Annotated in this window: 39 protein-coding genes and 1 tRNA gene; 20 read left to right on the top strand and 20 right to left on the bottom strand. The window is 71.0% G+C overall.

Annotated elements, in window-relative coordinates; genetic code table 11:
- Positions 1 to 100 precede the first annotated feature (100 nt).
- On the bottom strand, positions 101 to 574 hold the full coding sequence (locus tag ACFFCN_RS10915) for a YiiD C-terminal domain-containing protein (protein ID WP_375491505.1): 474 nt from the start codon (positions 572 to 574) through the stop codon (positions 101 to 103).
- 120 nt (positions 575 to 694) lie between these two features.
- Here ACFFCN_RS10915 and ACFFCN_RS10910 point away from each other — a divergent pair, with 120 nt between their 5' ends.
- Positions 695 to 1,651 (top strand): carbohydrate kinase, encoded by a 957-nt coding sequence (locus tag ACFFCN_RS10910; protein ID WP_375491503.1) that lies wholly within the window; start codon positions 695 to 697, stop codon positions 1,649 to 1,651.
- 3 nt (positions 1,652 to 1,654) lie between these two features.
- On the opposite strand, the gene ACFFCN_RS10905 is transcribed toward ACFFCN_RS10910, so the two are convergent.
- On the bottom strand, positions 1,655 to 2,002 hold the full coding sequence (locus ACFFCN_RS10905) for a hypothetical protein (RefSeq protein WP_375491501.1): 348 nt from the start codon (positions 2,000 to 2,002) through the stop codon (positions 1,655 to 1,657).
- A gap of 43 nt (positions 2,003 to 2,045) precedes the next feature.
- Positions 2,046 to 2,675 carry a hypothetical protein gene (locus ACFFCN_RS10900; protein ID WP_375491499.1) on the bottom strand — a complete coding sequence of 210 codons (630 nt, stop codon included), beginning with the start codon at positions 2,673 to 2,675 and terminating at the stop codon, positions 2,046 to 2,048.
- Positions 2,676 to 2,778: 103 nt separating this feature from the next.
- Here ACFFCN_RS10900 and ACFFCN_RS10895 point away from each other — a divergent pair, with 103 nt between their 5' ends.
- Positions 2,779 to 4,239, top strand: coding sequence for a hypothetical protein (locus ACFFCN_RS10895; RefSeq protein ID WP_375491497.1), 1,461 nt, complete (start codon positions 2,779 to 2,781; stop codon positions 4,237 to 4,239).
- Here ACFFCN_RS10895 and ACFFCN_RS10890 read toward each other — a convergent pair.
- Positions 4,236 to 4,793 (bottom strand): low molecular weight protein-tyrosine-phosphatase, encoded by a 558-nt coding sequence (locus ACFFCN_RS10890; protein ID WP_375491495.1) that lies wholly within the window; start codon positions 4,791 to 4,793, stop codon positions 4,236 to 4,238. The two genes, ACFFCN_RS10895 and ACFFCN_RS10890, sit on opposite strands and share 4 nt — an antisense overlap.
- 68 nt (positions 4,794 to 4,861) lie before the next feature.
- Here ACFFCN_RS10890 and ACFFCN_RS10885 point away from each other — a divergent pair, with 68 nt between their 5' ends.
- From ACFFCN_RS10885 to ACFFCN_RS10865, 5 genes are all read left to right on the top strand, one after another.
- Positions 4,862 to 6,352 carry a TldD/PmbA family protein gene (locus tag ACFFCN_RS10885; protein ID WP_375491507.1) on the top strand — a complete coding sequence of 497 codons (1,491 nt, stop codon included), beginning with the start codon at positions 4,862 to 4,864 and terminating at the stop codon, positions 6,350 to 6,352.
- Positions 6,349 to 7,764 carry a metallopeptidase TldD-related protein gene (locus tag ACFFCN_RS10880; protein ID WP_375491493.1) on the top strand — a complete coding sequence of 472 codons (1,416 nt, stop codon included), beginning with the start codon at positions 6,349 to 6,351 and terminating at the stop codon, positions 7,762 to 7,764. Before ACFFCN_RS10885 ends, ACFFCN_RS10880 begins: the two co-directional genes overlap by 4 nt.
- 170 nt (positions 7,765 to 7,934) lie before the next feature.
- Positions 7,935 to 8,603: a type IV toxin-antitoxin system AbiEi family antitoxin domain-containing protein gene (locus tag ACFFCN_RS10875; protein WP_375491491.1), complete on the top strand. Its 669-nt coding sequence runs from the start codon at positions 7,935 to 7,937 to the stop codon at positions 8,601 to 8,603.
- A 66-nt stretch (positions 8,604 to 8,669) separates the two neighbouring features.
- On the top strand, positions 8,670 to 8,927 hold the full coding sequence (locus ACFFCN_RS10870) for a hypothetical protein (RefSeq protein WP_375491489.1): 258 nt from the start codon (positions 8,670 to 8,672) through the stop codon (positions 8,925 to 8,927).
- 153 nt (positions 8,928 to 9,080) lie between these two features.
- A complete protein-coding gene (locus ACFFCN_RS10865; RefSeq protein WP_375491487.1) occupies positions 9,081 to 10,865 on the top strand; it encodes a PKD domain-containing protein in 1,785 nt (594 codons plus the stop codon).
- Here ACFFCN_RS10865 and ACFFCN_RS10860 read toward each other — a convergent pair.
- The gene (locus ACFFCN_RS10860; RefSeq protein ID WP_375491485.1) at positions 10,852 to 11,430 is read right to left on the bottom strand and encodes an NUDIX domain-containing protein; all 579 of its coding nucleotides are present in this window, start codon (positions 11,428 to 11,430) and stop codon (positions 10,852 to 10,854) included. The two genes, ACFFCN_RS10865 and ACFFCN_RS10860, sit on opposite strands and share 14 nt — an antisense overlap.
- Positions 11,431 to 11,441: 11 nt before the next feature.
- Positions 11,442 to 12,068, bottom strand: coding sequence for a nucleoside/nucleotide kinase family protein (locus ACFFCN_RS10855; RefSeq protein WP_375491483.1), 627 nt, complete (start codon positions 12,066 to 12,068; stop codon positions 11,442 to 11,444).
- 56 nt (positions 12,069 to 12,124) lie between these two features.
- Between ACFFCN_RS10855 and ACFFCN_RS10850 the strand changes: the two genes are divergently transcribed.
- Positions 12,125 to 14,092 carry a HelD family protein gene (locus tag ACFFCN_RS10850; RefSeq protein ID WP_375491482.1) on the top strand — a complete coding sequence of 656 codons (1,968 nt, stop codon included), beginning with the start codon at positions 12,125 to 12,127 and terminating at the stop codon, positions 14,090 to 14,092.
- On the opposite strand, the gene ACFFCN_RS10845 is transcribed toward ACFFCN_RS10850, so the two are convergent.
- Positions 14,093 to 14,866: a hypothetical protein gene (locus ACFFCN_RS10845; RefSeq protein ID WP_375491480.1), complete on the bottom strand. Its 774-nt coding sequence runs from the start codon at positions 14,864 to 14,866 to the stop codon at positions 14,093 to 14,095. It abuts the gene before it with no gap.
- A gap of 4 nt (positions 14,867 to 14,870) precedes the next feature.
- Positions 14,871 to 15,068, bottom strand: coding sequence for a hypothetical protein (locus ACFFCN_RS10840; protein WP_375491479.1), 198 nt, complete (start codon positions 15,066 to 15,068; stop codon positions 14,871 to 14,873).
- A 211-nt stretch (positions 15,069 to 15,279) separates the two neighbouring features.
- Here ACFFCN_RS10840 and ACFFCN_RS10835 point away from each other — a divergent pair, with 211 nt between their 5' ends.
- Positions 15,280 to 15,576, top strand: coding sequence for a hypothetical protein (locus ACFFCN_RS10835; protein WP_375491477.1), 297 nt, complete (start codon positions 15,280 to 15,282; stop codon positions 15,574 to 15,576).
- Here ACFFCN_RS10835 and ACFFCN_RS10830 read toward each other — a convergent pair.
- Positions 15,573 to 16,286, bottom strand: a complete 714-nt coding sequence (locus ACFFCN_RS10830; protein ID WP_375491476.1) for a hypothetical protein — start codon at positions 16,284 to 16,286, stop codon at positions 15,573 to 15,575. The two genes, ACFFCN_RS10835 and ACFFCN_RS10830, sit on opposite strands and share 4 nt — an antisense overlap.
- A 240-nt stretch (positions 16,287 to 16,526) precedes the next feature.
- Here ACFFCN_RS10830 and ACFFCN_RS10825 point away from each other — a divergent pair, with 240 nt between their 5' ends.
- From ACFFCN_RS10825 to ACFFCN_RS10805, 5 genes are all read left to right on the top strand, one after another.
- Positions 16,527 to 17,639 carry a thiamine pyrophosphate-dependent dehydrogenase E1 component subunit alpha gene (locus ACFFCN_RS10825; protein ID WP_375491475.1) on the top strand — a complete coding sequence of 371 codons (1,113 nt, stop codon included), beginning with the start codon at positions 16,527 to 16,529 and terminating at the stop codon, positions 17,637 to 17,639.
- Positions 17,636 to 18,619: an alpha-ketoacid dehydrogenase subunit beta gene (locus tag ACFFCN_RS10820; protein ID WP_375491473.1), complete on the top strand. Its 984-nt coding sequence runs from the start codon at positions 17,636 to 17,638 to the stop codon at positions 18,617 to 18,619. Before ACFFCN_RS10825 ends, ACFFCN_RS10820 begins: the two co-directional genes overlap by 4 nt.
- Positions 18,619 to 20,094 carry a dihydrolipoamide acetyltransferase family protein gene (locus ACFFCN_RS10815; RefSeq protein ID WP_375491471.1) on the top strand — a complete coding sequence of 492 codons (1,476 nt, stop codon included), beginning with the start codon at positions 18,619 to 18,621 and terminating at the stop codon, positions 20,092 to 20,094. Before ACFFCN_RS10820 ends, ACFFCN_RS10815 begins: the two co-directional genes overlap by 1 nt.
- A 206-nt stretch (positions 20,095 to 20,300) precedes the next feature.
- On the top strand, positions 20,301 to 20,435 hold the full coding sequence (locus tag ACFFCN_RS10810; RefSeq protein WP_375491469.1) for a hypothetical protein: 135 nt from the start codon (positions 20,301 to 20,303) through the stop codon (positions 20,433 to 20,435).
- A 108-nt stretch (positions 20,436 to 20,543) separates the two neighbouring features.
- Positions 20,544 to 22,328 carry a thioredoxin-like domain-containing protein gene (locus tag ACFFCN_RS10805; protein WP_375491467.1) on the top strand — a complete coding sequence of 595 codons (1,785 nt, stop codon included), beginning with the start codon at positions 20,544 to 20,546 and terminating at the stop codon, positions 22,326 to 22,328.
- Positions 22,329 to 22,364: 36 nt separating this feature from the next.
- Here ACFFCN_RS10805 and ACFFCN_RS10800 read toward each other — a convergent pair whose 3' ends face one another.
- On the bottom strand, positions 22,365 to 24,587 hold the full coding sequence (locus ACFFCN_RS10800) for a SpoIIE family protein phosphatase (RefSeq protein ID WP_375491465.1): 2,223 nt from the start codon (positions 24,585 to 24,587) through the stop codon (positions 22,365 to 22,367).
- Between the two features lie 58 nt (positions 24,588 to 24,645).
- Here ACFFCN_RS10800 and ACFFCN_RS10795 point away from each other — a divergent pair, with 58 nt between their 5' ends.
- Both ACFFCN_RS10795 and ACFFCN_RS10790 read left to right on the top strand, forming a co-directional pair.
- Positions 24,646 to 25,422, top strand: a complete 777-nt coding sequence (locus ACFFCN_RS10795) for an LLM class F420-dependent oxidoreductase (RefSeq protein ID WP_375491464.1) — start codon at positions 24,646 to 24,648, stop codon at positions 25,420 to 25,422.
- Between the two features lie 37 nt (positions 25,423 to 25,459).
- Positions 25,460 to 25,696 (top strand): DUF2630 family protein, encoded by a 237-nt coding sequence (locus ACFFCN_RS10790; RefSeq protein ID WP_375491462.1) that lies wholly within the window; start codon positions 25,460 to 25,462, stop codon positions 25,694 to 25,696.
- 4 nt (positions 25,697 to 25,700) lie between these two features.
- Here ACFFCN_RS10790 and ACFFCN_RS10785 read toward each other — a convergent pair whose 3' ends face one another.
- Genes ACFFCN_RS10785 through ACFFCN_RS10775 form a run of 3 tightly spaced genes read right to left on the bottom strand, consistent with a single transcriptional unit; the run spans position 25,701 to position 28,550 of the window.
- Positions 25,701 to 26,474, bottom strand: coding sequence for an ABC transporter permease (locus tag ACFFCN_RS10785; RefSeq protein WP_375491461.1), 774 nt, complete (start codon positions 26,472 to 26,474; stop codon positions 25,701 to 25,703).
- Positions 26,475 to 26,499: 25 nt separating this feature from the next.
- The gene (locus ACFFCN_RS10780) at positions 26,500 to 27,426 is read right to left on the bottom strand and encodes an ABC transporter ATP-binding protein (RefSeq protein WP_375491459.1); all 927 of its coding nucleotides are present in this window, start codon (positions 27,424 to 27,426) and stop codon (positions 26,500 to 26,502) included.
- Positions 27,427 to 27,437: 11 nt separating this feature from the next.
- Positions 27,438 to 28,550, bottom strand: coding sequence for a hypothetical protein (locus ACFFCN_RS10775; protein ID WP_375491457.1), 1,113 nt, complete (start codon positions 28,548 to 28,550; stop codon positions 27,438 to 27,440).
- A 143-nt stretch (positions 28,551 to 28,693) separates the two neighbouring features.
- On the opposite strand from ACFFCN_RS10775, the gene ACFFCN_RS10770 reads away from it, so the two are divergent.
- Together ACFFCN_RS10770 and ACFFCN_RS10765 are read left to right on the top strand one after the other, a co-directional pair.
- Entirely contained in the window at positions 28,694 to 29,368 is a 675-nt protein-coding gene (locus ACFFCN_RS10770) for a response regulator transcription factor (protein ID WP_375491455.1), read from the top strand.
- A gap of 65 nt (positions 29,369 to 29,433) precedes the next feature.
- Entirely contained in the window at positions 29,434 to 30,828 is a 1,395-nt protein-coding gene (locus ACFFCN_RS10765) for a sensor histidine kinase (protein WP_375491454.1), read from the top strand.
- A gap of 10 nt (positions 30,829 to 30,838) precedes the next feature.
- Here ACFFCN_RS10765 and pknB read toward each other — a convergent pair whose 3' ends face one another.
- From pknB to ACFFCN_RS10735, 6 genes are all read right to left on the bottom strand, one after another.
- Positions 30,839 to 32,641 (bottom strand): Stk1 family PASTA domain-containing Ser/Thr kinase, encoded by a 1,803-nt coding sequence (pknB, locus tag ACFFCN_RS10760; protein WP_375491452.1) that lies wholly within the window; start codon positions 32,639 to 32,641, stop codon positions 30,839 to 30,841.
- Between the two features lie 34 nt (positions 32,642 to 32,675).
- The gene (locus tag ACFFCN_RS10755; RefSeq protein WP_375491451.1) at positions 32,676 to 34,364 is read right to left on the bottom strand and encodes a penicillin-binding transpeptidase domain-containing protein; all 1,689 of its coding nucleotides are present in this window, start codon (positions 34,362 to 34,364) and stop codon (positions 32,676 to 32,678) included.
- Positions 34,361 to 35,782, bottom strand: coding sequence for an FtsW/RodA/SpoVE family cell cycle protein (locus ACFFCN_RS10750; protein WP_375491449.1), 1,422 nt, complete (start codon positions 35,780 to 35,782; stop codon positions 34,361 to 34,363). The genes ACFFCN_RS10755 and ACFFCN_RS10750 overlap by 4 nt, the downstream gene beginning before the upstream one ends.
- Positions 35,779 to 37,326, bottom strand: a complete 1,548-nt coding sequence (locus tag ACFFCN_RS10745) for a protein phosphatase 2C domain-containing protein (RefSeq protein WP_375491448.1) — start codon at positions 37,324 to 37,326, stop codon at positions 35,779 to 35,781. The genes ACFFCN_RS10750 and ACFFCN_RS10745 overlap by 4 nt, the downstream gene beginning before the upstream one ends.
- A gap of 55 nt (positions 37,327 to 37,381) precedes the next feature.
- The gene (locus ACFFCN_RS10740; RefSeq protein WP_375491446.1) at positions 37,382 to 37,855 is read right to left on the bottom strand and encodes an FHA domain-containing protein; all 474 of its coding nucleotides are present in this window, start codon (positions 37,853 to 37,855) and stop codon (positions 37,382 to 37,384) included.
- A 64-nt stretch (positions 37,856 to 37,919) separates the two neighbouring features.
- Entirely contained in the window at positions 37,920 to 38,891 is a 972-nt protein-coding gene (locus tag ACFFCN_RS10735) for a DUF3662 and FHA domain-containing protein (RefSeq protein WP_375491444.1), read from the bottom strand.
- A 164-nt stretch (positions 38,892 to 39,055) separates the two neighbouring features.
- Here ACFFCN_RS10735 and ACFFCN_RS10730 point away from each other — a divergent pair.
- Together ACFFCN_RS10730 and ACFFCN_RS10725 are read left to right on the top strand one after the other, a co-directional pair.
- Positions 39,056 to 39,138 (top strand) — tRNA-Leu (locus ACFFCN_RS10730).
- A gap of 32 nt (positions 39,139 to 39,170) precedes the next feature.
- A complete protein-coding gene (locus ACFFCN_RS10725) occupies positions 39,171 to 40,160 on the top strand; it encodes an aminoglycoside phosphotransferase family protein (RefSeq protein WP_375491442.1) in 990 nt (329 codons plus the stop codon).
- A 38-nt stretch (positions 40,161 to 40,198) separates the two neighbouring features.
- Here ACFFCN_RS10725 and ACFFCN_RS10720 read toward each other — a convergent pair.
- On the bottom strand, positions 40,199 to 40,542 hold a 344-nt coding region (locus tag ACFFCN_RS10720), incomplete at its 5' end, for an HNH endonuclease signature motif containing protein (protein WP_375491440.1).

Genomic DNA, 40,542 nt, shown 5'->3' with positions numbered 1-40,542 from the left:
CGTCCACGTCGGCCCGCATGACCAACAGCAGGCTTCGGTTGCCGGGGTGCGCCCCCACTGCTGTTGATCACGGGGACGAAGAGGGGTCAGCTGCGGTGCGTCACCGGCCGTAGGGGCGCAGCTGGTAGTCGCCGCGGGTGCGGGCCACCACGGTGCCGTCCTCGCCGACGACCTCCGCCGCCAGCACGAACGGCACCTTCGCGCCGGTGGCGGCCTCGGCCCGCATGCGGGTGATCTCGTCGTCGGTCAGCGACGCCGATGCCGACAACGGTCCCCTGCCCGGTGCCACGAACTCGATCGACAGGTTCTTGACGAGCGGGTAGTGCGTGGACGCGTCGAACGTCGCCCAGTGCATCGCGCCGCCCAGCACCTCGGCCAAGGTGAAGGTGACACCGGCGTAGACGACGCCGAAGTGGTTGCCGTTGCCCTCGAACGGCACGCTCGCGCGCACGAAGCCCGGCCTCATCTCCAGGAACGTGACGCCCATCTGATGCGCGCGCGGGATCGCCTGCTCGAGCATGGTGTTCATCGCGTCGACCGCACTGCCGGCGGCGCCCTCATCGGATTCGGCCACCGCCGGATGCTATCGAGCAACCGCGAGTGAAGAGCGCGGACGGCAGCTGCGTTGCGTGTGCATTGCGGCGGCAGGCAGACTGCCGTGGCCTGATCACCACGAGACCGGAGCGGATGACCGATGCGCGCTGCACCGCCCGTCGCCGTGATCGGCGAGGCGTTGATCGATCTGGTCGAGGCCGACGACGACGCCCCGCGGCTGGCCCGACCGGGCGGCAGTCCGTACAACGTGGCGATCGGGCTCGCCCGGCTCGAGCGCGCCGCGGCATTCGTCGGCCGGCTGTCACACGACCCGCTCGGCACCGTCCTGCGCAATCACGCGCTGCGCTCCGGCGTCGACCTGTCCCTCTGCGTCGAGGCGCACGAACCGTCCACCGTCGCGCTGGTCGAACTCGCCGAGGACGGCAGCGCCCAGTACCGGTTCGGCGTCGACGGCACGGCCGACTTCCGGTGGACCGACGCCGAGCTCGCGGCCGTGGCCGCCGATGCCGCGGGTGTGCACTTCGGCTCGCTGGCGTCCTGGCTCGCGCCCGGCGACCGCGCGATCGCCCGGCGGGTGGCGCTGCTGCGCGACGCCGGTGTGACGGTCAGCTACGACCCGAACGTGCGCCCGCACCTGCAGCACGATCGCGCGGACGCACGCCGCAGCGTCGAGGCCGGCGTGCGGCTGGCGCACCTGGTCAAGACCAGCGACGAGGACCTCGCCTACCTGTACCCCGGCGAGCCGCTCGCCGAGGTTGCGCGGCGGTGGCTGACCGGCGACACCGCACCGTCCGTGGTCGTCGTGACCCGCGGCGGGGACGGCGTCTCGGCGTTCACGGCGCGCGACACGCTGGCCCGTCCCCCGGCGCCGAGCGACGTCGTCGACACCGTCGGCGCCGGCGACGCGTTCACCGCAGGACTGCTCGACGCATTGCTCGAGCGCGCGCTGTTCACGCCCGCCGCGCTGGCGGCCGTTCAGCCGGCCGCGCTTGCCGACGTACTCGACCACGCCTCGCTCGTCGCGGCGATCACCTGCTCACGCGCGGGCGCGAACCCGCCGCGGCGCCGGGAGCTCTTCGGCGCCGCAGCCGGTTGACCGTTACTTGCTGACCGCGGCCTTCGCGCAGTTCTGTGCGTCGGTCTTCGCAGCCTTCGCGTTGCCGCTGATGTCGTCGAGTGACTTCTTGTTGTTCACGTAGTCGTCGAGGTCGCTGCCCGTCGCATCCTTCTTCAACGCCTTCGCCACGCAGCTGACGAACGTGTCGTACTTCGCCGCGCCGACCGAGGTTTTCACCTGCGTGATCTCCGAGTCCTTCTTCAGCCTGCTCTCGACCTGCTGCTGGCTGACGCTGGCATTGCCGGTACTGCTTGCGCAGGCACTGAGCACGAGAGCGCTCGCGGTCAGCACGGACGCACAGACGTTGCGCACGGCACGGGCAGAGTTCATGCGTCCTCGATTCACGAGCGGAGCCGGTGGCGCACCGATCCCATCACGGATCGTCGACCGATGCGTCGTCGCCGGGCGGCGCGTCGTGGCGGCGGTGCGCGGCGTCGAGCAAGGCTCCGACGAGCAGCCCCGCGGTGATCAGCGGGATGAAGACGAACAGCAGATAGGTCCGCGTCGCCGCGCCGACGACGAGCAGCACCACCACGTACACGACGAACGGCACGACCGCAGCCGCGACGCACCGGGCGAGGACGTCACGGTGCCGTCGCACGAGCGCGACGTCCGCGGCGGTGGATCGCGGGTTCGCGGCCCGCGGAGGATGGGCGGACGCAGCCGCGTCTGCCGTGGGCGCGCTCTGCGGCGCCGCGACGTCGACGTCCGCGATCGGCTCGGTGATCACCGGCGTCTGCGCCGTGAGTGCCTCGGCCACCTGCTCGTCCACGGCAGGCGTCTCGGCTGTCAGCGCCGCGGACACCTGCGCGCGGGCCACGGTTTGCGCATCTGCTGCCTCGGCCACCTGCACGTCGGCGACCTGCACGTCGGTTGCCGGCGCGTCGTCGGCCACCGAGTGCCGGCCATGACGCACCGCGTCGAGCAGCACCGCAACCGGTGACTCCTCCGGGTCGGCACCGTCGTCGACGACGTCGTCGTCCGCTGCCGAGTGCCTGCCCATGGGTTCAGTCTCGCAAATGGCAGCCGTCAAGACGATCACTTCACGGCCCCCTCGGCGTGGCGTCTACACTGCGACCATCGCGCGGCGAAGCAAGGGAGAACACGTGAGCGTTCGCCACCGCCGTCGGCTCGTTCCCGCCGTCGTGACGGCCCTCGCGCTCGTACTGACCGGTTGCGCCGATGTCGTCGACGGCCGGCCCCACGCCGCGTCCGCACCGAACGCGCACCTGCAGGTCAAGGGCGCCGACGACGGCAAGTTCGACCAAACGGTGCAGAACGCGCTCAGCGACATCGAGGCCTTCTGGCGGCGCAACTTCCCGAAGGTCTCCGGCGGCAAAGCACTGACCCCGCTGAAGGGCGGCCTGTACTCCGTGGACGGGCTGCAGGTCGCCCGCACCGGCCACCTCACCGGCCCGGTGACGCAGAACGCCTGCGCGCAGAAGGACACCGCGTTCGTCGTCGACAACGGCGCCTTCTGCACCCTCGACGACTCGATCGCGTGGGACCGCGCGCCCACGCACCTGTTCGCGCAACTCGCCGACAAGTACGGCCCGTTGATGGTCGCGCTGATCTTCGCGCACGAGTTCGGCCACTCGATCAGCTACCGGCTGGGCGTCTTCGACCGCGACGACCTGAAGGTGATCGACACCGAGTCGCAGGCCGATTGCGCCGCGGGTGCGTGGGCGGCGTCCGCACTGAAGGGCGAGGACCCGCACTTCCGCAACACCACCCCCGCCAAGCTCGACAACGCACTCGAGGGCTTCCTGGACGGCCGCGACTCGACGCCGGACGCGCCGGACGAGATCTCGCACGGCAACGGTTTCGACCGACTCTCCGCGCTGGCGGACGGCATCGCCAAAGGTGTCACGTACTGCTTCTCGCCGGGTTACTTCGCGTCGCGCACCTTCACCGAACGCCCGTTCACCAGCGCGCAGGACGCGGCCGACAACGGCAACCAGCCGTTCGCCGACGTCGTCACGCTCTCGAACAACGGCTTGGTGCAGGACCTCAACCGCTTCTGGACGGCAGCTGCGAAGACCATCGGCAAGACCTTCCAACCGGTCAAGATCGCCGAGGCGAACCACCCGAAGTGCGCCGCGGACTCGGCCAGCGAATTCGGCTACTGCGCCGACGACAACACCGTGTATTTCAACCGCGCGTTCGCGCAGACCGTGTACAGCAGCCTGCCCGGCGTGACCAGCGACCGCACCACCGGCAACGTGACGCTCGTGTCCGACCAGCCCGCGGACTTCGCACTCGGCGTCCTGTTCGCGATCGCCTGGGGCATGGCGGTGCGTCATCAACTGTTCGGCCGCTCGCAGAGCGACAAGGCGGCGCTGCTCGCGGCCGTCTGTTACAGCGGCGCGTATTCGAAGAACATCAACATCGCCGAGGGTGCGCCCGGGCACGAGTTCACCCTCTCGCCGGCCGACCTCGACGAGGCGACGTCGGCGATGCTCGACCAGGTGGGCAAACCGGAGGCGTACGGCGCGCGCGGGACGACCGGCCTCGACCGCATCCAGTCGTTCGTCAAGGGCTACAAGCAGGGCGTGTCGAGCTGCTAGTCGGCCGCGGGCGCCGTGGCGTCGGGTACGGCCAGCGGCCGGCCTGACTCCAGCGCATCGGCGACGGCACTCAGCAGGACGACGCAGCTGCGCTCCACCTGCGTCAGGACGTCCGAGAAGCCGTTGCTGCCGCCGTAGTACGGGTCGGCGACGTCCGGCTGCTCGCCTGCCGACAGGTCCGGGTCGAACGCGCGCAGCAGCACGATCTTGGCCCGGTTCCCGTCCACGTCATCGGTCTCCGTTGCGAGCCACCACAGCGCGTTGCGATGCCCGCCGTCGAGGGCGACCACGATGTCGTGGGTGGCGAAGTCGGCGGCGGTGAACTGCTTGGCCACGTGGGTCGGCACGTCGTAGCCGGCGTGATTCATGGTGCGCCGGGCCCGGGCGTCCATGTCCTCGCCCTCGTGCCACGAGCCGGTGCCGGCGCTGTCGGCCTCGACGAGGTGCGCGAGTCCGGCCTGCTCGGCCTGCCGGGCGAATGCGATGTGCGCCGTCGGCGAGCGGCAGATGTTGCCCGAGCAGACGAAGGAGATCCGGACCGGCGCGTGCAGCATGGGATGCAGTCTCCCAGCCGGGGGCCTACGGTCATTACGTGGCCGACGTCGACGCCGCCTTTCTGGCGATGCCGCTGCGTGGGCTGGCCGGCGCCGCGCTCGAACGCGCGCAGCAACTCGGCGCCCAGCACGCCGACTTCCGCCTCGAACGCATCCGCACCGGCACGCTGCGGCTGCGGGATGCACAGCTCGACGCGGCCAACGACGACGAAGAGGTCGGGCTGTGCGTGCGCGTCGTCCACGAGGGGGCGTGGGGGTTCGCCGCGGGAATCACCCGCACGCCCGAGGCCGCAGCAGCGCTGGCCGAGCAGGCAGTCGCCACCGCGCAGGCGAGCCGTGCGCTGCGCGGCCGCGCCGTCGAACTCGCCCCCGAGCCGGTGTACGCGGACGTGTCGTGGGTGTCGGCGTACGACGTCGACCCGTTCACGGTGCCGGCGAAGCAGCGCACCGAGCGGCTGGCCGAACTGTCCGAACGGTTGCTCGCCGCCGACGGCGTCGACCACGTCGACGCCGCGCTCACCCAGGTGCTGGAGAACACGTTCTACGCCGACACCGCCGGCAGCATGATCACCCAGCAGCGGGTGCGGATCGAGCCGGAGTTCACCGCCGTGCGCGTCGACCGCGCCGGCGGCACCTTCGACACGATGCGCACCCTCGCGGCACCGGCCGGGCGGGGCTGGGAGTACCTCACCGGCACCGGCTGGGACTTCGACGCCGAAATCGCCGAACTGCCGGGGCTGCTCGCCGAGCACGCGAAGGCGCCGAGCGTCGAGCCGGGCCGCTACGACCTCGTCGTGGACCCGACGAACCTGTGGCTGACCATCCACGAATCGATCGGGCATGCCACCGAACTCGACCGCGCCCTCGGCTTCGAGGCCGCGTACGCCGGCACCAGTTTCGCGACGCCGGACCAGCTGCACACCCTGCGCTACGGCAGCGCGCTGTTGAACGTCACCGGCGACCGCACCGTCGAGCACGGACTCGCGACGATCGGCTGGGACGACGAAGGCGTGGCCGCGCAGCGCTTCGACATCGTCCGCGACGGCGTGCTCGTCGGCTACCAGCTCAACCGGGACATGGCGCAGGCCAACGCGGCACTGCTGGGCGGCACGGCACGCTCGAACGGCTGCGCCTACGCCGACTCGCCGAGTCACATCCCGCTGCAACGGATGGCCAATGTGTCCCTGGCTGCGGCGCCCGACGGCCCGGACCTCGCCGCGCTCATCGGCGGCGTCGAGCGCGGTATCTACGTCGTCGGCGACCGCTCGTGGTCCATCGACAGCCAGCGGTTCAACTTCCAGTTCACCGGCCAGCGGTTCTTCCGGATCGTCGACGGCCGGCTGGCCGGGCAGCTGCGCGACGTCGCCTACCAGGCCACCACGACCGACTTCTGGGGCTCGATGTCGGCCGTCGGGGGCCCGGCGACCTACTACCTCGGCGGCGCGCTGAACTGCGGCAAGGGCCAGCCGGGCCAGAGCGCGCCCGTCTCGCACGGCTGCCCCGCGGCCGTATTCCGCGGCGTCAATGTGCTCAACACCCGCGCCGAGGGAACGCGATGAGCGAGCTCGCGCAGGACATCACCGACGCTGTGCTCGCCGCGTCGGCGGCCGACGGCTGCGTCGTCGTCACTGCCGAGCACAGCGAGACGAACCTGCGCTGGGCCGCGAACTCACTGACGACGAACGGCCAGATGAGTTCACGCTCGGTCACCGTCATCTCGACGTTCGACCGGCGCGGCGGTACGAGCGTCGGCGTGGTCACCCGGTCGGTCGCCACCCCGGACGAGGTGCCCGAGCTCGTCCGCGCCGCCGAGGCCGCCGGCCGGGACGCGGAGCCGGCCCAGGACGCCGCACCGCTGCTGACCCCGGCGCAGCTGGGCGGTGCCGCGGAGGTGACCACCTCCTGGGACGACGACGCGGCACGCACCGATGTCGCCGTGTTCGACGCGTTGACGCCGCAGCTCGCCGCCGCCTTCGCCGAGTGGGACGCCGCGGGGCTGCTGCTCTACGGCTTCGCCGAGCACCAGATGACGTCCTACTTCGTCGCGTCGTCCACCGGGCTGCGGCGGCGTTTCGATCAGCCGACCGGACGGTTGGAGCTCAACGGCAAATCGGCCGACCTCGTGCGTTCGACGTGGTCCGGGCACCACACCGCGACGTTCGCCGACCTCGACGTGCCGCGGTCGCTCGACGCGTTGCGGGCCCGGCTCGACTGGTCGCGGCGCCGCATCGAGCTGCCGGCCGGCCGCTACGAAACGCTGCTGCCGGCGACATCGGTGGCCGATCTGTTCGTCTACGCCTACTGGTCGGCGTCCGCACGCGACGCCATGGAGGGCCGCAACGTCTTCGCCTCGGCGAGCGCGCCGTCGGGCACCCGGTTGGGTGAGCGGCTGGGCCCGTTGCCGATCACGCTGCGCTCCGACCCGTCCTACCCCGGGCTGGAGTGCGCGCCGTTCGAGATCGCGACCGCGTCGTCGGCCGGGACGCAGTCGGTGTTCGACAACGGCGCGCCGGTGCCGCCGGCCCGGTGGATCACCGACGGCACGCTGAGCGAGCTGATCAGCACCCGTGCCTGGGCGGCGGAGTCCGGCGCCGCGCCACGTCCCGGTGTCGACAACCTGATCATGGAGTGTGCCGGGGCGACCGAGTCGCTCGACGATCTCGTCGCGGCCACCGAACGCGGGTTGCTGCTGACCAGCCTCTGGTACATCCGGCAGGTCGATCCGCAGAACCTGCTGCTCACCGGGCTCACCCGTGACGGCGTGTTCCTCGTCGAGGACGGTCAGGTACGCGGCGCGGTGAACAACTTCCGGTTCAACGAATCGCCGGTGGATCTGCTCGGCCGGGTCAGCGGGGCGGGCCGCACCGAGCACACGCTCTCGCGCGAGTGGAGCGACTACTTCACCCGCACCGCGATGCCCGCGCTGCGGGTGCCCGACTTCAACATGTCGACGGTCAGCCCCGCGACCTGAGCCGGGCAGCTGCCCGGCCTACGTCCGCGTCCGCGATGCGACCTGGTACCGGACCCGCGCGGTGAGTTGATCTCCGCCGGCGCCGTCGTCCGGTGACAAGTCGCACGATGGTGGCTTCCCGAGCTGTGGATACCGGCGAAGGACGGAGAATCCGGTGCGACGCTGCGCGTGTGCGCGAGTTCCCGGCGATCGGTGCGGCGCAGTTCGACGTGTTCACCGCCGCACAGGCCGGCGTTGCGGGATGGACGTCGCACGCGCTGCGACACGCGGTGACGATCGGTCGGCTGGACCGGCTGCGACCCGGGGTCTACGCACCGCCCGTACCGCCGAGCGGGAACCGGTTCGCGGACGCCGAACAGCGCCTGCGCCACTGCGCTGTCGCGGTCGCCCTCACGAACCCGGGCCTCGCACTGAGTCACGCTGCCGCGGCGTCCCTGCGCGGCATCGCGTTTGTCGAGATCCCGACGTACGTCTGCGCGACGACGTTGCGCGGCCGACGCGGTGAGGTGCACGGAGTCCACCTGCACCGCGTGGCGTCCCTCAGCTCGGCCGTGCAACGCAGAGGACCGGTTGTTGCGACGTCCCCGGCACGCACGGTGCTTGATCTCGGTCGCGAGCATGGGGTGGACGCGTGCATTGCCGCGGGCGATTCGGCCGTGCGACTCGGCCTCACCACCGCGGCAGAGCTCGTCGAGACTGCCGACCGGTGCGAGCGCTGGCCAGGAATCGCTGCCGCGCGGCGCACCGTGTCTCTGGTTGATCCCCACGCCGAATCGGTGCTCGAGTCGTTGAGTCGACTGCGGATCGTGACGTGCGGCCTGCCGCTGCCACTCACCTAGGCGGAGATCTGCGACAGCAGCGGCCAACTGAGCGCACGGTGCGACTTCTACTGGCCGCAGTTCGGCGTGGTCGGTGAGGCAGACGGCTTCGGCAAGTACGGCCTCAGCGACTCCGTTCTGCGACACGAGAAGATCCGGCAGGGGTTGCTCGAGGACCTCGGCCTGATCGTGGTGCGGTGGGGGTGGTCGGACCTCGAGCCGTTCGCACCGACAGCAGCGCGGCTGCGCGCAGCGTTCGTGCGCGGCGCCCGACCGGACCGGGCACCGCGGCTGTGGCAGATGCGGCCGCCGTTCACTTCGTACCGGGCGGACGCGGCGAGCTGATCTTCGTCGGCGCTCGGAGCCGGTGCCAAGTGGCCGTGCCACGTCGTGACAGTCTGCGTCAGTTGGAACCAATGTTTGGCTCGCGTTAGGTTTTTTGGCGATCAGGCGGCACACTGATGCTCCCGCATCCCGAACGCCGCCGAGGTCCGCCGCATGAGCCGCACGCCCGCACCCCGTTCTGCCCGCAGTGCGACCCGCACCGCGGCCGGCCGCCTCATGGCGTCGGTGCTTGCCGTCGGGGCGCTGGTCGCCGCGGCGCTCGCCGTCCCCGGCGCGGCGCAGGCGGACGGCCCGACGACCACGACCCGCTACGCCGTCAACCGGCCGGTCTGCGCCGCCCCGAAGCACGCGGACGAGTACCGCTGCCTGGCGCTGCGCCGCGTGACCGTGCGCAAGGGCACGCAGGACGCCTACCGCTACTCGCCCTCGGCGAATGGCGGGGGCCCGGGAGGTGGCATCACCCCGGCCCAGCTGGCCGCCGCGTACGGCTACAACGCGAACGCGCACCGCACCAACCAGCTCGTCGCCATCATCGACTGGTACGACGACCCGGCCGTGCTGAGCGACCTGAATCACTTCGACGCCCACTACCACCTGCGGCGCGAGACCCGTACGTCGTTCCGCAAGGTCAACCAGCGCGGCCGCACGTCACCTCTGCCCCGTCGCAACCGCGACTCGTCCGGCGAGATCGCGCTCGACGTCGAGGCGGTGCGCGGCGTGTGCCACACCTGCCGGATCCTGCTGGTCGAGGCGGACGGCGCGCGCGATTCGCAGGTTGCCGCTGCGGTGAACACCGCGGCACGCATGCACGCCACCGAGATCAGCAATTCCTACGGCGGCCCGGAACGCCGCGTCGGTTCCGCGACGCTCAACGCCTACCGCCACCCCGGTGTGGTGATCACGGCGTCCAGCGGCGACGACGGGTGGTACGACTTCGACTACGCCAACGAGGGCGTACGAGCGTCCGGCCGGCCGCTGTACCCGGCGTCGAGCCCCAACGTCGTCGCGGTCGGCGGCACGACCCTCACCCTGGCGCGCAACCGCCGCGCGAGCGAGACGGTATGGAACGGCAACGGCTCGGCCGATCGCAGCGGCGCCGTCGGCGGCCGTCGCGGCGCGTCCGGTGGCGGCTGCAGCGTGCTCTACGCGGCGCCGGCCTGGCAGCGGGCGTACCGCGGCTACAGCGCGACCGGCTGCCGCGGCAAGCGACTGGCCACCGACATCGCCGCGGTCGCCGACCCGCGCACCGGTTACTCGGTCTACGACACCTACGGCTCGGGCGGCTGGGTCGTCGACGGCGGCACGTCGCTCGCCGCACCGGTCGTCGCGGCGATGTACGCACTCGCCGGCGGGTCCGGTGGCTCGGCATTCCCGGCGGCGTCGTTGTACGTCAACGGCACGCACCGCGCGTCGTCGCTGTACGACGTCACCGGCGGCGGCAACGGCTTCTGCGGCGGCGCGAGCACCGCATCGTGCGAACAGCAGACGGCGAGCTACACCCGCAACGCCACGAACAACCCGAACGCGCTCGGTGCGGGGCGGGTCGACTGCAGCTTCACGAGCGGCGCAGCACACCTCACCAGCGCCCCCGGGCTCTCGCACCAGTGCAACGCCGCCCGCGGCTTCGACGGGCCGACCGGTCTGGGCTCGCCCGCCCACGGCAGCGCCTTCACCCACACCAACCCGTCGGTCTCGATGACGCACGCCAAGGCCCGGCACAAGCACTCGACGAGGTTCACCGCGCACAGTCGCGCGCTGATCGCCGGCTCCCGCGCGGCGTACTTCGTCTGGCACTGGGGCGACGGGCACACGACCGTCACGCGCTCGGCACGCGCGCATCACCGCTACGCGCGCACGGGGAAGCGGACGGTCACGCTGACCGTCGGCGACACCCTGCACCAGGTCGTGATCAAGACCTATCGCGTCACGGTGCGCTGAGCGGGCGCTGGTCGAACAGCGCCAGCGCGGCGACGCTGTGCGCGTCGGCGAATCCTCCGTCGGCGACCATCGCGCGCACCTGCTCGGTGGCGAACCAGCGGTGCACCATGTCGGCCTCGGTCGCCTCGCGGTGCGCCTCGCCGGCTTGCAGGTCCGTGGCGAGGAAGACGTCGTAGCGCTGCGAGCTGTAGCCGTACGCCGCGAACAGCCGGCCGAGGTGGACGAGTTCGCCGGCGCGCAGTCCGGTCTCCTCACCCAACTCGGCGGCGGCGAGCTCGACCGGCGTGCCGGTGCGCCCGGCCGGCCAGGAACCCTGCGGGAACTCCCACTCGCGCCGCCCGACCGGGTACCGGAACTGCTGCACCAGCCAGAAGCCGCCGTCGGCGTACGGCACGACGACGGCGAAGTCGCTCTTGTCGACGACGGAGTACGTGCCGCGCAGGCCGCCGGGAAAGACGACGTCGTCCTCACGCACCGACATCCACGGCGAGCGGTAGACCTCCCGGCTCGCCAGCTGGCGGATGCCGTCGGCCGAGCTGCCGTCGTCCGCGCTGCCGGTGTCCATGCCGCCAGTGTTCACCGCTCGTCGGCGCGGACGACGAGGTCGGCATGCGCGCGCGTCGCCGAGACCACCCGAGCGTTGGCCGCGTCACTGCCCTGCGTTGCGCGCTTGGTCGCCCATTCCGGCGTCGCCCCGAAGCTCACGTGCCGCGCGATCAGCCGCGCGAGGCGCAGCTGTTCGTCGACCTCGACGAACCACACCGCATCGAGCAGGGTGCGCACCGCGTCCCACGGCGGCGCGTCGAGCAGCAGGTAGTTGCCCTCGACGATCAGCAGCGGCGCGGCGGCCGGCACGTCGACCGCCGCGGCGACCGGCTCCTCGCGGCTGCGGTCGAAGGCCGGCGCCCGCAGCGCACGTCCGGCGGCCAGCTCGTGCAGCAACGCGACGAAGCCGTCCGCGTCGAACGTCCGCGGGGTGCCCCGCTCGCCGACCCAGCCGTGCTCGGCGAGCACCGCGGTCGGCAGGTGGAACCCGTCCATCGGGACGACCACCGACCCGGTCACCTGCTCGGCGAGCCGGGCGGCCAGCGTCGACTTGCCCGCGGCCGGCGCGCCGGCGAGGCCGAGCAGTGCCCGCCCGGGCGCCGCGGCCAGCGCTATCGCACGGCGCACCGCCGTCGCTGCGTCGATCACCTCGGGCACCGGTCCAGCCTCGCACGGATAAATCGGTTGGCCCGCGCGCGTAAAGTCGAGCGACCGTGGCCGACGACGCAGTGCTGAGCGCCGAACGCGCGCACCTGGACCTCGCCCGGGAATGCCTGATCGCGATGCGCGCGTCCGCCGAGCGCATCGCGGACTACGGCGTCGACGAGCTGTCCGCGTTCGCGCTCGGCCGGATCCGCGCCGACCGGCTGGCCGCCCTGGACGCCGAACCGGACGCCCCGCCGTTCTTCGGCCGCACCGACCGCGATCCCGAGGACGACCGGCCCGCGCCCGAGACGCTGCACATCGGCAGGCGGCACGTCCGCGACGACGTCGGCGACCCGGTGGTGATCGACTGGCGTGCGCCGATCGCCCGCGGTTTCTACCGCGCGACGCCCACCGACCGGCTCGGGGTGCAGCTGCGGCGCCGTTTCGGGTTCCGCGACGGCGAGCTGAACGCCTACGAGGACGAGCACCTCGACCGCGGCGAGGAGCTCGGGCTGGCGTCGGACCTGCTGCGCGCCGAGATCGAACGCCCGCGCGTCGGGCCGATGCGCGACATCGTCGCGACGATCCAGCCCGACCAGGACGAGTTCGTGCGCGCCGACCTCGACACGTCGCTGTGCATCCAGGGCGCGCCCGGCACGGGCAAGACGGCGGTCGGTCTGCACCGGGCGGCGTACCTGCTCTACACGTATCCCGACCGGCTGCGGCGCTCCGGCGTGCTCGTCGTCGGTCCGAACGACGCGTTCCTCGACTACATCGGCCAGGTGCTGCCCTCGCTCGGCGAGGTCGGCATCACGCAGAGCACCGTCGGCGAGCTGCTCGCCCACGAACCTCGCGGCAGTGAGCCCGTCGAGGTCGCCGTCCTGAAGGGCGACGCGCGGATGGCTGACGTCGCGCGCCGCGCGCTTCTCAGCCACGTCGCGAAGCCGGCAGAGGACGTCGTGGCGGTCGTCGGGACGAAGCGCTACCGCGTCGGCGCGCACCACCTGCGCCGCTACGTCGATGACGCACGCCGCGCCCTCGACACCGGGTTGCGGTGGTCGACCGCGCGCGAGCGGTTACGCAACCAGGTCGCCGAGGACGTGCGCCGGCAGCGGGAGGACGCCGGCGGTGCGCCCAGCGACGCCGAGACGGCGAAGGTCGCCCGCTCGCCCGCCGTGCGCGACTGGGTCGACGCGGTCTGGCCGCCGCTATCCGCGCCCGCGCTGCTCACCCGGCTCTACGCAGAGCCCGAGTTCCTGCAGCGTTGCTCGCGCACCACGCTGACCGACGACGAGCGCGCGTTGTTGGCGCGCGCTGCGCCCAGGTCGGCGCGGGCAACGAAGTGGACGCCGGCCGACGTGGTGCTGCTCGACGAGCTCGGCTCGCTGATCGACGGTGCCGACACGTTCGTGCACGCGGTCGTCGACGAGGCCCAGGACCTCTCGGCGATGCAGTGTCGGGTCGTCGCACGCCGCTGCCCGCTCGGTTCGGTGACCGTGCTCGGCGACCTCGCTCAGGCGACGACGCCGTGGGCGCCGGGCAGCTGGCAGGTGACGCTGGACCACCTCGGCCACGACGCGCAGGTGCGGCCGCTGACCGCGGGCTTCCGGGTGCCCGGCGAAGTGCTGGCGTTGGCGAACCGGCTGCTGCCGCACATCGCGCCGGAGGTGCCACCGGCCACGTCCGTGCGCTCGGGTGACGACGCGCTGGGCTTCGCGGGCCGCGCGCTGCTGGCCGAACAGGTGCGCACCTGCCTCGAGCAGGTGCCGGGCTCGCTGGCGGTGATCGCCGCCGACGCGGACATCGAACGCGTCACGGCCGAGCTCGGCGACACCGACGCGCGGGTCGGGGTCGTGGCGGCGTCCCAGGCCAAGGGCCTCGAGTTCGACACGGTGATCGTCGTCGAGCCCGCCGCGATCGTCGCGGCCGAGACCCGCCGCGTCGACGGGCTACGCCGGCTCTACGTGGTGCTCACCCGCGCGGTGTCCCGGCTGCGCATCGTGCACGACGACCCGCTACCGGCCGAGCTGCAGTGATCATTGGCCCGCGATCGGCGACAACCTCTTCATCCGCGCGCGCAGGTGCTTGGCATAGAACACGGCCTTGCGGTACTTGATGGTCATCGGCTTGCGCCCGACCCAGTCACGCTCGGTCCGCTTGGCAGTGAGGTCGTAGAACCACGAGCTCAGCACGCCCTTGCCGTCCCAGGGACGTTCCAAGGAACACGGCAGGAAGGCGGCCTTGCGGTCCGGACCGTAGTAGATCGATGTCGTACCCGATGTCGCCGCTTCTTCGGCGTCCGAATCAGGAGGTCGGTAGGCCAGCAGGGTCAGCTCGTCGGCGAGGTCGCCGCAGTCCACGAGCTGGAGCGTGACGTCGACGTCCGCCGGCTCGGGCTGACCGCGGATCACCGCCACTGCGACCAGCGCGATCGGCTCGCCGTCGGTGCCGAGGACACAGATCCGCCGCCAGTGCTCCACGCTCGTCGGGTTGGGTTCGAGCGGCGCGTTGACCCAGAAGGCGAGCTGCAATCGGAACGACGTGTCGAGCAGCAGCACGTCCGCGAGTGGGCCGCCGCCGTCGATGGTCGACGCTGCGCGGCGGGCGACATCCACCACCTCGGCCGCCGACCACTCACCCGGCAGGACGCGCAGGACCGGGCCGCCGAGCATGCCGGCGGCGTGCAGCTCGGCCTCGTCGAACCGGCCGAGTTCGACGCGCTTTCCCGGCCCGCAGCCGTCGAACATCGCCTGGATGCGTGGCGGCAAGCCGTCGGGCTCACCTCCCTCGTCGCCTTTCGTCGGACTCATCGGTTCAGACCCCCTGGACGGCGCCGAAACGCAACGCGACGAACACCAAGAAACTGCAGAGCACGAAGCCGAACAGGCCGACGCCACGCCACGAACTCTTCGGACCCCCGTTGCGGGCCCGCGCGAACGCGCCGACCGAGACGGCGAGAAATATCAGCGCGAGCGCCCCGAAGGCGATGGCTTCCTGGTCTGCTTTCGACATACCTGTCCGAAGTACGGGATCAACCGGTCAACGGATGATCTTTGCGCGGAGACGATACCTCCGATGCCGTCGGCGCATACCGACCCGGACGCCCCGGTGCTGCGCTCTCGGCGCGGCGACGTGCGTGGCGACGCGGCGTGCCGGGTAATCACACAGTTCCGGCAGGCAGGCTGCAGGTTCCACGCAGCGAAACGACAAGTGGGGGCACACCATGGGATTCCTCGACGACGCCCGGGCCAAGGCCGAAGAGCTGGCCCGACAGGCGAAACCGCATCTCGACCAGGCCCGGGAAAAAGCCGGCCCGCTCGCCCAGCAGGCCCGAGAGAAGACCAAGGATCTCGCGGAGCAGGCCAAGCCCAGGATCGACCAGGCACGCGTGAAGGCCGAGCCCTACGTCGCACAGGCGCGGGAGAAGGCCGTACCGCTTGCCCAGCAAGCACGTGAGCGGGCCGAGAAGGCGGCGCAGTCGGTGCGCGACCGCAACAAGCCGCAGCCACCCTCGGCCTAGCCCGGCGTTCGGGTGCGCAACCGCCCGCGCAGGTGCTTGGCGTACAGCTGCGGCTGCACACGCTGGAGCACCAGCGGCTTGCGCCCGACCCAGTCGCTCTCGGTGCGCCGGGCGAACAGGGTGTAGGCCCACCGGTACATCACGGCGTCCTTCGCCTGCCACTGGTGCACAAGTCTGGTGGGCACGGTGGGCGTCTTGCGGTCCGGACCGATGAATGTCGTCTCGGTGCCGGACGTCGCCGCCATCTCCTGTGCATCACGTGCGTCGCGGTAGGCGAGGTCGACGAGCTCGCCGACCAGGTCGGCGCAGCGCACCAGCTCGACGGTCACGGGCAGGTCGGCCACGTCGTCCGCGGCCGTACCGGACAGGAAGAGCGCGACGTCACCGTCGGGTTTCAGAACGGTGATCCGGGCGAAGGTGCTCACGCTCGTTGCGTTGCCCTCGATCGGCTCGGATCGCAGGTATGACACCTGGCGCGCCCGATGCTCGTCGAGGTCCAGCACGGCGGCCAACGGGCCGCCGGCGTCGCGGGTGTGCTGCACCTTGAGCGCCAGTGACCGGACGGTCGCCAGGTCGAGCTGCTCGGGCCGGGCTGCGCGCCCCACACCGAGGACCAGGTCGGACTCCACGCACGACGTCAGGAAGACGCGCTCGCCTGCTGCGGCACGGTCGATCGCGCTCTGCAGCTGCGGACCGTCGGACGATGTCATCGCGTGCTGGCCTGCGCTGTGTGCACCATGGCGTGCTCTCTCGGCGCTGGCTGCATGTTGATCAGGTCGATGCTAGCCGCCCGATGCAACCCTGCGCGGTCGTGACGCGGGTCACGGATAAGGTAGGAACCCCTGGGTAGTCCGCCCGGTACGCCACCCCTGTACCAACGGATCACCCGGAGCGTTTTCGACGTACCGCCCGTGCGGCAACCCCGCCCGGCCACGACGCGAGGAGAACCGATGAGTGAGCACGTGCACGCCGTGAATCCGGAACCGGACCTCGTCCAGCTGCTCACGCCGGAGGGCCAGCGCGTCGACCACCCCGACTACCCGCTCGACATCACCGACGACGAGATCGCCGCGCTCTACCGCGACCTCGTGCTCGTGCGCCGCATCGACACCGAGGCCATCGCCCTGCAGCGCCAGGGCGAGCTGGGGCTGTGGGCCAGCCTGCTCGGTCAGGAGGCCGCGCAGATCGGCGCCGGCCGCGCGCTACGCCGCCAGGACATGGCCTTCCCGACGTACCGCGAGCACGGCGTGGCGTGGTGCCGCGACGTCGATCCACTCACGCTGCTCGGCCTGTTCCGCGGCACCAACCTCGGCGGCTTCGACCCACGCGAGCACAACTTCAACCTGTACACGATCGTGATCGGCGCCCAGACGCTGCACGCCACCGGTTACGCGATGGGCGTCGTGCGCGACGGCGCCGTCGGCACCGGCGACCCCGACCGGGACACCGCCGTGCTCGCCTTCTTCGGCGACGGCGCATCGAGCCAGGGCGACGTCAACGAGGCGTTCGTCTGGTCGGCGGCGGGCAACCTGCCGGTCGTCTTCTTCTGCCAGAACAACCAGTGGGCGATCAGCGAGCCGGTCGAACGGCAGAGCCGCGTCCCGCTCTACCAGCGCGCCAGCGGCTTCGGCTTCCCCGGCGTGCGGGTGGACGGCAACGACGTCCTCGCCTCGCTCGCCGTCACGCGCAAGTCGCTCGACGACGCGCGCAACGCGCAGGGCCCGACGCTGATCGAGGCGTTCACCTACCGGATGAACCCGCACACCACCAACGACGACCCGCGGCGTTATCGGCTCGGCAACGAGGCCGAGACGTGGAAGCTCAAGGACCCGATCGAGCGCGTCCGCGCGTACCTCACCCGTGAGGCGGCATACGACCCGAGCTTCTTCACCGACCTCGAGGACGAGGCCAAGCGGGTCGGCGAGCACCTGCGCAGCGGCTGCCGCGCGCTGCCCGACCCGACGCCGGAGTCGGTGTTCGAGCACGTGCACGTCACGCCCACCGATGACCTGCGCGAGCAACGCGCCGAATTCGTCGACTTCGTCTCGGCGGTTGGCGCATGAGCGCGGCCTTGCCCGCCATGACGATGGCGAAGGCGCTCAACGAGGGCATGCGCAAGGCCATGGAGGCCGACGACAAGGTCGTCATCATGGGCGAGGACGTCGGCCGGCTCGGCGGCGTCTTCCGCATCACCGACGGCCTGCAGAAGGACTTCGGCGAGCACCGTGTCATCGACACGCCACTGGCCGAGTCCGGCATCATCGGCACCGCGGTCGGCATGGCGATCCGCGGCTACCGCCCGGTCTGCGAGATCCAGTTCGACGGGTTCGTCTTCCCCGGCTTCGACCAGATCGTCAGCCAGGTCGCCAAGTTCCACAACCGCTCCGCCGGCCTGGTCAAGATGCCGATCACGATCCGTATCCCGTCCGGCGGCGGCATCGGCGCCGTCGAGCACCACAGCGAGTCGGTCGAGACGTACTTCGCGCACACCGCGGGGCTGAAGGTCGTCTCCTGCGCCAACGCCTCGGACGCCTACTGGATGATCCAGGACGCGATCGCCGACGACGACCCGGTGATCTTCGTCGAACCGAAGCGGCTGTACCACGCGGCGAAAGGCCCGATCGCCGACGCGGCCGACCCGCTCTACCGCGCCAAGATCGTCCGGCCGGGTACGCACGTCAGCGTCGCGGGCTACGGACCCACCGTGTCGACGCTGCTCGCCAGCGCCACCGCGGCGGCCGAGGACGGCATCGAGCTGGAGGTCATCGACCTGCGCACCGTCTCGCCGCTGGACGTCGCGACCGTCGTCGAATCGGTACGGCGCACCGGCCGGCTGATCGTCGTGCACGAGGCGCCGCACAGCTTCGGCGTCGGCGCGGAACTGGCGGCCCGGGTCACCGAAGACGCGTTCTACTCGCTCGAGGCGCCCGTGCTGCGGGTGACCGGCTACGACACGCCGTACCCGCCGAGTCGGCTCGAGCACGAGTGGCTGCCCAACCTCGACCGCGTCCTGGACGCCGTCGACCGCGCCTTGGAGTACTGATGGCCGTCCAGCAGTTCAAGCTCCCCGACCTCGGCGAGGGCCTCACCGAGGGCGACATCCTCAAGTGGACGGTCGCCGTCGGCGACACCGTCGAGGTCAACGACACGATCGCCGAGGTCGAGACCGTCAAGGCCGCGGTCGAGCTGCCGTCGCCGTTCGCCGGCGTCGTCACCGGACTGCACGCGGCAGAGGGCGAGACGGTGCCGGTCGGCACGCCGATCATCTCGATCGAGGTCGGCGGTGCGGCCTCGGCAACCGATTCCGACGTCAACACACCGGAGGATGCCCGAGCCGCGGAGGACCTCGTCCCGACCGTTCCCGCGCAGCCCGGCGTCACCGACGCACCGGCCCCCAAGACCGGTGCGGACGACGAGCAGCAGATGACGCTCGTCGGCTACGGCCCGCGCGCGGAGAGTGGCGGCCGGCGCCGGCGACGCCACGGACACCTGCCTGAGGCCACGGCCGCCGGCGCGCAGGTGTCGTTCAACCTGCCGCCGAGCGCCGCGGCGCATTCCGCACCCGAGCCGCAGGTCGAAGAGTCGGCGGTGTCCGACTCGGGGTCGGACGGCGCTGCGGTCCGCGTGCTCGCCAAGCCGCCGGTACGCAAGCTGGCCAAGACGCTGGGGGTGTCGCTGGCCGACGTCGCGCCCAGCGGACCGCACGGCACCATCACCCGCGCCGACGTCGAGGCTGCGTCGCAGCAGTCCGGCACGGGCGCATCGGTGACGCCGCTGCCGATACATCGCGCCGCGCCGGGCGATCGCGAGACCCGACTGCCGGTCAAGGGCGTGCGCAAGCACACCGCGGCCGCGATGGTCGGTTCCGCGTTCACCGCGCCGCACGTCACCGAGTTCATCACGCTCGACGTCACCGCGACGATGGACCTGCGCGACCGCGTCGCCGCGCGCCGCGAGTTCCGCGACGTGAAGGTGTCGCCGCTGCTGTTCGTCGCCAAGGCGGTGCTGCTCGCCGCCAAGCAGGTGCCGGAGATCAACGCGAGCTGGGTGGACTCCGCCGACGGCTCCGCCGAGATCGTCGTCAAGCACTACGTCAACCTGGGCATCGCCGCGGCCACCGACCGCGGGCTGATCGTGCCGAACATCAAGGACGCCGACCAGCTGTCGCTGCTCGAGCTCGCGCAGGCGATCAACGCGCTCACCGGCACTGCCCGCGCGGGCCGCACGGCGCCGGCCGACATGTCCGGCGGCACGTTCACCATCACCAATGTCGGGGTGTTCGGCGTCGACACCGGCACGCCGATCCTGAACCCCGGCGAGGCCGGCATCCTTGCGTTCGGTGCGGTGCGCCGCATGCCGTGGGTCATCGGCAGCGGCGCGGACGAGCGCCTCGAAGCGCGCTGGGTGACCCAGCTTGCCGTCTCGTTCGACCACCGCCTCGTCGACGGTGAACAGGGCTCGCGCTTCCTCGCCGCGGTGGCTGCGGTGCTCGGCGATCCCGGGATGGCGCTGCTCTAGGCGAGTTGCGCCGCGCGGGTGGAGCGTGCGCGCACGCAGCTGCTTGCACGTGTAGCCGTGTCCTGCTCTTGTGCGCGAGACCCGGGCCTGGCTCGCACAGCTGCCGCCACCGCAGGACCGATAAGTTAGGTGGATCACGGAACAAACCCGCAATTCGTTCGGTTGAGCAGGTAGAATTCTTTACGAAACACTTGCGAGGAGCCGAAATGCACGCCATCACCATCAAGATCCGCCACCGCCGCGACCTGCGCGCGTTCGAGCGGGCCATGCGCGACGCGTCGCCGACCATGCAGCAGGAGCTCGGGGCCGCTGCGGCGCGCTCGAACGTCAAGCTGATCTGAGCACCCCGACGTCGGGCCGATTCCCCTGCGGCCCGAACCGCAAGCCGCGCCCTTCGGTCTGCGCCACCGCGCAGGAACAACCACCCGGCGGCGCGGCTTGCACCATCCGTGAGCACGACCGGCCGTAGCGCCCGAGTCCGGGCCCCGGAACTCGCCGGGGGCGAGTGGCTCAACACCACGCGCGCACTGAGCCTGCGCGATCTGCGCGGCCGATTCGTGCTGGTCGACTTCTGGAGTTCGTGCTGCGGCAACTGCCTGCACGTAATCGACGAACTGCGCGGGCTCGAGGCCTCGCACGCCGACGTCCTGACCGTCGTCGGCGTGCATTCACCCAAGTTCCCGCACGAGCGCGAGCTGCGCGTCGTCGCCGACGCCGTGGCCCGCAACGAGATCGCGCACCCGGTGCGCAACGACCCGGACATGCGGCTGTGGCAGCAGTACGCCGTGCGCGCCTGGCCGACCCTCGTCCTCATCGATCCCGAGGGCTATGTCGTCGCGCAGGCGGCGGGTGAGGGACAGGTCAGCGGCCTCACCGCGGTGCTCGACGAGTTGGTCACCGAGCACGAGCGACGCGGCACGCTGCGCCGCGGAACGTTCGCAGACGTTGCGCCGACCGACACCGCGGCCGCCGACGATCTGCGTTTCCCGGCCAAGGCAATCGCGCTGCCCGCCGCTCGCACCGGCCGCGTTGCCGACTCGCTGCTCGTCGCCGACGCAGGTCACCATCAGCTGGTCGAGCTGGCCGCCGACGGGCACACCGTGCTGCGTCGCCTCGGCACGTCCGGTCGCGGCGCACCGTTCACCGAGCCGAACGGGCTCACGCTGCTGCCCGCCGGGCTCGTCGACTACGACGTGCTCGTCGCCGACACCGCCGCACACGCCCTGTTCGGGGTTCGGCTGGCCGACGGCGCGGTCGTGAAGCGCATCGACCTCGCCGCGGCATTAGCCGCCCTGGAGACGGTGACCGGCGCCGTCCCGCCGGTACCGTCGCCGTGGGACGTCGCCTGGTGGCCGGCGCTCGGCCGAGTGGTCGTCGCCGCGGCCGGCGTGCACCTGCTGCTGTCCGTCGACCCGACCGATGAGGCTGTGGCCATCCTGGCCGGCACCACGGTCGAGGGCCTGCGCGACGGCGACGCGCTCGACGCGTGGCTGGCGCAGCCGTCCGGCCTGGCCGTGGACGGCCAGCGCGTCTGGTTCGTCGACGCCGAATCCTCTGCCGTCCGTTTCCTCGACACCGCCGGGCAGGTGCACACCGCCGTCGGCGAGGGACTGTTCGACTTCGGCCACGTCGACGGACCGGCAGCGCAGGCGCGTCTGCAGCACCCGCTCGGTGTCACGCTGCTCGACGACGGGTCGCTCGCCGTCGCCGACACGTACAACGGCGCGGTTCGCAGGCTCGCCGGCGGCACACTCACCACGCTCGCGAGCGGGCTCGCCGAGCCGTCCGGCGTCGCGCTCGTCGACGGCACCGCATACGTCGTCGAGTCGGCGGCGCACCGGCTCACCCCGCTCGACGTGTACGCCGACGCAGCCGTCGTCGACGGCGCCGCCGAGCGCTCCGTGCGGCCGGTCACCGAGATCGCGGCCGGCGCCGTTGCGCTGCGCATCGTTTTCGAGCCGGCGCCGGGACGCACGCTCGACGACCGGTACGGACCGGCGACGGCGCTGAGCGTGTCGGCCTCGCCGCCGCAGCTGCTGCGCTCCGGGGGCGGGGACGGTGCCGAGCTGACCCGGGAGCTGGACCTCGCACCGGGTGCCGGGACGCTGCACGTGACGGCGCGGGCCGCGTCCTGTGACGACTCGGCGTGCTACTTGGCCCGCCAGGACTGGGGTGTACCGGTCCGCGTCGGCGACGGCGGCACGGCCACGCTCGACCTCGTGCTCAGCGAGTAACCCGGGGTGCTCAGCGAGTAACCCCGGGGTGCCGCGTCAGGGCAGGATGCGGATGGCGACCACGGCGAGGTCGTCCTTGTGGCCGGCTGCCGCCCCCGACAGGGTGTCGACGATCGTGCGCGGCGTCGCGTCGGCAGGTAGTTCGGTGGCGAGGCGGCACAGCTCGTCCAGCCCGGCGTCCATGTCCGGTTCCGGCGCGAACGAGTCGACAAGGCCGTCGGTGAAGAAGATCAACGTGCTGCCGGCGCCGAGCTCGAGGCACTCGTCCGGCGGGCGCAACGAGTCCGAGCGCAGCAGGCCGGACACGCCGAGCATCGGGCCGCGGCCCTCCTCCAGGGCACGGGCCGAGCCGTCCGGGTGCCGGACGATCGCCGGCGGGTGCCCGGCGCTGGAATAGCACAGCGTCGCGCCGCCCTCGTGCAGCTTGAGCGTCGCGTACATGCAGGTGGCCAGCACGTCGATGCCGCTGCCCTCGATCAGCTGGTCGACGGCGGTCAGCGTGTCGTGCGGCTCGGCGCCCGGCCAGCCGTAAGAGCGCACGATGGTGCTGAGCTTGCCCATCCGTGCGGCGGAGTCGTAGTTGTGGCCCATCACGTCGCCGACGACGACGCCGACACCGCCGTCGCGCAGCGAGAACACGTCGTACCAGTCGCCGCCCACGGCCGCTTCGTCGGCCGCGGGCACATAGGTGGCCGCGATCTGGAGGCCGTCGATGTCGGGCACCAGCGGCAACAGGCTGCGCTGCAACGAGGCGGTCGTGGCGCGTTCGCGCGCGTACAGCTGGGTGTTCTCCAGCATCAACCCGGCGCGCACCCCGATGTCGCGCACCAGGGTCAGCTCGTCGTCACCGAGCTCCGGCCCCGCATCGTCGGTGACGAGCGCGACGGCGCCCAGCGTGCCGCCACGTGCGGTCAGCGGCACGATCACCAAACTGCGCGCGCCGATCTCGTGCACCAACGCGGCGACCTCGGCGCTGAGGGCGCCCGGATCGGCGGCGAGCGCACCGGAGAGATCGTTGACCAGCACCTGGCGCTGCTCGCCGTGCAGTACCTGCCAGAGCGGGCTGAACTCGCTGAGCTGGCCGGGCAACAGCTCCCCCAGCCGCGTGACCCGCTCAGTAACCGCCGGGTCGGTGTCCGCCCGCTCGTGCACGATCCGCGGGCGCACCAGGTGGCCGAACTCGTCGTAGGTGTAGACGACGCACCACGTCCCGACCCGCGGCACCAACACGTCGGTGAGCAGCGAGACCACCTGGTGCGGCTGCTGACTGAGCGCCATGCGGGAGGTGAAGTCGGCCAGCATCGCCAGCCGGTCGGCTGCCTGCGCGACCTGCGACAGCGCGTCGTTGCGCGCCTGCTGCGCCTCGACCCGCGCGGTGACATCGGCCTGCACGCCGACGAAGTGCGTGACCTCGCCCGTCCGGTCACGCACCGGCGAGATGGACAACTCGTTCCAGAAGGTCGTGCCGTCCTTGCGGTAGTTGAGGAACGTCGTGGTCAGCGGGCGCTTGGCCTGCAGGCTGGCACGGATCTCGGCGACGATCTCCCGGTCGGTGTCCGGGCCCTGCAGGAAGCGGCAGTTGCGCCCGACTGCCTCGCCGAACTCGTAACCGGTGGTCGCGGTGAACGCCGGGTTGACCCAGACGAGCGGGTCGTCGGGCTGGTGCGGGTCGGTGATGGTGAACGACATGCGGGTGGCGAGCACCGCGCGGTCGCGCAGGTTGACCGCCGATTCCTGCGCACCGGCGATCATCTGCGCGTTGCGCGCCGGCAGGAAGACGACGAGCGCGAACGAGGACATCGGTTCGCTCGCGCCGGACAGCGGCAGGCCGAGCACCCAGAGCGTCTCGCGGGCATCGGTGGCGGCGGTCGACCGGCGCGCGGTGACGGCCTCGCCGGTGACCGGCTCGCCCTGTGCGATGCGCAGCAGCGATTCGACCCCGCCGCCGCGGGATTCGGCGCTCGCCGGGCCTTCGGCCAGGTCGTTGCCCGTGATGTCGGCCAAGCCTGCGGTCGCCGACCAGTCGTCGACAGACATCGGCAACTGTGCGTCGGGGGCCAGTTCGCGCGCGACGTCGTTGGCGAAGACGACGGTGCGGTCGTTCAGGTCGACCACGAGGATGCCGGTCGACGCCTCGTGCACCACGGTGGGCAGCAGCACCGAACTCAGCCCGCCGTCGCCGTCGGTGGCCCCGGCGCGTTGGGGATTCGCGGCGATCTCGGAGGCTGCCGGCGCGGCTGAACCCCCCGGCGAAGTCACTCGCCGATATTACTGACACGCAGCGACACCGGAAAGTCGCGCGCGTAACGTCGCGCAGGTGAGCGACAACGCGATCCGCATCGGGGTTCAGGTCCAGCCGCAGCAGGCCGACTACGCCGCGATCCGGGCAGCGGTCGGCGAGCTCGAGGACCTGGGCGTCGACATCATCTTCAACTGGGACCACTTCTTCCCGCTCTACGGGGACCCGGACGGCAAGCACTTCGAGTGCTGGACGATGCTGGGCGCCTGGGCCGAGCAGACGTCGCGGGTCGAGATCGGCGCGCTGGTGACGTGCAACAGCTACCGCAACCCCGAGCTCGTCGCGGACATGGCCCGCACCGTCGACCACATGAGTGGCGGCCGGCTGATCCTGGGCATCGGCTCGGGTTGGTTCGAGAAGGACTACGACGAGTACGGCTACGAGTTCGGCACGGCCGGTAGCCGGCTCGACCAGCTCGCCGAGGACCTGCCGCGGATCGAGTCGCGCTGGGACAAGCTCAACCCGCCGCCGACCCGCAAGATCCCGGTGCTCATCGGCGGCGGTGGCGAGAAGAAGACGCTGCGGATGGTGGCCCGGCACGCCGACATCTGGCACTCGTTCAGCGACCTCGACACCTTCCGCCGCAAGTCCGACATCCTGGCCGCGCACTGCGCGGATGCCGGCCGCGACCCGAACGAGATCGAACGCTCCGTCGGCACGCCCGACGGCGACCCGGCCGAGGTCGGACCGCCGCTGCTCGAAGCGGGGGCGCGGCTGTTCACCATCGGCGTGGGTGGCCCCGACTACGACCTCGGCAAGGCGCGCCGCTGGCTCGACTGGCGCGCCTCGCTGTAACCCGACGACCACCCGCCGCAAAACCCGAGGAGACGCCATGAACGACAAATCGCTGCTCGACCACATCCACGAGCTCGTCGCGGAGGAGAAGACGCTGCGCGCTGCGCAGCACACGGTGTCCTCGCAGGACCGCCAGCGGCTCGAGTCGATCGAGCGCGAGCTGGACCAGACCTGGGACCTGCTGCGCCAACGCCGCGCCCGCGAGGAGTTCGACGAGAACCCCGACGGCGCGGCGGAGCGCAAGGTCGACGACGTCGAGTCCTACCTGCAGTAGCGCTCTACGCGGTGACGTCCTTGCCGCCGAAGCGCGCCCAGGCCAGCGCGACGAAGAACGCGATGTAGGCCACGCTCGCCAGCAGGCCGCCGACGATGCCGTCCAGGGATACCGGGGCGCGCAGCAGATCGACCCACCGCAACCAGTAGTGGCTCGGCAGCCAGCGGTGCACGCCGGACAGCTGCGGCACCGCGTCGGCGACCTCGCTGATCACGGTCAGCGTCAGCGTCGCCGCCATCGCGGCGACCGGCACCTCGGTCATGGTCGAGACGAACAGTCCGATCGCGCCGACGGTCAGCAGCGACACGACGACGTAACCGCACACGCCGAGCAGCCGCAGCATGCCCTCGCCGTAGGACACCGTCGTCCCGGACAACAGGGTCAGCTGCCCGTTCGGGAACAGGACCAGGCCGGACAAGACCCCGAACACCGCGACGACGAGCACGCACGCCGCGAGCCAGGCGAGGATGGCCGAGAACTTGACCGCGAGCAGCCGGGTACGCGCGACGGGCACGGCGAGCAGGTAGCGCAGGGTCCCGCTGCTGGCTTCGCCGGCCACCGAGTCGCCGGCGACCACGGCCGTGACGAGCGGCAGGAACACCGGACCGGACACGAGCAGTGCGGCGAGGGCGGCGAACAGCCCGTTGCCGCTGACCCCGGACAGGATGCCGTTGCCGCCCTGCCCGCCGTGCTGGCTGGCGCGCACCGCCACGCTGATCAGGATGGGCACCACGGCCAGGATCGCCAGCAGCACGATGTTGCGGCGGCGGCGGAACACCAGCCTCAGCTCCGATCGCAGGAACCTAGCCGGAGACATCGAAGCCCTCACCGGTCAGCCCGACGAACTGCTCCTCGAGGCTCGCGCGCTCGACCCGCAGACCACGCAGCGCGACGCCGGCACGGACCAGGGCAGCGGCCACCGCCTCCGGGGCGACGGTACCGATCAGCGCCTGCGCGCCGTCGCCGAACATGCGCACGTCGGTGAGCCCGAGTTCGCGCAGCAATCGGCAGGCCGCGTCGGCGTCCGGCGTCTCGACGCGCACCTGCGGCTGTTGCTGCGCCCGCAGATCGGTCAGCGCGCCCTGCCACACGAGCCGCCCGACGCTCATCACGCCGACGTCGGTGCACAGCTGCTCGATCTCGCTGAGCAGGTGCGACGACACGAAGATCGTGACGCCGTCGCGGGCGAGCTCGCTGACCAGCGAACGCACCTCGCGGGTGCCCTGTGGGTCCAGCCCGTTAGTCGGTTCGTCGAGCACCAGCAGATCACGCGGGCGCAGCAACGTCGCCGCGATCCCGAGCCGCTGGCGCATGCCGAGCGAGTAGTTGCGGTAGCGCTTGCCCGCGGCGGCCAGCAGCCCGACGCGGTCCAGGGCCTGCTCGACCCGGGTGCGCATCGTGCGGGCGTCGGCAGTGCGGTCGGCGGCGTCCAGGCGGACGAGGTTCGCCCGCCCGGACAGGTACGGGTGAAACGCCGGCCCCTCGACGAGCGCGCCCACCCGGGTCAGTTCGGCCGGCCTGTCCGAGCCGAGCACCGTATGCGTGCCGTCGGTCGGGAAGACCAGGCCGAGCAGCATCCGGATCGTCGTCGTCTTGCCTGAACCGTTGGGGCCGAGGAAGCCGTAGACCGAGCCCTGGGGGACGTGCAGGTCGATGCCGTCGACGGCGTTGACCGTGCCGAAGCGTTTGGTGAGTCCGGTGGACGAGATCGCCGCGGGCCGGCCGGGCACGCGCGTGCTCGCTACTTGGTGCCGGCTGCGGCGTAGAGAACGCTCGGGTCGACGGCGCCGGTGAACACCCGACCGTCGTTCGTGATCAGCACGGTGACCAGGCTGGAGTCCAGCAGCCGGCCGGTGCCCCACGTGCCGTTGACCGGCGTAAGGGCCTGCAGCACCGGGCTGCGGTCGGCGTTGTGCACCCACGTCTGCGGCACTCGTGCGGTCAGCACGCGTGCCCAGCCGGAGCCGAGCACGTGCACGTCACTCGGCCGGGTGGCCGAACGCGACGTGCTGTGTCCGCCGGTGGACGTCCCGTGGTGCGGCGAATGGTGGTGGACGGTGCGGACATGGGCACCCGGTGGCGGCCGGAACGCGAAGTTGCGCTGCGACGGCGTGCCGTAGCTGATGCTGGTGAACCCGACGTCGATGGCCGGATGCGACGCTCCGCGTGCGTAGACGCGGACCGCGAGCGGCATTTTCGTCTGTCCGTCGATCGCGATGTGGACCGACCCGATACGGGTGCGCGAACGGGGGGTGAGCACCACCTCGTACGTCGACCGGTCGGCGACGCTGCCGTGCCCCTTGACCTGGACCTTGGTCGTCGGATCCATCTTGTCGAGCAAGCGCTTCGCGAGCTGCTCGGGGGTGAGCGACGCGGCGGCGGAGGTCGGCGCGGCGCTCGGCGCCGACTGCGCGGCATTGGGCAGCACGGTGTGCACGGCTGAGCGGTTGGCGCTGTCCCATTCCCACAGCTGGCGGCCGTCGCGGAAGAGGTCGTTCTCGTCGGTGGTGCCGAGCAGGGCGATGCGCTGCTTCGTGATGCCGCCGTACCAGACCTGCATCGTGTGCGAGCCGGTCAGCAGCGAGGGCAGCGACGTGCCGTCACCCGTCGTGCCGAGGTCGGGCAGCTGCGGCAGGCCGAGCGACAGGTGCGACACCACGGTGCCGGTGAAGCCGGTCATGTGCGTGCTCTGCACCTGCGCGAGCAATGACGTGGGAGTGGTGCGCGGCAACCGTGTGGGTGCGGCATGTGCGGTGAGAACGCCGCTGGCCGTGAGCGCCGCCGCACCGGCGATGCCGATCGGCGCCACCCAACGCAACGCGCGGTGACGCTTGACGAATCCCCGTGCGTTCACTGAACCAAGGATGGGCAAGTGGCACTGTGACATGGCTGAGGTATTCAGCGCCCGCTCGCGTCCGCGAGGGCGGGCCGACTGCCGGTGCGCGAGGATTGCTGGCAGGCTGGCATCGCCGGCCGTCGAATGCGAAGGAGACCACCGTGCGGTTGCTGATCGTCGAGGACGAGATCCGCTTGGCGTCGGCGCTGCAGCGCGGACTGAGCGCGGAGGGCTTCACCGTCGATCTCGCGCACACCGGACCGGACGGCCTGCACTTCGCGCAGGAGACGACCTACGACGCCGTCATCCTCGACATCATGCTGCCGGAGCTGTCCGGCTACCGGATCATCGAGCGGCTGCGCGCCGCCGAGAACTGGGTGCCGATCCTGATGCTGACGGCGAAGGACGGCGAGTACGACGAAGCGGACGCCCTGGACCTCGGCGCCGACGACTACCTGACGAAGCCGTTCTCGTTCGTCGTGCTGCTGGCGCGCATCCGGGCATTGCTGCGCCGCGGGGTGACGCCGCGGCCCGCGTCGTTGTCGGTGGACGACCTGGTGCTCGACCCGGCGGCGCACACCGTGCACCGCGGCGAGACGGGCATCGACCTGACGCCGCGTGAGTTCTCGCTGCTGGAGTTCCTCATGCGTCGTGCGGGCGATGCGGTGAGCAAGGCCGACATCCTGCACCACGTGTGGGACGCCAACTACGACGGCGACGCCAACGTCGTCGAGGTGTACGTCGGCTACCTGCGCCGCAAGATCGACGTGCCGTTCAGCCGGCAGACGTTGCAGACCGTCCGCGGCGCCGGTTACCGGCTCAGCCCGGGCGCCTGAACCGCCGGCCGTCGGTGCCACTGCGGGCACAGGGTCAGGGGGCGCGCTGGGCGCGGCTGCGCCCGGTGGTCGCGCGGCTGACGCGCTGGCCCCGCCAGTGGTGGGCTCGGCAGTCGCTGCGCGCGCGGCTCACCCTGCTCGCCACCGCGCTGTTCTCCTTCGCCGTCATCACCGGCGCCGTATTGCTCATTGTGCTGCAGGGTTACGCGCTGACCCGGGTGCTCGACCAGAGCGCGGTCAAGGCGGCCAGGTCGGTGGCGCCGCAGGCGCGCGGCGGGCGGCCGCCCTCGGTCATCGTGCCGCCGATGCCGGTCTTCGGCGTCCAGATCGTCGATGCCCAGGACAACCTGCTGTCCGCGTCGGCCGGCGTCGGCGCGGTGTCCCTGCTCAACTCCGCGCAACTGCGCGAGGTCCGCGGCGGCGCCCGGATCGAGGTCGACGGTCCGACGTCGGACAGCAAGTTGCGCGTGCTCGGCCAGGTGGTCGGCCCGCGGACGGTGCTGGTGGCCAATGACGTGACCCGCGTCGAGGACAGCCAGCGGGTGCTGACCCGCGCCGCACTGGTCGGCAGCCCGATCGCCGTGCTGCTGATGGCCATGGGCACCTACGGCATCGTCGCGCTGACGCTGCGTCCCGTCGCGGGGATGCGCCGGCGCGCCGCGGCCATCACCGCCGCCGGGCTGCCGCGGCAGCGCCTGCCGGTGCGCCGCGCCGACGACGAGATCGCGCGACTGGCCGCGACGTTGAACGCGATGCTCGACCGCATCGACTCGGCGACCAGCAGGCAGCGGACCTTCGTCGGCGACGCCGCGCACGAGCTGCGCTCGCCCCTGGCATCGCTGCGGGTGCAACTCGAGGTCAGTCAGCGGCTCGGCCCGGACACCGACTGGTCCGAGGTGATCGACGACGTGCTGGTCGACGTCGACCGCCTCGACCGGCTCGTCGAGGACCTGCTCACCCTGGCCCGGCTCGACGAGTCCGCAGGCCAGTCCCGCCGCGAGCCGGTGCGCTTGGACGAGTTGGTCACGACGCTGGTCGAGGGGTACGCCAGCGCCCGCGTACCCGTGCGCGCCCGTACGCAGCCGGTCGAGGTCAGCGGCGACGCCGAGGCACTGCGCCGCGTTGTGATCAACCTGGTCAACAACGCGCTGCGCTACGCAACGAGCCTGATCACGGTCGACCTGAGCACCACGCGCGACGACGGTCGGCCAGCCGCCCGGCTGGTGGTCGAGGACGACGGGCCCGGGATCCCGGAGGCCGAGCGCCTACGCGTCTTCGACCGCTTCTACCGCGTGCAGGAATCACGTTCGCGCGACACCGGCGGTACCGGACTCGGCCTGCCGATCGTGCGCGACATCGCACGCAACCACGGCGGCCGGGTGCAACTGTCCGGCCGGGCCGACGGCGAGCCCGGACTGCGCGCCGAACTCGTGCTCCCCGCCCTCGACGGAACCGGCTGACCTGCCGAGGTCAGTGCGAACTGGATGTGCAGGCCGGCAACCCGGAACTCGACGTGCTCGGCGCCGGAGTGCTGGCCGGCGTCGTCGGCGGCGAGGTCGTCGGCGTGGGTGGCGGCGTGGTGCACGTCGGGGCGGGCTTCACGTAGTTGTAGACGTAGAGCTTGATCGTGGTGTCCGGCTTGTAGCTGTTCCCCGCCGTCGGCTTCTCGCTGTAGACCTGGTTGTCCTTGGTCTTGTCCGACGTGGTCTTCGTGTGCTTCTCGATGTCGGTGTAACCCGCCTTGTTCAGCGTCTTGACCGCGTCGTCGTAGTCCTGGCCGGTGACGTCCGGCAGCTTGCTCTCGCCGTTGGACACCTGCAGGGTCACCGTGCTGCCGGGGGCGACCACCTGCGTCTGCGCCGGGCTCTGCGAGACCACGCTGCCAACCGGAGCCATGCTGTCCACCTGCTGGACGGTGCACTTCAGCCCGACCTTCATGACGGAATTGCAGGCGGCGTTACTGGACAACTGGACGACATAGGGCACCTGGACCGTCGGCGTCTTGTACGTCAGGTAGGTGACCGTCGCACCCTTCTTGGCGTTGTCGCCCGAAGCGGGCCGGACCGTGCAGACCCGACCGGCGGCGATGGACTGCCCGCCGTCGCAGCGTCCGCCGGTCGTGCCGCCGTTCTTCGGCGTGAAGCCGGACTGCTTGAGCTCGCGGTCGGCGTCCGTCGGCAGTTGCCCGACCACCCCGGGCACCGCGACCTGCTTGGGCTTGTCGTCGCTGCCGAAGTGCACGATCGCGTACGCGCCCAGCGCGATGACGATCAGCAGCGCCGCCACCACCGCGGCCCAGATCAGCGCGGCCCGGCGCGAACTCGCCTCCTCCGGCTCGTAGTCGCGACGCAGCGGCATGACCGGCGGTGGCGTGCGCGCGATGAACTGCGTGCGCTCGGCGTCGGTCATGACCGCTTCGGCGATCACCGGCCGGTCGGCGAGTGCGCGCTGCAGATCCGAGCGCATGTCGCCGGCGCTCTGGTAACGGTTCATCTGGTTCTTGGCGAGCGCCTTCATCACGATCGAGTCGAGCGGGCGCGGGATGTCCGCGACGCGCGCCGACGGCATCACCGGGTTCTCGCGCACGTGCTGGTAGGCGACGGCGACGGGTGAATCACCTTGGAACGGCGGCACGCCGGTGACGAGTTCGTAGAGCAGGCAGCCGGTGGAGTACACGTCGGAACGCGCATCGACGGTCTCGCCGCGTGCCTGCTCCGGCGACAGGTACTGCGCCGTGCCGATGACGTTGGCCGTCTGGGTGACCGTCGAGGACGTGTCGGCGACGGCGCGGGCGATACCGAAGTCCATGACCTTCACCGCGCCCTGCGGCGTGATCATCACATTGGCCGGCTTGATGTCGCGGTGCACGATGCCGTTGCGGTGGCTGAAGTCCAACGCCGCACAGATGTCCGCGGCGATCTCCATCGCCCGCCGCGCCGGCAGCCGCTCCTCGGTGCGCAGGATGTCGCGCAGCGTGCGGCCCTCGACGTACTCCATGACGATGAACGGCAGGGCGGTGCCGTCCGGCGCGAAGTCCTCGCCGGTGTCGTAGACGGCGACGATCGACGGGTGGTTCAGCCCGGCCGACGAGTGTGCCTCGCGGCGAAAGCGCGTCAGGAAGCTCGGGTCCCGCGCGAGGTCGGCGCGCAGCACCTTGATAGCGACATCGCGGCTGAGCCGCAGGTCGCGGCCGCGGTGTACCTCGGCCATCCCGCCGTAGCCGATGAGCTCGCCGAGCTCGTATCGGTCGCCGATCACTCTCGGCTGGGTCATCCTCGTTCCTCAATCCGGTTGCTGTCTGCACAGATCATCGGTGCACCCCGATGTCGGTCAGATATTCGGTCATCACTTTCTTGGCGATCGGGCCGGCCGCCAGGCCGCCGGTCGCCTCGTTGCCCGCGACGCCGCCGTTCTCGACGAGCACCGCGACCGCGATGCGCGGTACGCCCTTGACCATCGCGAAGCCGGTGAACCAGGCGTCCGGCGGAATCTTGCTCGCACTCGTGGCGCCGACGTCCGCGGTACCGGTCTTGCCACCCACGACGACCTGACTGCCGAACCGGGTGACCTGCGCCGGGTGCCCCGTGCCCTCCGGACTCGACACCACGCCCTCCATCAGTTTGACGATCTCCGGGTCGAGGTCGGTGTCGATCACCTGGCTCTGCTGCTGTGACTGCGTCGTGCTCAGCGTCGACAGGTTCGGTCGCTTCTCGTTGTCGATCAGGTAGGGGCGCATCAGCAAGCCGTTGTTGGCTACCGCCGAGGCCAGCTCGGCAGCCTGCAGTGGGGTGACGCGGGCGTTGCGCTGCCCGAACGCCGTCTGCGCGAGCGCGGCGTTGTCCGTCGACAGCTCGCGTAGCGAGCCGATCGTCGAGGTAGCGACGGGCAACGGGGTCCCGTGCGGTGCCGTGTCCAGGCCGAACTTGCGCGCCTGGGCAGCGAGCGCGCGGGCGCCGAGGGCGTCGACGGCCAGCTTCGCGAACGCGGTGTTGCACGATTTCGCGAAGGCGTAGAGCAGCGTCGCGGTGCGCCCGTTCTGGCAGGCCTCGCCCTCGAAGTTCTCGATGCACGCGCCGGACAGGTTGCTCGGGCACCTGCTGGTGCGCGTCTCGTCCAGCGGCCAGTAGTAGTTCGGCGCCGGGATCGACGTTGCCGAGGTGTACTTGGCTGCGCTGCGCTTGCTCGCGAGGTCGGTGTTGATCGCGGCGGCGGAGTCGATGATCTTGAAGATCGATCCCGGCGGGTAGGTGCCGCTCAGCGCACGGTCGAACATCGGCCCGGGATCGTCCGGATACTTCGCGAACACAGCGGTCGGGTCGTTGGGCACGTCCTTGCAGTCCTTCTTGCGGGCTGCGATCTGCGCAGCCACGCTCTTGCCCTGGCTAAGTCCCGAGTAGCACTGGTAGGCGTTGACGATCGCGTTCGAGTCATGACTTGCGAGCGCGTTCGGGTCATACGACGGTGTCGACACCAGGGCGAGGATCTTGCCGTTGCGCGGGTCGAGCGCGACGACGGCACCGCGCTTGAACTGCCCGTTCTTCGTGCGCATCGCCTGGTAGGCGGCATTCTGTGCGTTCCGGTTGAGCGTCAGGTCGACGCTGCCGCCGGTCGGGTTGCGGCCCGTGAGCAGCGCCGACAGCCGGTTGGTGAACAGCCGCGAGTCGTCTCCGGAGAGCAGGCCGTTCTGCGCGCCTTCGATGCCGCTCGAGCCGTAGATGAACGAGTAGAAGCCGGTGGCCGGCGCATACACGGGACCTGCGGGGTACTTGCGCAGGTACCGCAACTCGTCGGACGTCTTGACCGACTCCGCGATGTTCGTGCCTTGCACGACGATCTGCCCGCGCGGGCTCGCGTACTCGTTGAGCAGCACCCGGCGGTTGTTCGCGTTGTTGCGGTAGTCGCTGCCTTTGACGACCTGCACGACGTTGAGGTTGACGAACAACGCGACGAAGAGCACCGCGAACGCGATCGTTACCTTGCGGATCGGCCGGTTCATGACACCGCCGCCTGGACGCTGGTCGAGGTCACGTCCCGGGTGTCCTTGGCCGGTGGCGAGGTCGTCGGGCGTCGTGCCGCGTCGGACACGCGAACGAGCAGGGCGAGCACCGCCCAGCTGCCGAGCAACGACGAACCGCCGTAGGACAGGAACGGTGTGGTCAGGCCGGTCTCCGGCAGCAGCCGGGTCACACCGGCGATGACGACGAACAGCTGCAGCGCGATCAGGAACGCCAGACCGCTCGCCAGCAACTTCCCGAAGGCGTCGCGCACGGCCAACCCGGCGGCGAAGCCGCGCGCCACGAGCACGCCGTACAGCACCAGCAGCGCCGCGACTCCGACCAGGCCGATCTCCTCGCCGAACGACGAGATGATGTAGTCCGTCGCCGGCAGCGGCACGAGCTCCGGGTGGCCCGCGCCGAGGCCGGTTCCGAAGATGCCGCCGGTGCCCAGCCCGAACAGCGACTGCTGCAGCTGGTAGCTCGCGCCGGACTGTTGGTACGCGGGGCTGAAGGTGTGCAGCCACACGCCGACGCGCAGCTGCACGGTGCCGAAGATCTGGTACGCCAGGTACGCGCCGCCGGCGAACAGCAGCACGCCGACGATCACCCAGCTGGCCCGCTCGGTGGCGACGTAGAGCAGCACGACGAACAACCCGAAGAACAGCAGGGACGTGCCGAGGTCGTGACCGCGTACGAGCACCGCGATGCACACCACCCAGGCGGCGAGCAGCGGCCCGAAGTCACGGCCGCGCGGGAAGTCGATACCGGCGATGCGCTTGCCGGCCAGCGCCAGCACGTCGCGCTTCTCGACGAGATACGCGGCACCGAAGATCGTGAGCAACACCTTCGCGAACTCGCCGGGTTGCAACGAGAAGCCGGCAACCCGGATCCAGATGCGCGCGCCGTTCACCTCGCTGAAGCGCGCCGGCAGCACTGCGGGCAACACCAGCAGGAAGACACCGGCGAGCGCCAGCGTGTACGCGTAGCGCTGCAGCACGCGGTGATCGCGTACGACGAGCAGCAACACCAGGAACAGCACGACGCCGAGCGCAGTCCACACCACCTGCGTGGGCGCCTGCGCACCGTCGTACGGCAACCCGTTCTCCACGGCCTGCTGCTTCAGCCCGAGATCGAGCCGGTGGATCATCACCAGCCCCAGGCCGTTGAGCAGGACGACGATGGGCAGCATCAGCGGGTCGGCATAGGGCGCGAGCTTGCGGATGACGAGGTGCGTGACGACGCCGGCACCGATGGGCACGGCGGCGTAGGTCAGCAGCCGGCTGGACAAGTGCCCGTCGCGCGCCGCCTCGACCGCGGCCTCGGCAGCCACGACGATCAGCACCGCGAACACGAGTAGTACGAGCTCGGTGTTGCGCCGCGTCGGCACGCGCAGCGCGCTGGGGGTCAAGGTGCTCATGGCGTGCCCGAGCAGTGCTTGGTTCGGGCGCTGGACGTCGGGGCCGGGTCGGCGGTGGTGGCCGGCGCCGTGGTGGTGGCCGGCGACGACGCGTTCGCCGCGGGCTTGGGCCCGGTCGTCCGCACGGCCGGTGTGCCGTGTGCCGGAGTCACCGCGGTGCCGAGTCCCGACGTGCTCGCCTTCGGCACGCTCACCTTCGCCGTCCCGGCCACCGGCAGGCTCGACGGCACCGCGTCCGAGGGCTTGCCGGACGACGGCGTGCTCGGCCGCACGGCGGGAGTCACCGCGCCGGACGTGCCCGAGCTCGGCGTGGTCGTGGGGCTCGCGGCGCTGGTGGCGGAGCCGCACGGCGGCAGCTTCTGCTTGCGCAGGTTGCCGACGATGCTGTCGGCCTCCTTCTCCGAGCCGGCGGTGATCCCGTCGCGCACCTGCCCTCGGGCGGAGGAGTTCAGGTCGCGCATGCGCAAATCCGTCACCTGGTGCACGTTGAAGAACTTCAACGGACCCAGATCAGTGGGCACGCCGCGGTAGACCGCGACGTCGGAGCCCGCACGCCCGACGAAGTACTGGGTCTGCGTCCACGCATACGTACCGGCGAGCGCTGCCGCGATCAGCACGAGGGCGGCGGCAACGATAAGCCACGGCTTCCAGGACCGCTTGCGCCGGGGCTCGACGTCCTCGTTCTCCCTGGCCGGCTGCGACTGGGCCGGCCGCGACATCGCGGCCGCACGCTCGGCGGCGCTGCTGTCCGCGGACGGCACGTCGGCGGCCGCCGGATCGACGAACGCGCCGGCGATGACCGGGACGTCGTCGACGGTGTCGCCGACCTTCGCGTTGATCACGTCGGCGACGATCACGGTCACGTTGTCCGGGCCGCCGCCGCGCAGGGCGAGTTCGACGAGCCGGTCGGCACACTCCTGGGTGTCCTCGATGCCGAGCGTGTCCAGGATCGTCTCGGTGGACACGACGTCGGACAGGCCGTCCGAGCACAGCAGGTACCGGTCACCCGCGCGCGCCTCGCGGATGGCGACGTCCGGTTCCACCTCCGTGCCGAGCAGGGCCCGAAGGATCACCGACTTGCGCGGATGGTCCTTCGCCTCGTCCGGGGTCAGCTTCCCGGAGTCGACGAGGTACTGGACGTAGGTGTCGTCGTGGGTGATCTGCGCGAGCTGATCACCGCGCAGCAGGTAGGCGCGTGAGTCGCCGACGTGCACGAGGCCGACCTTGGAGCCGGTGAAACGCAGAGCGGTGAGCGTCGTGCCCATGCCCTCGAGCTCCTGGCGCGCCTCGATGGCCTCGCTGATGCGCTGGTTCGCGTCCGCGACCGACTCGCGCAGCGTGCGCATCATGTCATCGATGCGGCGGTCCTCGTCGAGCTGCTCGAGCGTGCCGATGACGATCTTGCTGGCGACTTCGCCGGCAGCGTGGCCGCCCATGCCGTCGGCGATGGCGAGCAGCCGCGGACCGGCGTAGACGGAGTCCTCGTTGTTGTTGCGGACGAGGCCGAGATCCGAGCGCACGGCATAGCGCAGGTAGAGAGCCATCAGCCGACCGTCCGCACTCGCGGCGCAACGCCTGCATCGGTCAGCGTGTCCGCGCTCACCGCAGTTCCAGCACTGTCTGCCCGATGCGCAACGGCACGCCGGGGTCCATCGGGACCGGCGACTCGACCTTGCGCTGGCCCAGATAGGTGCCGTTCGTCGAGCCGAGGTCCTCGACGATCCACCGGCCGTCCTGCAGGCTGATGCGCGCGTGCCGGGTGCTGGCGTAATCGTCCTCGAGAACGAGCGTCGAGTCGTTGGCGCGCCCGATCAGCACCGGCGCGCCGGTCAGCCCGATGCGGGTGCCGGTCAGCCCGCCCGCGGTGACCTGCAGGTAGGCAGGCGATGCAGCGCGGTTGTCCCCACTGCCGCCGGATCGCCCACGTCGGCGCGCGGGCGGTGGCACGCCGACTCGCGGCTGGCCGCTCGTGCGCAGGTCCGAGCGGATCACCCGCATGGCACCGAGAACGAACAGCCACAGCAGCACCAGGAAACCGAAGCGCAGCAGCTGCAGCGCGAGCGCGGAGTTCACGCCGGAGCCGCGCGCCACCGCGGCCGGGCCGCAGCTGCGCGCCGCCGCGCTGATCCGGCCGTCGTCATACGCGCTCCTGGTGGAACACGATGCGGGTGTGCCCGACGCGGATGACGTCGCCGTGCCGCAGCTGCTGACTGGTCGTCTCGTGGCCGTTGACCGTGGTGCCGTTCGTCGAACCCATGTCGTAGGCGGTGGCGACGTTCCCGTCGTACTGGATGTCGAGGTGCCGGCGCGAGATGCCCTGGTCGAGCAGTTGCAGGTTCGACTCGCTCCCGCGCCCGACGATGTTGCTGCCCGGACGCAGGTCGTAGCGTCGGTTGCTCTGGTCGACGATCAACATGGCGACCGCCGCACGCTGCGGTTCGCCCTGCGGCGCGCCGCCGAACGCGGGGGGTCCCGGAGCGGCACCACCGGGCGACCCGTAGGCCGGTGCAGCGGCGGCCGCACCCACGGCTGCCGCGCCCATGCCGGGCACCGGGCCCATGCCGGGCACCGGGCCCATCCCGGGCACGGGGTTGCCGGGGGCGGGGTTGCCGGGTGCAACGCTGCCGGGGGCGGCGGACGGGGGCGCGTACTGCTGCTGGTTCGCGTAGTCGCCGGGTTCGACGCCCGGCATGACGGGCAGCGACAGCGAATCCTGTGGCCGCCGCCGCGGCGGGGCCGCCGACTCCATCCGCGACGCGACACCGAACACTCCGGTGCGCAGCTCCTCGTCGAGCGCCAGATACACCTCGATGTCGCCGATGGTTTCCCAGCCGCTCTCGTCCAGGTACTCCTGCACGAGTTCGGCCAGCGAGTTGGTGAGCTGGACCTCCCAGGGCACGAGCCGCTCGTGGTCCGACGGCGACAGCGTGACCCGGTACCGGTTCGGCGACATCACCCGGCCGTTGCCCATGACGTTGCGCTTGTCCGATGCTTCGCGCTGCAGCGCTGAGCCGATCTCCACGGGCTCGACCTGACCCTTGAAGACGCGCGCGAAGGCTCCGCCGACGAGGCCCTCGAGCCGGCGCTCGAAGCGCTGGGCCAAGCTCACGACGTTCTCCTCCGGTGTTCGGGGCGCTGGCGCATGAGTCATGCCCGCGCCGGTCGCGCGGGTCGGCCGAGTCTAACGGGGACGGCTGAGCAGACCCGGAATTCCGGCCCGCGCTGCGTGCTACCGTCGTGCTGCCATGCAGGCGTGCGGTGATCGCACGCGCCGGGCAAGTGGCGGAATGGCAGACGCGCACGGTTCAGGTCCGTGTGTCCGAAAGGACGTGGGGGTTCAACTCCCCCCTTGCCCACCGATGTGACGCGGACGTCGCGGCCGAAGCTCATGGCGCTGTCGCAAGACATCGACCTCGGAGCTGAGCCGGGCGCACACGGCTGGTTCGGGTTCGACGACACCGCCATCATGCATCTGTGTCCGCATGCTCGATGCCGCCTCGCAGCCGTGCATGCTGACCAGTTTCCCGTCGACGCGGACCTGGTCGGCCGGCTGTTGCGCCGGCAGCTGCCGGCATACGCGCAGCTCCCGATGCGGCGAGTGGCCTCCGGCGGCACCGTCAACGCCGTGTTCCGGCTCGGCCGGGACCTCAGCGTGCGATTACCACTGACCGCGGACGGCGTGGGATCCGTGCTGCTGGAGTCGCGCTGGTTGCCTCGCCTGGCACCGCTCCTGCCGGTGGCCGTGCCGGGCGTCGTCTTTACCGGCGAGCCGTCGGACGGCTTCCCGTTCCCGTGGGCCGTGCACCGATGGCTCGACGGTCGACCGCTCGTCGAAGGCCGAGCACCTGACGCGGTTGTCCGCGCTGTCGCCCGATTCGTCGACACCTTTCGCAGCATCGATCTCCCCGACGCACCACCCGCGCATCGCAGCACGCCGCTCGCTGCGGTCGATGCCGAGGCCCGGGCCGCGTTCGAGTCCCTCCGATCCTTCGACGAGGAGATCGACGTCGACGCCGTCGTGTCGACGTGGGCACGAGTGACAGCGGTGCCGTACGACGAGGCCCAGCGGCGCTGGATCCACTCGGATCTGATGCCGAGCAACCTGCTCGCCGCAAATGGCCGGCTCGGTGCGGTGCTGGACTTCGGCACCGTCGGCATCGGCGACCCGGCCGTCGACCTCATTCCCGCGTGGAATCTGTGCACACCCCGCTCCCGGGAGATCTTTCGCAATCACGTCGACAGTGACGATCTGACCTGGGAGCGAGGTCGTGGCTGGGCGATGTCGATGGCAGCCGTCCAGCTCCCCTACTACCGCGACACGAACCCGATCATTTCCGCCAACGCGCGGTGGGTCCTCCGGCAGGTGCTCACCGACTAGCGGCGCGCGAGCTGGTGCTCTGCATTCGCGCTGGTTGGTCAGGCGGCGGGGATGTCGTCGAAGAGGGTGTTGCGGACGGGTGTCTGTGCCGGGTCGATCCAGACGGGTGGGATCCAGTACGGGATGCCGTCGATCATGACGGGTCGGTAGCCGAGGCGTTGTTGTTCTCGGTGGTGGTAGCGGCATTTGAGGGCACCACCGTCGACGCAGGTGGTGTGGGTGTCTTCCCACCTCGGTATGTGGTCGACCTGACACCTGCCCGGTGGCTCGTGGCAGCCGGGGAAGGTGCAACCCCTGTCCCGCGCGGTGATGGCGCGGCGCTGTTGTTCGGTGAAGATGCGGTGCACGTTCGAGTAGTGACTGATGGCCTTGACGCTGTTCA

It is taken from the genome of uncultured Jatrophihabitans sp., from assembly GCF_964246335.1.
In the GTDB taxonomy this organism is placed as follows: Bacteria; Actinomycetota; Actinomycetes; order Mycobacteriales; family Jatrophihabitantaceae; genus Jatrophihabitans.
The sequence above is the reverse complement of the archived record's forward strand: the minus strand, read 5'-3'. Positions and strand labels throughout refer to the sequence as shown.

Bases quoted from the DNA above. Each gene is read 5' to 3' on its own strand.
- pknB (WP_375491452.1), bottom strand. From the start codon at position 32,641: ATGACCCAGCCGAGAGTGATCGGCGACCGATACGAGCTCGGCGAGCTC.
- ACFFCN_RS10815 (WP_375491471.1), top strand. From the start codon at position 18,619: ATGGCCGTCCAGCAGTTCAAGCTCCCCGACCTCGGCGAGGGCCTCACC.
- ACFFCN_RS10835 (WP_375491477.1), top strand. From the start codon at position 15,280: ATGGGATTCCTCGACGACGCCCGGGCCAAGGCCGAAGAGCTGGCCCGA.
- ACFFCN_RS10810 (WP_375491469.1), top strand. From the start codon at position 20,301: ATGCACGCCATCACCATCAAGATCCGCCACCGCCGCGACCTGCGCGCG.
- ACFFCN_RS10910 (WP_375491503.1), top strand. From the start codon at position 695: ATGCGCGCTGCACCGCCCGTCGCCGTGATCGGCGAGGCGTTGATCGAT.
- ACFFCN_RS10820 (WP_375491473.1), top strand. From the start codon at position 17,636: ATGAGCGCGGCCTTGCCCGCCATGACGATGGCGAAGGCGCTCAACGAG.
- ACFFCN_RS10845 (WP_375491480.1), bottom strand. From the start codon at position 14,866: ATGAGTCCGACGAAAGGCGACGAGGGAGGTGAGCCCGACGGCTTGCCG.
- ACFFCN_RS10825 (WP_375491475.1), top strand. From the start codon at position 16,527: ATGAGTGAGCACGTGCACGCCGTGAATCCGGAACCGGACCTCGTCCAG.
- ACFFCN_RS10745 (WP_375491448.1), bottom strand. From the start codon at position 37,326: ATGGCTCTCTACCTGCGCTATGCCGTGCGCTCGGATCTCGGCCTCGTC.
- ACFFCN_RS10900 (WP_375491499.1), bottom strand. From the start codon at position 2,675: ATGGGCAGGCACTCGGCAGCGGACGACGACGTCGTCGACGACGGTGCC.
- ACFFCN_RS10865 (WP_375491487.1), top strand. From the start codon at position 9,081: ATGAGCCGCACGCCCGCACCCCGTTCTGCCCGCAGTGCGACCCGCACC.
- ACFFCN_RS10905 (WP_375491501.1), bottom strand. From the start codon at position 2,002: ATGAACTCTGCCCGTGCCGTGCGCAACGTCTGTGCGTCCGTGCTGACC.
- ACFFCN_RS10840 (WP_375491479.1), bottom strand. From the start codon at position 15,068: ATGTCGAAAGCAGACCAGGAAGCCATCGCCTTCGGGGCGCTCGCGCTG.
- ACFFCN_RS10880 (WP_375491493.1), top strand. From the start codon at position 6,349: ATGAGCGAGCTCGCGCAGGACATCACCGACGCTGTGCTCGCCGCGTCG.
- ACFFCN_RS10860 (WP_375491485.1), bottom strand. From the start codon at position 11,430: ATGGACACCGGCAGCGCGGACGACGGCAGCTCGGCCGACGGCATCCGC.
- ACFFCN_RS10750 (WP_375491449.1), bottom strand. From the start codon at position 35,782: ATGAGCACCTTGACCCCCAGCGCGCTGCGCGTGCCGACGCGGCGCAAC.
- ACFFCN_RS10790 (WP_375491462.1), top strand. From the start codon at position 25,460: ATGAACGACAAATCGCTGCTCGACCACATCCACGAGCTCGTCGCGGAG.
- ACFFCN_RS10755 (WP_375491451.1), bottom strand. From the start codon at position 34,364: ATGAACCGGCCGATCCGCAAGGTAACGATCGCGTTCGCGGTGCTCTTC.
- ACFFCN_RS10830 (WP_375491476.1), bottom strand. From the start codon at position 16,286: ATGACATCGTCCGACGGTCCGCAGCTGCAGAGCGCGATCGACCGTGCC.
- ACFFCN_RS10885 (WP_375491507.1), top strand. From the start codon at position 4,862: ATGCCGCTGCGTGGGCTGGCCGGCGCCGCGCTCGAACGCGCGCAGCAA.
- ACFFCN_RS10890 (WP_375491495.1), bottom strand. From the start codon at position 4,793: ATGCTGCACGCGCCGGTCCGGATCTCCTTCGTCTGCTCGGGCAACATC.
- ACFFCN_RS10725 (WP_375491442.1), top strand. From the start codon at position 39,171: ATGGCGCTGTCGCAAGACATCGACCTCGGAGCTGAGCCGGGCGCACAC.